Annotated in this window: 49 protein-coding genes; 13 read left to right on the top strand and 36 right to left on the bottom strand. The window is 60.6% G+C overall.

The genetic code is table 11. The features are described from left to right. The first annotated feature begins 31 nt into the window (after positions 1–31). Both B7X90_RS02475 and B7X90_RS02470 read left to right on the top strand, forming a co-directional pair. A complete protein-coding gene (locus tag B7X90_RS02475) occupies positions 32–838 on the top strand; it encodes a phosphoadenylyl-sulfate reductase (RefSeq protein ID WP_292621371.1) in 807 nt (268 codons plus the stop codon). A gap of 171 nt (positions 839–1,009) precedes the next feature. Continuing rightward, entirely contained in the window at positions 1,010–2,413 is a 1,404-nt protein-coding gene (locus tag B7X90_RS02470) for a DASS family sodium-coupled anion symporter (RefSeq protein ID WP_292621375.1), read from the top strand. Positions 2,414–2,420: 7 nt separating this feature from the next. Here B7X90_RS02470 and B7X90_RS02465 read toward each other — a convergent pair whose 3' ends face one another. The 12 genes from B7X90_RS02465 to ccoN all read right to left on the bottom strand — a co-directional run bounded on the left by B7X90_RS02465 (position 2,421) and on the right by ccoN (position 15,289). Further along, positions 2,421–5,201: a phosphoenolpyruvate carboxylase gene (locus B7X90_RS02465; RefSeq protein WP_292621369.1), complete on the bottom strand. Its 2,781-nt coding sequence runs from the start codon at positions 5,199–5,201 to the stop codon at positions 2,421–2,423. Positions 5,202–5,225: 24 nt separating this feature from the next. After that, complete coding sequence (gene eda / locus B7X90_RS02460) at positions 5,226–5,840, bottom strand: bifunctional 4-hydroxy-2-oxoglutarate aldolase/2-dehydro-3-deoxy-phosphogluconate aldolase (RefSeq protein ID WP_292621368.1); 615 nt, start codon at positions 5,838–5,840, stop codon at positions 5,226–5,228. 114 nt (positions 5,841–5,954) lie between these two features. Continuing rightward, entirely contained in the window at positions 5,955–7,304 is a 1,350-nt protein-coding gene (hemN, locus tag B7X90_RS02455; RefSeq protein WP_292621366.1) for an oxygen-independent coproporphyrinogen III oxidase, read from the bottom strand. After that, positions 7,294–7,557, bottom strand: coding sequence for a hypothetical protein (locus B7X90_RS02450; protein WP_292621365.1), 264 nt, complete (start codon positions 7,555–7,557; stop codon positions 7,294–7,296). The genes hemN and B7X90_RS02450 overlap by 11 nt, the downstream gene beginning before the upstream one ends. After that, positions 7,554–7,703, bottom strand: a complete 150-nt coding sequence (ccoS, locus tag B7X90_RS02445; RefSeq protein ID WP_292621363.1) for a cbb3-type cytochrome oxidase assembly protein CcoS — start codon at positions 7,701–7,703, stop codon at positions 7,554–7,556. The genes B7X90_RS02450 and ccoS overlap by 4 nt, the downstream gene beginning before the upstream one ends. Further along, positions 7,700–9,823, bottom strand: a complete 2,124-nt coding sequence (locus B7X90_RS02440) for a heavy metal translocating P-type ATPase (RefSeq protein WP_292621361.1) — start codon at positions 9,821–9,823, stop codon at positions 7,700–7,702. Before B7X90_RS02440 ends, ccoS begins: the two co-directional genes overlap by 4 nt. Beyond that, a complete protein-coding gene (locus B7X90_RS02435; protein ID WP_292621360.1) occupies positions 9,820–10,290 on the bottom strand; it encodes a FixH family protein in 471 nt (156 codons plus the stop codon). Before B7X90_RS02435 ends, B7X90_RS02440 begins: the two co-directional genes overlap by 4 nt. After that, positions 10,287–11,756, bottom strand: a complete 1,470-nt coding sequence (gene ccoG, locus B7X90_RS02430) for a cytochrome c oxidase accessory protein CcoG (protein ID WP_292621359.1) — start codon at positions 11,754–11,756, stop codon at positions 10,287–10,289. Before ccoG ends, B7X90_RS02435 begins: the two co-directional genes overlap by 4 nt. A 22-nt stretch (positions 11,757–11,778) precedes the next feature. Then, positions 11,779–12,702 (bottom strand): cytochrome-c oxidase, cbb3-type subunit III, encoded by a 924-nt coding sequence (gene ccoP, locus B7X90_RS02425; RefSeq protein ID WP_292621358.1) that lies wholly within the window; start codon positions 12,700–12,702, stop codon positions 11,779–11,781. Beyond that, the gene (locus B7X90_RS02420) at positions 12,695–12,865 is read right to left on the bottom strand and encodes a cbb3-type cytochrome c oxidase subunit 3 (RefSeq protein WP_292621356.1); all 171 of its coding nucleotides are present in this window, start codon (positions 12,863–12,865) and stop codon (positions 12,695–12,697) included. The genes ccoP and B7X90_RS02420 overlap by 8 nt, the downstream gene beginning before the upstream one ends. Then, the gene (gene ccoO / locus B7X90_RS02415; protein WP_292621354.1) at positions 12,862–13,611 is read right to left on the bottom strand and encodes a cytochrome-c oxidase, cbb3-type subunit II; all 750 of its coding nucleotides are present in this window, start codon (positions 13,609–13,611) and stop codon (positions 12,862–12,864) included. Before ccoO ends, B7X90_RS02420 begins: the two co-directional genes overlap by 4 nt. Positions 13,612–13,639: 28 nt before the next feature. Beyond that, positions 13,640–15,289, bottom strand: coding sequence for a cytochrome-c oxidase, cbb3-type subunit I (gene ccoN, locus B7X90_RS02410; RefSeq protein WP_292621353.1), 1,650 nt, complete (start codon positions 15,287–15,289; stop codon positions 13,640–13,642). A 235-nt stretch (positions 15,290–15,524) separates the two neighbouring features. Here ccoN and B7X90_RS02405 point away from each other — a divergent pair, with 235 nt between their 5' ends. Continuing rightward, positions 15,525–16,214, top strand: coding sequence for an OmpW family outer membrane protein (locus B7X90_RS02405; RefSeq protein ID WP_292621351.1), 690 nt, complete (start codon positions 15,525–15,527; stop codon positions 16,212–16,214). 121 nt (positions 16,215–16,335) lie between these two features. Here B7X90_RS02405 and B7X90_RS02400 read toward each other — a convergent pair whose 3' ends face one another. The 5 genes from B7X90_RS02400 to B7X90_RS02380 all read right to left on the bottom strand — a co-directional run bounded on the left by B7X90_RS02400 (position 16,336) and on the right by B7X90_RS02380 (position 19,993). Then, positions 16,336–17,223 carry a bestrophin family ion channel gene (locus B7X90_RS02400; protein ID WP_292621349.1) on the bottom strand — a complete coding sequence of 296 codons (888 nt, stop codon included), beginning with the start codon at positions 17,221–17,223 and terminating at the stop codon, positions 16,336–16,338. Next, entirely contained in the window at positions 17,223–17,429 is a 207-nt protein-coding gene (locus B7X90_RS02395; RefSeq protein ID WP_292621347.1) for a hypothetical protein, read from the bottom strand. The genes B7X90_RS02400 and B7X90_RS02395 overlap by 1 nt, the downstream gene beginning before the upstream one ends. Before the next feature lie 160 nt (positions 17,430–17,589). Further along, entirely contained in the window at positions 17,590–18,285 is a 696-nt protein-coding gene (locus tag B7X90_RS02390; RefSeq protein ID WP_292621345.1) for a Crp/Fnr family transcriptional regulator, read from the bottom strand. Positions 18,286–18,522: 237 nt separating this feature from the next. Then, positions 18,523–19,011 (bottom strand): flavin reductase family protein, encoded by a 489-nt coding sequence (locus tag B7X90_RS02385; protein ID WP_292621373.1) that lies wholly within the window; start codon positions 19,009–19,011, stop codon positions 18,523–18,525. A 58-nt stretch (positions 19,012–19,069) separates the two neighbouring features. After that, positions 19,070–19,993: a CmcJ/NvfI family oxidoreductase gene (locus tag B7X90_RS02380; RefSeq protein WP_292621344.1), complete on the bottom strand. Its 924-nt coding sequence runs from the start codon at positions 19,991–19,993 to the stop codon at positions 19,070–19,072. Between the two features lie 252 nt (positions 19,994–20,245). Here B7X90_RS02380 and B7X90_RS02375 point away from each other — a divergent pair, with 252 nt between their 5' ends. Then, the gene (locus B7X90_RS02375; protein WP_292621342.1) at positions 20,246–22,021 is read left to right on the top strand and encodes a DEAD/DEAH box helicase; all 1,776 of its coding nucleotides are present in this window, start codon (positions 20,246–20,248) and stop codon (positions 22,019–22,021) included. A gap of 60 nt (positions 22,022–22,081) precedes the next feature. Here the strand turns inward: B7X90_RS02375 and lepA are convergent, their stop codons facing one another. Beyond that, positions 22,082–23,899, bottom strand: a complete 1,818-nt coding sequence (gene lepA / locus B7X90_RS02370) for a translation elongation factor 4 (protein WP_292621340.1) — start codon at positions 23,897–23,899, stop codon at positions 22,082–22,084. 311 nt (positions 23,900–24,210) lie between these two features. Between lepA and B7X90_RS02365 the strand changes: the two genes are divergently transcribed. The 7 genes from B7X90_RS02365 to B7X90_RS02335 all read left to right on the top strand — a co-directional run bounded on the left by B7X90_RS02365 (position 24,211) and on the right by B7X90_RS02335 (position 30,932). Then, positions 24,211–25,686, top strand: a complete 1,476-nt coding sequence (locus B7X90_RS02365) for a porin (RefSeq protein WP_292621337.1) — start codon at positions 24,211–24,213, stop codon at positions 25,684–25,686. Between the two features lie 229 nt (positions 25,687–25,915). Next, entirely contained in the window at positions 25,916–26,293 is a 378-nt protein-coding gene (locus B7X90_RS02360; protein WP_292621336.1) for a glycine zipper 2TM domain-containing protein, read from the top strand. Between the two features lie 154 nt (positions 26,294–26,447). Further along, positions 26,448–27,722, top strand: coding sequence for a cyclopropane-fatty-acyl-phospholipid synthase family protein (locus B7X90_RS02355; protein WP_292621335.1), 1,275 nt, complete (start codon positions 26,448–26,450; stop codon positions 27,720–27,722). 121 nt (positions 27,723–27,843) lie between these two features. Beyond that, a complete protein-coding gene (locus B7X90_RS02350) occupies positions 27,844–29,187 on the top strand; it encodes an aldehyde dehydrogenase family protein (protein WP_292621333.1) in 1,344 nt (447 codons plus the stop codon). A gap of 54 nt (positions 29,188–29,241) precedes the next feature. Then, positions 29,242–29,469 carry an AbrB/MazE/SpoVT family DNA-binding domain-containing protein gene (locus B7X90_RS02345; RefSeq protein WP_292621330.1) on the top strand — a complete coding sequence of 76 codons (228 nt, stop codon included), beginning with the start codon at positions 29,242–29,244 and terminating at the stop codon, positions 29,467–29,469. Between the two features lie 2 nt (positions 29,470–29,471). After that, complete coding sequence (locus tag B7X90_RS02340) at positions 29,472–29,864, top strand: type II toxin-antitoxin system death-on-curing family toxin (RefSeq protein ID WP_292621329.1); 393 nt, start codon at positions 29,472–29,474, stop codon at positions 29,862–29,864. 90 nt (positions 29,865–29,954) lie between these two features. Continuing rightward, the gene (locus B7X90_RS02335; RefSeq protein WP_292621327.1) at positions 29,955–30,932 is read left to right on the top strand and encodes an MBL fold metallo-hydrolase; all 978 of its coding nucleotides are present in this window, start codon (positions 29,955–29,957) and stop codon (positions 30,930–30,932) included. A 26-nt stretch (positions 30,933–30,958) separates the two neighbouring features. Here the strand turns inward: B7X90_RS02335 and B7X90_RS02330 are convergent, their stop codons facing one another. Continuing rightward, positions 30,959–32,098 (bottom strand): peptidoglycan-binding domain-containing protein, encoded by a 1,140-nt coding sequence (locus tag B7X90_RS02330; protein ID WP_292621326.1) that lies wholly within the window; start codon positions 32,096–32,098, stop codon positions 30,959–30,961. Positions 32,099–32,289: 191 nt separating this feature from the next. On the opposite strand from B7X90_RS02330, the gene B7X90_RS02325 reads away from it, so the two are divergent. Beyond that, positions 32,290–33,504 (top strand): argininosuccinate synthase, encoded by a 1,215-nt coding sequence (locus tag B7X90_RS02325; protein ID WP_292621325.1) that lies wholly within the window; start codon positions 32,290–32,292, stop codon positions 33,502–33,504. A gap of 835 nt (positions 33,505–34,339) precedes the next feature. Here the strand turns inward: B7X90_RS02325 and B7X90_RS02320 are convergent. The 8 genes from B7X90_RS02320 to B7X90_RS02285 form a co-directional block, all read right to left on the bottom strand. Then, positions 34,340–34,762: a CHRD domain-containing protein gene (locus tag B7X90_RS02320; protein ID WP_292621323.1), complete on the bottom strand. Its 423-nt coding sequence runs from the start codon at positions 34,760–34,762 to the stop codon at positions 34,340–34,342. Between the two features lie 104 nt (positions 34,763–34,866). After that, the gene (locus B7X90_RS02315; protein ID WP_292621321.1) at positions 34,867–35,529 is read right to left on the bottom strand and encodes a pilus assembly protein TadE; all 663 of its coding nucleotides are present in this window, start codon (positions 35,527–35,529) and stop codon (positions 34,867–34,869) included. A gap of 2 nt (positions 35,530–35,531) precedes the next feature. Continuing rightward, entirely contained in the window at positions 35,532–36,149 is a 618-nt protein-coding gene (locus B7X90_RS02310; RefSeq protein WP_292621319.1) for a TadE/TadG family type IV pilus assembly protein, read from the bottom strand. Beyond that, positions 36,149–38,086: a TadE/TadG family type IV pilus assembly protein gene (locus B7X90_RS02305; protein ID WP_292621318.1), complete on the bottom strand. Its 1,938-nt coding sequence runs from the start codon at positions 38,084–38,086 to the stop codon at positions 36,149–36,151. Before B7X90_RS02305 ends, B7X90_RS02310 begins: the two co-directional genes overlap by 1 nt. A gap of 141 nt (positions 38,087–38,227) precedes the next feature. Continuing rightward, on the bottom strand, positions 38,228–39,418 hold the full coding sequence (locus B7X90_RS02300) for a CoA transferase (protein WP_292621317.1): 1,191 nt from the start codon (positions 39,416–39,418) through the stop codon (positions 38,228–38,230). Positions 39,419–39,428: 10 nt separating this feature from the next. Beyond that, the gene (locus B7X90_RS02295) at positions 39,429–40,970 is read right to left on the bottom strand and encodes an acetyl-CoA acetyltransferase (RefSeq protein WP_292621314.1); all 1,542 of its coding nucleotides are present in this window, start codon (positions 40,968–40,970) and stop codon (positions 39,429–39,431) included. Next, a complete protein-coding gene (locus tag B7X90_RS02290) occupies positions 40,963–42,012 on the bottom strand; it encodes an AraC family transcriptional regulator ligand-binding domain-containing protein (RefSeq protein ID WP_292621313.1) in 1,050 nt (349 codons plus the stop codon). The genes B7X90_RS02295 and B7X90_RS02290 overlap by 8 nt, the downstream gene beginning before the upstream one ends. Before the next feature lie 116 nt (positions 42,013–42,128). Next, positions 42,129–43,292 (bottom strand): aminotransferase class I/II-fold pyridoxal phosphate-dependent enzyme, encoded by a 1,164-nt coding sequence (locus B7X90_RS02285; protein ID WP_292621312.1) that lies wholly within the window; start codon positions 43,290–43,292, stop codon positions 42,129–42,131. A gap of 67 nt (positions 43,293–43,359) precedes the next feature. On the opposite strand from B7X90_RS02285, the gene B7X90_RS02280 reads away from it, so the two are divergent. Beyond that, entirely contained in the window at positions 43,360–43,731 is a 372-nt protein-coding gene (locus B7X90_RS02280; protein WP_292621311.1) for a LysR family transcriptional regulator, read from the top strand. Between the two features lie 52 nt (positions 43,732–43,783). Here the strand turns inward: B7X90_RS02280 and B7X90_RS02275 are convergent, their stop codons facing one another. The 9 genes from B7X90_RS02275 to B7X90_RS02235 all read right to left on the bottom strand — a co-directional run. Continuing rightward, on the bottom strand, positions 43,784–44,251 hold the full coding sequence (locus B7X90_RS02275; protein WP_292621309.1) for a hypothetical protein: 468 nt from the start codon (positions 44,249–44,251) through the stop codon (positions 43,784–43,786). Positions 44,252–44,672: 421 nt separating this feature from the next. Then, on the bottom strand, positions 44,673–45,467 hold the full coding sequence (locus B7X90_RS02270) for an NUDIX domain-containing protein (RefSeq protein WP_292621308.1): 795 nt from the start codon (positions 45,465–45,467) through the stop codon (positions 44,673–44,675). 333 nt (positions 45,468–45,800) lie between these two features. Next, a complete protein-coding gene (gene grxD / locus B7X90_RS02265; RefSeq protein ID WP_292621307.1) occupies positions 45,801–46,124 on the bottom strand; it encodes a Grx4 family monothiol glutaredoxin in 324 nt (107 codons plus the stop codon). 23 nt (positions 46,125–46,147) lie between these two features. Beyond that, entirely contained in the window at positions 46,148–46,381 is a 234-nt protein-coding gene (locus tag B7X90_RS02260; protein ID WP_292621305.1) for a BolA family protein, read from the bottom strand. After that, positions 46,381–46,704: a DUF1476 domain-containing protein gene (locus B7X90_RS02255; protein WP_292621304.1), complete on the bottom strand. Its 324-nt coding sequence runs from the start codon at positions 46,702–46,704 to the stop codon at positions 46,381–46,383. Before B7X90_RS02255 ends, B7X90_RS02260 begins: the two co-directional genes overlap by 1 nt. Positions 46,705–46,801: 97 nt before the next feature. After that, entirely contained in the window at positions 46,802–47,398 is a 597-nt protein-coding gene (locus B7X90_RS02250; protein ID WP_292621303.1) for a hypothetical protein, read from the bottom strand. Between the two features lie 87 nt (positions 47,399–47,485). Then, on the bottom strand, positions 47,486–48,067 hold the full coding sequence (locus B7X90_RS02245; RefSeq protein ID WP_292621301.1) for a hypothetical protein: 582 nt from the start codon (positions 48,065–48,067) through the stop codon (positions 47,486–47,488). A 128-nt stretch (positions 48,068–48,195) separates the two neighbouring features. Continuing rightward, the gene (locus B7X90_RS02240) at positions 48,196–50,433 is read right to left on the bottom strand and encodes a prolyl oligopeptidase family serine peptidase (RefSeq protein WP_292621299.1); all 2,238 of its coding nucleotides are present in this window, start codon (positions 50,431–50,433) and stop codon (positions 48,196–48,198) included. Positions 50,434–50,509: 76 nt separating this feature from the next. Further along, the coding region (locus B7X90_RS02235) for a prolyl oligopeptidase family serine peptidase (RefSeq protein ID WP_292621297.1) at positions 50,510–50,795 on the bottom strand (286 nt) is incomplete at its 5' end.

Here is a 50,795-nt window from a genome sequence, read left to right as displayed (position 1 = left end):
GGATTGAAGCATGGACAGGACGCCGAGTTCTATGGTTGCCAATCGCAAGATCGACCTGATCGACACGCGCCCGCGCTTTGTCGAAACGGACGCCATTCGTCTGAACAATCTGTTCCGGGGCAGCGATACGCAGGAAATGCTGCGTTCGGTGATCCGTGACGGACTGGCGGGCGATCTTGCAGTGGTTTCGAGCTTTGGCGCGGAAAGTGCTGTCCTGCTTCACCTTATTGCCGAAGTTGATCCTTCGGTCCCGGTGCTTTTTCTGGAAACGGGCAAGCACTTTGCGGAGACTGTGGCCTATCGCGATGAACTGATCGGGTTTCTGGGGATGACCAATCTCCAGATCATCGAGCCTGATGCAGAGGCGATTGCCAAGAAGGACGAAAATGGGCTGCGCTGGTCATGGGATCCTGATGGGTGCTGCGAAATCCGCAAGGTGGAGCCGCTGGCCAAGGCATTGCTGCACTTCGATGCGTCGCTGACCGGGCGCAAGGGCTTCCAGTCCAAGACGCGTTCGGGGCTGCCGCGCTTTGAAATCGACCATTCGGATGCGCAGGGACGGTTGAAGATCAACCCGCTGGCTTCGTGGGACAAGACTGCGCTTGAGGCCTATTTCGCCGAGCATGGGCTTCCGGCCCATCCGCTGGTGGCACAAGGTTATCCTTCGATCGGTTGCGCGCCCTGCACCAGCAAGGTGGCGGACGGTGAAGACCCGCGTTCTGGCCGGTGGAAAGGTTGGGACAAGACCGAGTGCGGCATTCATTCACCCACCGATAGCGCGGATGGTGCGGCCAAGCCGGGTGATGAACTGCCTCCGGGGTATGAACCGGTTTTCTGAGACGTTCCCATTTGCACAACACCCGTTCGTGTCGAGCGAAGTCGAGACACTTCGCGCGGTGTCTCGACTTCGCTCGACACGAACGGGGTAAAGGGTGGATGTCAGAATTTGCCAGCCTTGCTTAGGCTCTGCTAGGCCCTGCCCCAAGGTTGGGGGAACGGGCCGTTGGCATTGGATGCGCGCAGAATTGGGCTTTGGGTGGGGCCAATCGGCTTTACGGTAACGCAGTTGATAACCGCACCGGCCGGGATGCCCGATGCGGGATGGAGTGCGGCTGGGCTGGTCTGGTGGATGGCGGCGTGGTGGATGACCGAGGCTTTGCCGCTTTCGGCCACTGCATTTCTGCCGTTTCTGATCCTGCCGCTGACCGGCGTGGCCAATGCCACCAAGACCGCGAGTTCCTATTACTCGCCGATCATGTTCCTGTTCATTGGCGGGGCATTTCTCGCGCTGGCGATTGAGCGCACCGGGCTGCACAGGCGGCTGGCACTGTTCATCATGGGTCTGGCGGGTGCAAAGCCCGGACAACTGCTGATGGGCGTGATGATGGCAACGGCGGTACTGTCGAGCTTCATTTCGAACACTTCTACCGCCCTGATCATGATGCCGATGGCGATTGCCATGCTGCGCGCGGGTGGCGTCGAGGAAGGTGAGACAAAGGGCATGGCGGGGGCTTTGCCGATGGGCATTGCCTTTGCGGCGTCCATCGGCGGCCTTGCCACGCTGATCGGTACGCCGACCAACGCGATTGCGGCAGGCCTGATCGAGACAGCGCTGGGGACGCGCGTGACGTTCCTGCAATGGGCGCTCTACGGCGTGCCGATTGCGCTGCTGGCAGTGCCGCTGGCCGGGTGGATCATCGCGCGGGTGCAATGCCTGCATACCGACAGCTTTGATCCTGCGGCGGCACGGGCAGCGATTGCGCAGGCGACGCAATGGAGCGTGGCCGAGCGGCGACTGGTGCCAGTTGTGGTGTTGGCCTTCATCGCTTGGGTGTTTCAGCCGGTGATCGAAGGATGGTTTCCCGAGGGCGGCTTTACCGATGGGACAGTGGCGGCAATCGCGGGGCTGGTGCTGTTCGTTCTGCCCGATGGCACGGGCCGACCGATGCTGACATGGCCCGAAGCCAATCGCGCGCCGTGGGATGTGGTGCTGATGTTCGGCGGCGGGTTGGCCATGGCGATGGGCATGACCGAGAGCGGGCTGACCAAATGGATGGGCGAAATGCTGCTCCCCCTCGCCCATGTGCCGCTGCCGATCGTAGCATTGGTGCTGGTGGCGTTTGTGATCATCGTGACCGAGTTTGCCAGCAATATCGCGGCAGCCAGCGGTATCATGCCGGTGGTGGCGGCGCTGGTGGGCGCGCTGGGGGCGGACCCGATCCTGCTGGCCCTGCCCGCCGCCTTTGCCGCCACATGGGGCTTCATGCTGCCCGCCGGGACTGGGCCGAATGCTCTCGCTTGGGCGACGGGGCATTGTTCGATGCGGGCGATGGTCAAGGCCGGGTTTGCGTTGGACGTGGCGGGCGTGTTCTTGCTGGTTGGCGTGGTCTGGACGGTGACCGCGCTGCTCTGATAGGTTTTTATCCGTGCGCACCGAAGTAGTTTGCGATGGCGACTGCGACGCGGATGTTGAGGGCGTGGGCGCGTTCGATAGGGTCGATAAAGCGCGCGCGGATGGCGCCGTAGTCTTCGCCGCGATGATCGGGGTAGTCGGTTTCCTCGTCCACCGCGAAATCGGTGATTTCGGGTTCGATCACTGGATAGGCGCGGCGAAGCTGGGCCAGTGCATCGTCCACGCGCAGCGACAGGACCATTTCGAGCACATCATCACGACTGACATCGTTTGAACGCGCGAACGGCGGCACCTGCACCGCGCGGATGAACATGTGCATCAGCAGCGCGAGGCGCACCGATTGCAGCAGGCCGATGTTGCGGCGGTCCGAATCCTGCGCCGGATCGCGGCCAGCCTTGTGGCCGGGGACGAGGGAGAGCAGGCGGTGGAGCTTCATCCAGTCTACCCGCAGGCGCGAGGTCAGGCGGCGGAAGACCCCTGCCCTGTCGTCCTTGGTCAGATATTCGGCGAGCGCGAGGCAGGCGGATTCGAGCGCAGTTTCCGTGCCGCGATAGGGGCGGCTGGCCCAGTAGGCGGAGTTGAACAGTTCGCCGTGAGCGGCCACGGTCTTGACCGAGGCAAGGCCATTGGCGGCGCGCAGCAGGCGCACGAGCTGGTTGCCCCGGTCAGAACGGCCGAGCAATTCGGCAACCGATTCCATTTCCTCGCCCGCAGCCGTACCGGCCCCCGCGATCACGTTTACCGGATAGCCGATCTGTTGAAGGATAGCGTTGTGCGGGATGGCACGGATCTGGCGCAGGCTCATCGTGCGGTCCGCGCCGATATCGGACTGGCGGCGCGAGACGCGGCTGCCGGTGGTCTTGAGCAGACCGAGGCCGAATGCGGTCAACGCGCGGGAATAGGTTGCGCTTTCAAGGTGTTCGCGCTGAACGCGGCGGATCGAGCGGTAAAAATCGAGGCTGAGGTCGGTGCGATCGTAGAACGGGTCTTTGACGGTGAGGTCAAGGTCACCGGCTTCGGCCTCGGCGATGCGGGTGAGCGTGGCGAGCGCGAGTTCGTCGTTGCGGAAGAACAGGTAGCCGTCGCCGCCCTGAAAGCTGGCTTCGGGTTCGATGGTGACGCCCGCCTTGGCAAAGCGGCGGCGTGCCCAGCCGGACAGCGGCCATGTGAGGCGGTCGGCAAAGCCTGCCGGGTGCGCGCCGCGGCCCATCGATTCACCGTGGGTGTTGAAGATCAGCGCGGCGACATCGGTCAGGCCGTTGGCCTTCATGGCCTCGGCAAGTCGGCCCTGCAGGCGTTCGATGGCAAGCGCGGCGGGAAGCTGGCCCATGAAGCGGCCGGCGTCGGAAAACCCGGTCTGGATCGATACCCGTCCGCGCACGCGGGCGTAGCTGCGATAGGATTCCTCGGCCAGCAAGGCTTCGAGGAAGCGGCCGCCGTGTTCCAGCGCGGTTTCGGTTTCGAACAGCGGCGAGACATCGACTTTGCCTTCGATGCCGAACAGCTTGGCGAAATAGAGCGCGGCGAGCACGGTCTGCGGCTGTTCGCATTCGGCGATCAACATGCGGATGGGGGCATCGGAATCGATGTGCTGCAGCATCTTGACCATGACCAGGAACTGGCGCATTGCTGTGCTGGTCTCTATCGCCAGCGCGCCGAAGTTGACGCGCAGCGGCTGCACTTCGGCCAGCAGTTCGCGCAAGCGGGACAGTGCGCTCTTGCTGCCGAGATCCAGTGTGCCTTCAGGGTCGATCCGGCGGCGCAAGGCATTGAGAAGCTGAGAGGAGTTCACGCGAAAGTGAATCCAGCCGATGCCGAGGCCATCTGCCCGCATCGCAGCGGCGAGCGTGGCGAGCGCGACTGCTTTGTCGTCGGCAGTCTTCGCTTCGGTTTCCAGCGCTTCGATCAGCGGGGTGAGGCTGAGCAGTTTGGCGGGATTTTGAGCCGAAAGCCGGTTGGCGGCGGCGGAGAGCGCTTCGGTGCTGGACAGATCGGACGAGAACAGTTCGGCCATTTCCGCGGCGTGGGCTTGTGCAGCATCGAGCGTGGTGAGCAGGGCGTGTGCCTCGTCAATGGCGCGCAAGGACGCGGCGTAGCTGGCGAGGCGCTGCGCCTTTTCGCGCAGGCGGAAGGCGATGGAGGTGGTCCAGCCGATGTCTGTGCGGCCGTCCATATCGTAGCCGACCCAGGTGGCGAAACGGAACGGCAGCGGCCGGAAATCGAGCCACCGGCCCGGCCAGCGCTGGCGGGCGTAGCTGAGCAGCGTGGCGTTGATCCGGTCACGCGCCGTGGCGGCGCGCTGGATCGCATTGCACACTTCGACGTGTTCGAATTCCAGCGTGATCTTCGGCCCTTCGTGGGGGACGGTGCAAACGGTGGTGCTTTGAGGATCGTCGGTGAGCGCGGCGGTGGCGACGGCATCGGACTGAGCGGGCGAAAGCAGGAACGTGGGGTGCGCCGTGAACACCGCGTGGAGCAGCGGCTTTTCCCAACGCTGGCGAAATTCGGAGAATCCCGCCTCTTCGGGGTTCAGCGCTTCGATCCGTGCGAGGTTTTCCGGGACTTCGGTCGGCGCGACCAGCCGCTTGAGCCGCGCGGCGCGGCTTTGCAGCGCTTCGCATTCCAGTTCGGCAACGAGGCTGTCTATATCGTTCAGCGACAGATCGCCGCCTTCAAGCTGGCGCGACAGATCGTGGCTGAGCTGGAAGACAGGGTTGAACAGCGGCGTTTCGGCCGTCCGCTCATGGAGTTTCTGCAACCTGGCCTTGAGCTTGGCGACCGTCTTCATATCCGCTGTATTCCCCTGAATTCTCTACTTCCCTAGCGCAAAGGCTTCGCGCGCGGCGGCTTCTATCGCCGCTTCATCGGGCGTACCCTTGCCCACCACCCAGCTGCCACCGACGCACAGGACCGGATCGAAACCCAGCCATTCCGGCGCGGTGGCGGCAGTAATGCCGCCGGTGGGGCAGAATTTGCACTGGTGGAACGGTGCCGCCAACGCCTTTAATGCAGGAAGTCCGCCTGAAGTGGAGGCAGGGAAGAACTTGAAGTGCGTAAGGCCAAGGTCCAGCCCGCGCATGATATCGCCCGCGCTGGCCGTGCCGGGCAGGAACGGGATGCCTGAAGCGACGGCGGCTTTGCCAAGGTTTTCGGTCAGCCCCGGCGAGACGATGAACTCTGCGCCCGCGTCGATCGCGGCTTTCAATTCCTCAGGATTGGTGACGGTCCCCGCGCCGACAATCGCGCCGTCGACCGCTTTCATCGCGTGGATCACATCGAGCGCAGCAGCAGTGCGCAGCGTGACTTCAAGAACGCGAAGGCCGCCCTTGACCAAGGCGCGGGCGATGGGGAGCGCATGATCGACGTTCTCGACCACCAGAACCGGAATGACCGGCGCGGTGCGCATGATGGTTTCGATAGGCTTCATGGCGTCTCCCTCGCGCAGAACTGGCGCGCAATCCGTTGTGGATGCGGGCTTAACGCGAGTCAGACATATTGTGCACCTGCTAAGGCAGGGTGCATAGCTATTCTTGGGCCTCGATCACACTGCTGAACTGAACTGGCGGGCACCTGACCGATAGGCATCGAACACGGCGGCGATGGAGCGAGCATAGGCTTCGGTGCCGTGTTCCAGCGTGAGCATGGTGCCGTCCAACCGCGCAAGACCACGCGCAATGAAGGGTTCAAGCCGATCACGGTTGGTCGCGATGAGGTCTGCCGGGACCGCTGCCCTGCCCCGGCACAGCAGATCAGTGATGACCTCGCCCCGGTGGCGATCCTCGGCACTGCGCACAACGCCCTTGCGACCGGCAAGCTGATCGGCGCCGATCAACATGCGGTAACGGCCAGCGTTCTTCTCGGTCTGCACATAAAGGTCGGGAAACTCGCTGATCGAGGACGCACCAAGGCCGATGAGTACGGGAGACTGATCTTCGGTAAAGCCCTGAAAGTTGCGCCTTAGCGTCCCTGCACTTGCAGCGACTGCCAGATCATCGCCCGGAAGCGCAAAGTGATCGAATCCGACCGGCTGGTACCCTGCCTCGGTCAACCGCACATAACCTTCGGCGGCCATGCGGAAACGGACGCGCTGATCGGGCAATTCGCTGGCATCGATCCGCTGTTGGCGCGGGATCATATGGGGGACGTGGGCATAGCCGAACAACGCCACTCGGTCTGCACCCATGGCAACCGTCTGATCCAGCGTTTCAGCAAGAATCTCGTCGGTCTGAAACGGCAGGCCATACATGAGATCGAAGTTGATCGAATTGACGCCAGCCTTGCGCAGGCCTTCGGTGGCCCGTTCGATCATCTCGCGCGGTTGGATACGACCGATGGCGGCCTGCACACGCGGATCAAGCGTTTGCACGCCGAGGCTGGCCTTGATCACGCCAATGCCGCGGATAGCCATGAGCCAGTCAGCCGCCAGTGTGCGAGGATCGAGTTCGATTGACAGAACCGGGTCTTGCAGGCGGAAGTTGAGCGTCAGGCTATCGACCAGCCGCACGAAATCGGTCGGCTTGATCGCGTTCGGGCTGCCTCCGCCAAATGCGATGCGCGAGACTTTTACCGAAGGGTGCAAGTGGCGCGAAACCAGAGCGATCTCGTGATGCAGCGCTTCGAGGTATGCGGCGAGGCGTTGGGTCTTGTTGGCAGCACCGGTGTTGCAGCCGCAATACCAGCAGATTTCCCGGCAATAGGGGATATGCAGATAAAGCGAGACTGTACCGCGCACCTTGCGCAACGCTTCTGCCTGTCGTTCCTCGAAGCTCTCTTCGACAAATTCGGCGGCGGTGGGATAGCTGGTGTAGCGCGGCACCGGGCGCTCCAGCAATTCGGGCCAATAGGTCCATTTGCCGAGGACTTCGGGTCCGGTCATCACGTCAGCCGCCATCGGAATCGTCCTCGCCTTCATCGCTGTTTCCGCAACAGCTATCGGCGGCGAAGCGCTTGCGCATTGAGATATGACAAACCTTGCAGCAGGGCAGGTTTTTGCTGCCATCGTCCTTTCCCGGCACGCGCACCGGCACCATCCCGCCACTTCCGCCGCAAGATGCCACCATGATGTAGGCCGCGTTGGCAGGGCCGGGCGCGGCCATTTGCAGCACGGCGAGGGGCGCGAGGAAGCGGAGCGCGCGATGGCTCATGGCTTGTCCTCATCTTCGATCAGAATACGCGCCGCCGCGCCATCAAGGTCGCTGAATTGCCCGCGTTTGAGCGCCCAGAAGAACGCTGCCAGTCCGAACATGCCCATGCCGAGCGCGATGGGCAGCATGAAGGCCACGCCGTTCATTTGGCTTCTCGGACAAGGCGCAGCGAATTCGCTACGACAATCAGCGAGCTGGTGGACATGGCGGCTGCCGCAATCAGCGGAGTCACATGGCCCAGAATTGCGAGCGGTACGGCCAGCAGGTTGTACCCGATGGCCAGGACGAAATTCTGTCGGACAACGCGCATCGTCTGGCGCGAGACGCGGATGGCGCGGGGGATGGCGAGCAGCGAATCCGCCGTAAAGACCATATCTGCCGCCTGCCGCCCGACATCGCTGGCTGAACCCGGCGCGATGGAGGCATGGGCAGCGGCCAGTGCGGGACCATCGTTCAACCCGTCACCTGCCATCATCACTTTGCGCCCAGCGTTTTGCAGGCGCTGGATGGCCTCTTGCTTTTCTGCCGGAGAGGCCGCTGCCTGTGCGGTGAGGCACGTGGCGCGCGCAACGGCAGCCACGGCAGGAACCGAGTCCCCCGACAGGATCGAAGCTTCGACGCGAAGGTCCTTTAGCCGGGCAAGGGCCGCTTCGGCATCGGGACGCAAACGATCGGCAAAGGGGATTATGCGCACGGGATCGCCTTGGATGCGCAATGCAGTGGCCATGCCCTGTGCCGAGGCAGGGCGACCCAATGCAACGGAAAGACCATTCCAGCGTGCGGTGACGCCCTGCCCTGTTTCCTCCGCCACATCTTCGAGTGCGGCGGCGTGGATGCCGCGAGCACCCAGAGCCTGGGCGAGACCGAGCGACAGCGGGTGGCGGCTATAGCTGGCAAGGGCCAGTGCAACCGAGGCTTGAAACGGCGTGAGTGCGCCGAGCGCCACTTCATCGGGCACGGGACGCCCCAGCGTGAGTGTGCCGGTCTTGTCGATCAGGATGCGATCAACTTCGGCCATGCGTTCAAGCGCCGAGCCGTCCTTTACCAGCACGCCCTTTTTTAGCAGCGCCCCTGCTGCCACAACTTGTGCAACCGGCACGGCGAGCCCCAGCGCACAGGGGCATGTGATGATGAGCACTGCAATGGCAATGACCAGCGATTGATACCACCCTGCCCCGGCCATCATCCAACCGGCAAAGGTCAAAGCCGCCAGTGTGTGGACCGCAGGGGCGTAAAGGCGTGCGGCGCGGTCAGCGATGCGCACATATTTCGAGCGCGACTGGCCTGCCACTTCCATCAGGCGGGCGATTTCGGACAGTGCCGTATCTTGCCCGATGGCGGTGACGCGAACGTCCACCGGGGCATCAACATTGAGCGTGCCCGCGTGTACGAGCGTGCCGGGCGCTGCCTGCACAGGAGCGCTTTCCCCCGTCAGCAGCGAGAGGTCGAAGCGGGTCTGGCCGCGCAAGACTTCACCATCGGCTGCAAGACGCTCTCCGGCGGCAACGCGCATCAACATGCCGGGTTGGAGCGCTTTCGTATCGAGCCAGCGGGTAGCGCCGTCGGCTGCGACGACCATCGTGCCGGTGGCCACCTGCCGCAAAAGTGCGTCGACACCAGAGCGCGCGCGATCCCGCATCATCGCATCCAGCACACGCCCGGCGAGCAGGAACATCAGCAGCATCAGCACGCCATCGAACCACGCCTCGGCCCCGCCGGTCAGCGTTTCGTAGAACGACAGCCCGGTAGCGATGGTAACGCCGATCGAGATGGGCACATCCATGTTGGTTTTGCCGTGGCGAAGGACTTTCCACGCGGAGGCAAAGAACGGGCGTCCGGCATAAACGATGGCGGGCACGCCGATCAGCGCCGATACCCAATGGAAGAGCGACCGCGTTGTGCCATCTGCGCCGGACCAGACGCTGACCGACATCAGCATGACGTTCATGCAGGCGAAGGCGGCAACGCCGAGCGGGGCGAGCAAGGGTTTGACGGCTGAGACCGGTTCGGCCTCGATCTCGCGCGGCTGGGCATCGAAGCCGGTGGCAGCGAGTGCGGCGATGAGCACAGGCGTTTCAAGCCGAGGTGTGTGAACCACTTCAACCGTGCGAGCAGTGAGATTGGTTCGCGCGCTGGCGACACCTTCCACCGCGCTGAGCGCGCGCTCAACCTTGCCCATGCACCCGGCGCAATGCATTCCGGGAACAGCGAGCACAGTGTGGATGGTGTCGTCCGGGATAGCGAGATTTCTGGCAGGCGCGGTCATTGCGCTTCGCCCACCGTGCGCCAGATCTGGCCATCGGCCTCGACCATGACGTTCAGCCGCCAGCGACCCTGCTCCAGCGGGGCGCTGTAGGTGCCGGGAGCGGTTTCATGAAGAACCAGCGCGGTCGTAGGGCGCTGGCCGAGTGGATGTTCTGCAACAGCCGTCACCTTGGCCGCCGCAATAGGCTTACCCGCACTGTCGGTCAGCGCAATTGTCGCGCGGTTCATAGGATCGCGCGCAATCTGGCCTTTCCAGCCAAGCGCCTTTTCAGCACGAGCCTCTTTGAGCCAGCCGTTGAACTGCTGGCTGGCGACATAAGAATTGTCGACGACAACCCCGCCGAAAGTCGAACTGGCAAGGCGGGCCATCAGAACATTGACGGCGACCACTACAGCGAAGAACGAGACGAGGATCACTGCCATCGTGCGGCCGGTGAACGGGCGATTCTTACGGCTCAGCTGGGTCATTGGCCGTTTCCTTCTGCTGTGGTGAACGTCGTTTCGCTGCGATCCGCGCCGCCTTCCTTGTCGGTGGCGTTAAGGACGAAGGCGAATTCGGCAGGTTTTGCCCCACGCGGACGCACCGCATAGACGCGCACAGGCTTGGTGGTGTCAGCGGGCACTTCGATGGTCAGCACGCGCTTGGCAGCGGCGGCGTCCATCTCGTCAGTGAACATGGCGCCGCCTTCGAGGCCTTCCAGCGCGACAGTGAATGTGCGCGGGCGCGCTTCCATGTTGCGCAGCTTGAGTGTGTAAGCATTGCGGATATGCCCGTCGGACAGCATCACGTATTCAGGGTTGCGATCCTTGGCGACCGAAATGTCGAGCCGGGCACGCTGGCCGAGCATGAACAGCAGGGCAAGGCCGATGCCGCTCCAAACGCCGAGGTAGACCAGTGTGCGCGGGCGGAAGATCGTCTTGAGCAGCGGCGTGGGTTCTTCCCCGCGCTTTTCCTTCTCGGCATCGTCAAGCGTACAGTAATCGATCAGCCCGCGTGGGCGGCCCACATCGGCCATCGCCTTGTCGCAAGCGTCGATGCACAGCGCGCAGGTGATGCAGCCGATCTGCGGTCCTTCGCGGATGTCGATGCCGGTGGGGCAGACAGCGACGCACTGCATACAGTCGATGCAGTCACCTAGCGGGGTGGCGGCCTTGAGCGCGGACTTGACCGAGCCACGCGGCTCTCCACGCCAGTCCTTGTAGGTGACGACAAGGCTCTTTTCATCGAGCATCGCGGTCTGGATGCGCGGCCAGGGGCACATGTAGATGCACACCTGTTCGCGCATGAAGCCGCCGAAGATCAGCGTGGTCATCGTCAGCACGAAGGTGGTGGCATAGGCGACTGGCGCGGCCGTGCCGGTCCAGAATTCGTATTGCAGCGTGGGTGCATCGGCGAAGTAGAATATCCACGCGCCGCCGGTCAGGAAGCTGATCGTGAGGTAGAGGCTCCATTTGAGCGCGCGCTTGGCGATCTTCTGTGCAGTCCACGGCGCTTTCTGCAGGCGCAGCTGCGCGTTGCGGTCTCCATCAACGAGCCGGTCAACATGCTGGAAAAGGTCGGTCCACACCGTCTGCGGGCAGGCATAGCCACACCACGCGCGGCCCACTGCCGATGTGACCAGGAACAGACCGATGCCCGCCATAATGAGCAACCCGGCGACGAAATAGAATTCGTGCGGCCAGATTTCGATGTCGAACATGAAGAAGCGACGGTTGCCCAGATCAATCAGCACCGCCTGATCGGGAGCATAGGGGCCGCGGTCCCAGCGGATCCACGGTGTGCCCCAGTAGATGAGGAGGCACACAGCCATGACCAGCCACTTGAAGCGCCGGAACGCTCCATCGATGGCCTTTGGGAAAACCGACTTGCGCTTTGCGTAGAGGCCGATCTCGTTCGAATGGTCCGCGCTGAGTTTGGGATCGTGCGCAGTCATGACCGTGTGTCCTTGATAGTGTTTAGTTGGTGGCGGCAGCAGGGGCCGCTGCCTCATCAGGCACTGCCGCTGGCGCTTCCTCACCGCCGCCCAGCGAATGGACATAAGTGGCAAGCATCTTCACCGTGACCGGGTCGAGGCGGTTGCCCCACGATGGCATCACGCCGTAGCGTGCGTTGGTGATGGACTGCGTCAACGCCGCGCGGCTGCCACCGTAGAGCCAGATCGCATCGTTGAGACGGGGCGCACCAACCATGCGATTGCCCTCGCCCGCTGCGCCGTGGCAGACGGTGCAGTTGTCGGTGTAGAGCTGCGCTCCACGCTGGGCCGATGCGCCGGGCTTCTCCTCGCCTGCCAGCACGCGCACGTGACTGACCACGTCCTGCACTTGCGCCGCATTGAGAATACCGTCGCGACCAAAGGACGGCATCTGGCTCATGCGGGTGGCGTCATCACCCGGCTGGCGAATGCCGTTGACGAGCGATTGGTGGACCGCAGAGACATCCCCGCCCCACAGCCAGTCGTCGTCGTTGAGGTTCGGATAGCCTGCGCTGCCTGCTGCGCCATTGCCGTGGCACTGGATGCAGTTCACCTTGAACGCAGCACGACCGCCATCAATCGCGGCGCGGCGCAGCTTGGGGTCAGCGGCAATCTGTTCGATCGAAGCACTGCCAAGTTCGGCCATCAGGCCTGCCCGGCGGGCGGTTTCAGCCTTCATCTCGCCATCAAGCTGGCCTCGGCTGGTCCAGCCGAGGGTGCCCGCAGTGGCCTTGTCAATCAGAGGCCAGGCCGGATAGGCAACGCAATAGCCGATCGAAAAGATGATGCAGGCATAAAAGCTCCACAGCCACCAGCGCGGCAACGGATTGTTGAGTTCCTCAATGCCGTCCCACTCGTGGCCGACAGTTTCGACGCCAGTTGCGTCGTCGATGCGCTGTTTAGACATCGCTTTCATCCTTGAAGATCGAAGTCGCGGCTTCGCGGTTGAGCTGTTTTGCGCCGGGCCGGAATGGCCACGCGCTCAGCCCCACGAAAATCGCCGTCATCAGAAGGAGGCCCCAGCTGTCGGCGAGGTGCCGCAGCATGTCGTAAGTGGAGTGCGCGCTCATCGGCCCTTCTCCTTGGCAAGGGCTTCCTGCGCAGCAGGGGCGTTCACATCGACGAGCGTGCCCATCATCTGGAGATAGGCGACCAGCGCGTCCATCTCGGTCAGCCGCTTGGGATCGCCGTCAAAGTCGCGCGCCTGCGCCTTGGGATAGCGCTTCTGCAGATCAGTCGCGTCGGCGTTCGGATCGGCCTGAGTCTTCAGGTCGTCGTTGGCCTTGGCGATGTCGTCCTGCGAATAGGGGACGCCGATCTGATAAAGCGTGCGCAGCGTGGCGGTCATATCGCCCTTGTCGAGGTCGTGCTCGGCAAGGTGGGCGTATGTCGGCATGATCGATTCCGGCACCACAGCGCGCGGATCTTTCAAGTGCTGCACGTGCCATTCGTCAGAGTAGCGATTGCCCACGCGGGCAAGGTCTGGCCCGGTGCGCTTCGATCCCCACTGGAAAGGATGGTCGTACATCGATTCCGCGGCGAGGCTGTAGTGACCATAGCGCTCGACCTCATCCCGGAAGGGGCGGATCATCTGGCTGTGGCATGTGTAGCAGCCTTCGCGGACGTAGATGTCGCGCCCAGCCTGTTCGAGCGGGGTGTAGGGGCGCATTCCGTCCACCTTCTCGATCGTGTTGTCGATCCAGAACAGGGGGGCGATTTCCACGATCCCGCCGACGGTGACAGCTGCAAAGGCCGCCAACCCGAGAAGCGTGACGTTGCGCTCCAGTTTCTTGTGTTTTTCCACGATGGTGGTCATGGGATTGTTCCTTGCCTTGGCGTCGGGATCAGGCTGCGGCCGGGGCGGCAGCGACGACGGGGCGGTCCTTTTCGGGATCGTAGGGCGCGTCGCTCATCGGAGCTTCCGCGCGCTGGTGGCCAAGAATGGTGCGCCATACGTTGACGGTCATCACCACGGCACCGGCCAGGTAGAGCAGCCCACCGAAGGCGCGCAGGAAGAACATCGGCTTCAGCGCGGCGACGGTTTCGACGAAGCTGTTAACCAGATACCCGTCGGCGCCATATTCGCGCCACATCAGGCCCTGCGTGATCCCCGCAACCCACATCGAGGCGGCGTAGAAAACGATGCCCACGGTTGCGAGCCAGAAGTGCCAGTTGACCATGCGCAGGCTGTAGAGGCGCGGTTGGTTCCACAGGCGCGGCACGAGGTAGTAGATCGACGCGAAGGTGATCATCCCGTTCCAGCCCAGTGCGCCGGAGTGCACGTGGCCAATGGTCCAGTCGGTATAGTGCGACAGGCTGTTGACCGACTTGATCGACATCATCGGGCCTTCGAACGTGCTCATGCCGTAGAAGGCCAGCGCCATCACCATCATGCGGATGATCGGATCGGTGCGAACCTTGTCCCATGCGCCGTTGAGCGTCATCAGACCGTTGATCATGCCGCCCCAGCTGGGCATCCACAGCATGACAGAGAAGACCATGCCCAGCGTCTGCGCCCAATCGGGCAGCGCGGTGTAGTGAAGGTGGTGCGGACCCGCCCAGATGTAGAGGAAGATCAACGCCCAGAAGTGGATGATCGACAGGCGATAGGAGAAGATCGGACGCTCTGCCTGCTTGGGCACGAAGTAGTACATCATCGCCAGGAAGCCAGCGGTCAGGAAGAAGCCGACGGCGTTATGGCCATACCACCACTGCACCAGTGCACCTTGAACGCCTGCAAAGATGGGATAGCTGCGGCTGCCGACAAAGCTGACCGGCCAGTTCAGGTTGTTGACGATGTGGAGCATCGCCACAGTAATGATGAACGAAAGGTAGAACCAGTTCGCCACATAGATGTGCGGTTCAGTGCGCTTGACGATGGTGCCGACGAAGACCGCGAGATAAGCGACCCATACGATCGTCAACCACAGGTCGACATACCATTCCGGTTCGGCATATTCCTTGCCCTGCGTGATACCGAGCAGATAGCCGGTTGCCGCCAGCACGATGAACAGCTGGTAGCCCCAGAACACGAAACGGGCGAGGCCGGGGAAGGCCAGCCTCGCCCGGCAAGTGCGCTGCACGACGTAAAACGACGTGGCGATCAGCGCGTTGCCTCCGAAAGCGAAGATGACCGCAGAGGTGTGCAATGGGCGCACCCGGCCGAATGCGGTCCATTCAAAGCCCAGATTCAGCACCGGCAGCGCAAGCTGCAAGGCGATGAACAGACCTGCCAGGAACCCGGCCATGCCCCAGAAAACGGTCGTGATCACGCCCCAGCGGATCGGATCATCGTCATAACGGCCCTGATCAGGTGCGAGTATGGCTTTCGACAGGTCCACACCGCGCAAGGTGACGATCAGCCCGATGATGCAGGCCAGTGCCACGATGAACATGTGGATTGCGAAACCCGTGTCGACGGCTGCGGCGCAGGCGACGACGGCGATTAGGAGCGACACAAGCCAGAGGCTTGAGCGCGATAGTGCCGTAACCATGGAGCCTTCCTTCCATGAGTGATGTTGATGCCGCGCTGCACCCGCACGGGGGAAGGAACATTGACCCGGATCAATTATCGGAATTCGGCACGTTTACTTCGGTCGCAGCCGCCGATTTCTGATTTTTGCGCTCTGTCAATGTCGGCTGATTCGCTGCGGTGCATCAGGCTGTTCAAGCCACGGAACGATCTTGGGCCAACGAGGGGTTGGCCAGCCGTGGTGCAGGACAAGAGCAATGAAGAAGCTGATCACCGCCGCCATCCCTGCTTTCGCCGCCGCTGTCGCGCTGCTGGCGCCGGCACAGGCTATGGCTGGTTCGTCGGATGGCAAGTTGCAGGTCAAGGTGCTTGGCACCGCCGTACTGCCCGATGGCAAGATCGTGGAAGTGAAGAACGACCCACTTGGCCTCACCGTCGGTGCAAATACCAAGGCGAACGACAACTATGTGCCGACCCTGGCCGTTGAATATTTTGCCACGCCGAACGTGTCAGTCGAGACGATCTGCTGCTTTACCACGCATGGTGTGAGCGGGACCGGCACTCTGGCACCCGCCACCAACATCGTCGATCACGTTATGATCCTGCCCGCCACGGTGACGTTGAAGTATCACCTGCCGCTTGAAGGCGGAATCAAGCCCTATATCGGCGCAGGTCCATCGCTGTTTCTGGTCCTTGGCGAAAAGCCTGGTGCAAGCGTCACCCCACTGGGCGTGACCAAGGTGAAGATGTCCAACGAACTGGGCTTTGCGCTTCAGGCTGGCATCGACATTCCATTGAACGACAAGGGCATGGGGCTGAGCCTCGATGCAAAGAAGTACTTCATGGACACCACCGCGCATTTTTATGCGGGCAATGCAGAAGTGCTGACCACCAAGCACACGCTTGACCCGTGGGTACTGAGCGCAGGCCTGGCATTCAGGTTCTGATCGCGCTCTGACGAAATCCCCAACCGGTCCGTGTGCCCCCACGCACCATGGACCCGGGGATAGCGGGCAGGAGACGACGAGGTTCTGGGATCACCTCGCCGCTCTCCTGCCCGCATCTTTTTTACCACAGAATGCCCTTCCCGTCGGCGGTCAGCGGTTTTGGGGCTTCGACCCCGACAGACTGCAGCAAATCAATTTCAATCGTTCGGCACATCGCGCACAGCGGCAGATCGTGAACACTGTTGGCGAAAGGGTCGACCAGATCATCGCCGATGGCCAGCACCGCGAGAAACATCAAGCCGGCAAGCGTTGAGCCAAGCGGCGTTGCAAATCCCAGCGTCTCCACCAGCCCGAATGGCAGGAGGACGCAAAATACATGCACGAACAGCATCGGAAAGAAGCGGAAGTGATTGGGCAGCGGCGTGTTCTTGAGCCGCTCCATCCCGCCCTGCGCGTTGGCCATGTCGACCAGGATGCTTTCCATTGCGCTTTGCTGAACCGTGTCGATCAGCCCAGCTCGATGTGCGTCGGCAATCTTGCGCCCTGCGCCGTCGAGCAGCCCATTGGCAGGATTTGCCCGGTCAATTGCGATCTGAGCGTCGGCTTTTGCGACGTATTCAAGAGTCGCTTCGTCCAGCGGCTGGCGACGCAATTGGCACCGCAGCGCATTCACGTAAGCAATCTGGCGAAAAACAACCGCCCGCTTGAGGTCAGCAGCCTCAGGGTCTGGCAGGAAGTTTCGCGTGGCTCTGGCCAGATTTCGACTGGCGTTGATCATCAGTCCCCAAAGCCCGCGCCCTTCCCACCAGCGCTGATAAGCCGAGTTGCTGCGAAAACCGAGGAATAGCGCCACGACCGAACCAAACAGGGTCAGCGGCAATTGCGGTGCCCTAAACGGTAGCACAAAATAGACAACGGTGACGATCACGTCCCACACAAACAGCAACGTGAGCGGCTTCCATACCTCGCGAACAATAGTCTTGAACGAAGGGACTGGCCTTGTGATCATCAGTTGTCCCTGCGTTCAACGGCAGGTTGATCAGCAGCTTGCGACATGGCTGCAGACGCGGAAGATACCGGACGCAGAACGAACCAGTCAGGGTGACCGATAGCCATAAGATAGCCCATTACTGCGATGCCGAAGACCAATATCCAAAAACTGGCACGAAGCCTGCCAAAACGTTCGGTATCAGAGTTCCAAGGATCGGGTTGCATTGATTTCTGCCCTCCATTCTCGCAGATGCGAACACGGAAGCGGCAATGCGTGAGGAAACAGGAGTTTCCGTTAGAAAGTGTGTCTTACTGCAAACATCGGAAATACGGCTATTTTTTGATGCTTTTCATCGATGGCCACAAGGCCGGGATCAGAAAGGCCTCAGCCTGCCAGCGCCTTTAGCGCGCCACGATCAAGGATTTCCACTTCGCGGCGCGAAGGCAGTTCTACCACCCCTTCGTTTTTCAGCTTGGTGAACTGACGGCTCACAGTCTCGATCGTGAGGCCAAGAACATCGGCAACCTGCTGGCGCGAAAAGGGAAGCGAGAAGCGCTTGGCCGGGCCGAAGGCTGGGGTACAGCCGGATTCTGCCAAACGGTCAGACATTTCGAGCAGGAAAGTTGCGATCTTTTCCGAAGCGTTCTTGCGCCCGAGCAACATCATCCAGGACCGGGTACGGTCAAGCTCGGCTAGCGTGCGCTCAAGCAACTTGTGCTCAAGTTCAGGGTGCTCGCGGGCAAACCGGTCAAAATCGTTGCGAGAGAACACGCAGACCCGTGCATCGGTGAGTGCCACCACGCTGGCACTGCTGGTCTGTCCGAAGGGACGGCCGATGAAATCCGACGGATAGGCAACCCCCACGATCTGCTCGCGACCATCCTCGGTGCTGGTGGTAAGTTTCAGCACGCCGTCGATCACGTTGGCGACGAGCAGCGAATCATCATCTTCCCAGATCAACGATTCCCCTGCCGTGACAGTGCGCCGACGCCCGATCGCGTTGAGCGTGGCGATTTCGCGATCATCAAGGCCGGCACAAATTGCCCGATTACGGACGACACAGGTTTCGCAGGAGGTCATGCAAATGCGTTATCACCCCTGCACTTCACCGGCAATCGGCGAAACCACCAGCTTTGTCGGCAAAAAATTGGGCGGCGCGAAAATCGGGCCGCCCAAGTTGGGGAGAAATCGCCGGAGCGGGGATGGTGCTGTTCAGGCACCGGGCCGCTTCGTCGAAATCATTCCTAGGCGCTGCATTGCAGCATCGCGTTGACCGATATCAAAACGGCGTGACTATTTTGCAGGGTCAGTGCTTTTTCAAACTTCAGGCAAATTCGTCACATCGTGGTACTGGCCCCGAAAAAACAGCAACGGGGTGCCATGCTCGTTCCGGTCAAGCGCTTCTACTGCACCGACGACGAGCAGATGATCGCCAATATCCTCAACCCGCTCAACCGTGCAATCGATCCAGGCGATAGCATCTTCAAGCAGCGGCTGGCCCGACGGCGTATGACCATGCGCGAGTTCGGCAAACTTGTCTTCCGCACGCGCTGCAAAGCGCTTGCACAAATCGAGTTGCTGGGCGGCCAACACATTCACGCAGAAGCGGCCACCGGCAGCGATCTTTGGCCAGGTGCTCGACCTTTTATCCGGGAAGAAGCCAACCAGGGGAGGATCCAGAGAAATCGACGTGAAAGAGCCGACGACCAAACCGTGGCGAGTCCCATCGGGATCTACCGAGGTAATGACACAGACGCCGGTCGGCCATGTGCCCAACACGTTGCGGAAATGACGTGGATCGATCATGCGCGCCTGACTGTCGGCAAAATCGGCGCGCGTCAACCGTCCCCGAGGGGTTGAAAGGCTATTCGAAGTACGCGATGCAGCGCACTTCGATGCTTTCGCGGGTTTTCGTGTCAGGCAGACTGGTGTCATGAAATGCCGTGTGCGGGCAGCGCCACGCAACAGAATGATCGCTGTCCTGAAACTTGAAAAGCAGCACGTCTTGCGCAGTCATATTGGAAAAATACCACCAGCGGTGCCGGTCACGCTGGCGGAAAATGGTTGCAGCGATCATCTCGTCTTCGCCTTCGACCGGCGCAGTCAGGGCATCACCGACCGGAAACTCATCGACCACGAACAGCGTGTTGGAGGCAGTTTCCTCATCGCTCACAGTACGTCCATCGCACACCGCCAGCGGCCAGTCCTGTGGGCCGGGTGAAAAGGTGCGCCACAACGAAAAGCAGATATAGCGGCTGTAGCCGGGACCGTCGGGAAACCGGTCCTTGTATATCCGTTCGGCAGCGCGTCGGCCTGTGATCTCGTTGTAGTCAACGTGGGCCTCTCCGGCGGGCGGCTGAATACCGCCAGAGTGCTGGTAGCCTTCGACCTTCTGTTTTGCGCGCTCGGAAAGGTCAGCCGAAGTGCGGATCATCCACCCTTGCGCGGCGGTGCGCGTGGCACCGCACAAGCGCGTGACCAGCGCCTCGACTTCTTGCAGATAGGCCGCATTGACCGCAGACTTGTCATGAAAGTCGGCAATGGCCGAACGGTGGTGGCCCAGTATGAAGCCATGGGTATCGAGCGAGAAATGATCGCGCATCGGCATTCCATCGCGCACCTGGCATTCGTAATCGAAATAGTCGCCGGTGTTCATCTCTGCACCTTGCGAAACATAGCGGCGCGTTACGTATTCGTCAGGACCAAGGTAGCGGATCAGCGCAGGTGCGCAGCGCGCATTTTCTTCTGCCAATTCAGCGATTGATCCAGCCTGCCCAAGTTCGGTCATTTGCCTCTCCACGTCGCTCTTTGCCGACCGGAAGGATCATCACATATGTTAGTATACCTAATCAAGTGGCACTCTTGAAAGAAATGCATGTCAAATCGCGCAAATGCGTGTAGGGGCCGCCGCACAGGTATCGCCGTGCACTGTGTGGGAACGGGCTGAGGCGATTCGACCGGGATAATGACCCGGCATCCCGCCGATAGGCCCAACACTTTGCGAAATGCCGGGCAACCGGCAGGAATGGCGATTTTGACGATGACTTTTGCACACCTCCCCAGCCCGCTTGCGCAGGCTCTCGAAGCGCATGGCTATACCGCGCTGACCCCGGTCCAGACCGTTGTATCCGAACCTGAAGCCAAAGGCCGCGACCTTGTGGTTTCGGCACAGACCGGTTCGGGCAAAACCGTCGCGTTCGGCCTGGCCATGGCGAATGAGTTGATCACCGACGAAAGCGCCCTGCCTTTTGCCACTGCCCCGCTGGCGCTGGTAATCGCTCCCACGCGTGAACTGGCCTTGCAGGTCAGCCGTGAACTGCAGTGGCTTTATGCGCCAACCCAGGCCCGCATCGCCACTTGCGTCGGCGGCATGGACCCGTCGCGCGAACGCCGTATGCTGCAGCAGGGCGCGCATATCGTGGTTGGAACGCCGGGCCGCCTGCGCGATCACCATGAGCGTGGCGCGCTCGACCTTTCGGCTCTCGCCTGCGTCGTGCTGGATGAAGCTGACGAAATGCTCGACATGGGCTTCCGCGAAGATCTGGAAGAGCTGCTCGACGCAACGCCGGGTAACCGCCGCACACTGCTGTTTTCGGCAACCATGCCCAAGCCGATCGAGGCGCTTGCCAAGCGTTACCAGCGCGATGCGCTGCGCATCTCAACCGTGGGCGAAAATCGCGGACATGGCGATATCGCCTATCGCGCAATCGCCGTTGCCCCTGCCGAAATCGAAGCTGCCGTGGTCAACCTGCTGCGCTTCCATGAAGCCGAAACCGCGATGCTGTTTTGCGCCACGCGTGACAACGTGCGCCGCCTCCACGCCACTCTGATAGAGCGCGGCTTCACCGCCGTCGCGCTTTCGGGCGAGCACAGCCAGTCCGAACGCAACAACGCCTTGCAAGCCCTGCGTGACCGCCGCGCTCGCGTTTGCGTGGCGACTGACGTTGCTGCACGCGGGATCGATCTGCCCTCGCTCAGCCTTGTTGTTCACGTGGAAATTCCGCGCGATGCCGAAACGCTGCAGCACCGTTCAGGCCGCACCGGGCGCGCGGGCAAGAAGGGCACCGCGGTGCTCATCGTCCCCTTCCCGCGCCGTCGCCGCGTGGAAATGATGCTGCGCGGCGCGCGGATCAACGCCGAATGGGCAGAAGTGCCGACGCCGGAAGCCATCCGCGCACAGGACCGTGAGCGCCTGCTCGAAACAATCCTTGCGCCTGTCGAAGCCGACGAATCCGATCTTGAAATCGCGCGCACCCTGCTCGAACAGCGCAGTGCTGAAGACCTCGCTGCCGCATTGGTCCGTGCCCATCGCGCTGCCCTGCCCCAGCCCGAAGAACTGCTTTCCGGCAGCGATGATGGCCGCAAGCAAGCTGCGCACCGTCCCGGCTTTGACGATGTGGTGTGGTTCCGCATGGATGTGGGCCGCCGCCAGAACGCCGATCCGCGCTGGATCCTGCCGACGCTGTGCCGCCGTGGCCATGTTTCGCGTCAGGAAATCGGCGCGATCCGCATTACGCCCAACGACACTTGGTTCCAGGTGCCGCGCGCCATCGCAGACCGGTTTGCCGATGCCGTGCGCCGCACCGCCGATCCAAAGGGTGAGGACGAGAACGGCATCCACATCGAAGCAGCGCCCGATGGTCCGCGCGAAGTGGCGCGCGACAATCGCCGTACGTCCAACGATGGCCCGCGCCACAATGGTCCCCGCAATCATGGCCCGGGCGGCGACGAGCGTCGCCCACCGAACCGCGCTCATCCCGCCGGTGCTCGCCCGCAAGGCAAACCGCATCGCAAGGGGCCACAAGGCGCCCGCTGACATGAAAAACCCGCCGGACAGCAATCCGGCGGGTTTTGTTTTCCAACGCTGATCGGGGCTTTATTCCTCGCCCATCCGCAACGCAGCGATGAACGCTTCCTGCGGGATCGAGACATTGCCGTATTCGCGCATCCGCGCCTTGCCCTTCTTCTGCTTTTCCAGAAGCTTCTTCTTGCGGCTTATGTCACCACCATAGCACTTGGCGGTCACGTCCTTGCGCATCGCTGCAATCGTCTCGCGAGCTACGACCTTGCCACCGATGGCAGCCTGCACCGGGATCTTGAACAGGTGGCGCGGGATGAGGTCTTTCAGGCGCTCGCACATATGCCGTCCGCGCGCTTCGGCAGCGCTGCGGTGGACAATCATCGACAGCGCATCGACGGGTTCGTTGTTGACGAGAATGCTCATCTTCACAAGGTCACCCTCACGCAGACCAATCTGTTCATAATCGAAGCTGGCATAGCCACGGCTGATCGACTTCAGGCGATCATAGAAATCGAACACCACTTCGTTGAGCGGCAATTCATAGGTCACCTGCGCACGACCGCCAACATAGGTCAGCCCGGTCTGCACACCGCGCCGGTCCTGACACAGCTTGAGGATCGACCCCAGGTATTCGTCGGGGGTATAGATCGTGCCCTTGATCCACGGCTCGTCGATCTGTGCAATGCGGCTTGGATCAGGATAGTCAGCCGGGTTGTGCAGCATGATCTCGCGCGCATCATCGGTCCGGCTCTTGTTGAGTTGGATGCGATAGACCACCGACGGCGCGGTGGTGATGAGGTCAAGGTCATACTCGCGGCTCAGGCGCTCCTGAATGATCTCCAGATGCAACAGGCCGAGGAACCCGCAGCGGAACCCGAAGCCGAGCGCCGCGCTCGATTCCATTTCGAAACTGAAACTGGCGTCGTTCAGACGCAGGCGGCTGATGCTCTCGCGCAGCTTTTCGAATTCGGCCGCGTCGACCGGGAAGATGCCGCAGAACACCACTGGCTGCACTTCCTTGAAGCCCGGCAGTGCCTTGGTCGACCCGTTCTTGACCGTGGTGATCGTGTCACCCACGCGGGCCTGCGCCACTTCCTTGATTTGTGCCGTGATGAAGCCGATTTCGCCCGGACCGAGTTCGTCCAGCGTATCGATCTTGGGGCGCATACAGCCCACGCGGTCGATCAGATGTTCGGTCCCGCCCGCCATGAATTTGACCTGCAGCCCCTTGCGGATCACACCGTTGATCACGCGCACGAGGATGACCACGCCAAGGTACTGGTCGTACCATGAATCGACCAGCATCGCGGTCAACGGCGCGTCGCGATCTCCGCCCGGCGGTGGGATGCGCTCTACAATGGCATCAAGCACTTCCTCAATACCGATGCCCGACTTGGCGCTGGTCATCACCGCATTGCTGGCATCGATGCCGATGATGTCCTCGATCTCGGCCTTGACCTTTTCCGGTTCGGCAGCGGGCAGATCGATCTTGTTGATCACCGGCACGATCTCGTGATCATGTTCGATAGACTGGTACACGTTGGCCAGCGTCTGCGCTTCCACACCCTGCGCCGCATCGACCACCAGCAACGCGCCCTCACACGCGGCAAGACTGCGGCTCACTTCATAAGCAAAGTCGACGTGGCCCGGGGTGTCCATCAGGTTCAGCTGATAGGTGCGCCCGTCCTTGCCGGTATATTCCAGACGCACAGTCTGCGCCTTGATCGTGATCCCGCGTTCCTTCTCGATGTCCATATTGTCGAGCACTTGCTCGGACATCTCGCGCGCGGTCAGTCCGCCCGTGTACTGGATCAGGCGGTCGGCCAGCGTGGACTTGCCATGGTCGATATGGGCAATGATCGAAAAATTGCGGATCAGCGAAAGGTCAGTCATATCGGTCTTTGAAAAGGAGCGGTGCAATGCGCATCGCAGGGCCGTTAGCAGGTGATCGCGCGCGAGTCACGCCAGCCGCTGGTGCAGTTGCGTCGACGCCCGAAACGACGAAATTCTTCAATTAGAAGACATCTTTTTGACGATCATCACAAGATTGTAACGAAACATTTCTTTATTAAATTCATATATTTGACTACTATGGCACCCTGCCTCGACCCGGAATTGCGTCAATCAACTGTCATATATCCGTCATTTTACAGGACTAGCGGCGGCGTCGGCACAGTTCGGGGCACGGTGGAGATTTTCGGAAAATGAACGGCAAGGCTTTCAGGACTGCACTCGCAGCCACTGTGTTCATTAGCGCGGCGACTATTGGCGCAGCGGGCGTTGCGCAGGCCCAGTCCGCGCCGCTGGATCAGGACGCGAAGATCGCCGATCTCCAGCGCCAGGTTGATGAACTGAAAGCAATGGTGCGCGCGATGCAGGAAATGCAGCAAGGCACGACACAACTGGCTGCAGCGCCGACAGGCAGCGCAATCACTGCACCTGCGTCTTCTACGCTCTCCCCATCCGTGGCTGGTTCTGCACCTCAGGCGGTCCAAGTGGCAGCAGCGGCCCCTGCCACGGCCAAGAAGAAGGGCTGGTTCGAAAAGCTGCAAATTCGCGGCTACACACAGCTGCGCATGAATGAGATCGTCGGCGGCGCGAAAACTGCTCCTTCCGGCGTCGCACGCGTGCGCTCGGTGCAGGACGGCGGCATCAACGATAACGGCAACTTCTCGATCCGCCGCGCCCGTCTTGTCGTGCAGGGCGATATTTCCGACCGGGTGTCGCTCTATATGCAGGGCGATTTAGCCACATCTACCAGCAATCAATCAAACGGTGAATCTCGCCTTCACTACTTCCAGATGCGAGACGCATATGCCGATGTTTTTCTCGATGAAGCGAAAAGCTTCCGCCTGCGCTTTGGGCAATCCAAAGTACCTTTCGGCTGGGAAAATATGCAAAGCTCGCAAAACCGCGTCCCGCTTGATCGCACCGACCCGATCAACCAGCCGGTCCCCGGTGAGCGCGATCTCGGTGCTGTCGCCTACTACACCCCGCCCGCATTTCAGGCGATCTGGAACGAACTGGCCAAGGATGAGCAAAAGCTGTTCGGCAACTACGGCGCATTGGGCTTTGGCGTTTTCAACGGCCAGTCGGTCAATCGGACCGAACGCAATGGCGGCCTGATGACTGTAGCCCTCGCCACCATGCCGATCAGGCTGGACGGGCTTGGCGGCATCTTCGAGGGCCAGGTTGCCGAAATTGGGGCATCGGGCATTCTTAACAAGTTCCGCCCCGAAGTGCGCAGCGGCGGTGTTTCGGCCACCGAATTTGCTGATAACCACGTCGGTATCCACGCCATGATCTATCCGCGCCCCTTCGGCATCCAGGCAGAATGGAAGTGGGGTAAAGGACCGGTCTGGGATGCACCGAGCAGCTCCATCAAGTCGGGCGAGTCCACCGGCGGATACATCATGACGATGTATCGTATGCCGAACACCGGTATCGGGCAGATCATTCCGTTCGCGCGCTGGCAGAAGTATCGCGGCGGGTGGAAAGCTGCGACCAACGCCCCGCGCCTTGATGGCGAGCAATACGAAGCGGGCGTGGAATGGCAGCCGATGAAAGAACTCGAAATCGTGCTGAGCTACGCTGCCGTTGACCGTATGGAGGCCGACGAACGGCGGGTTGGCCGTGCAAAGGGCGATGTAGTCCGCGCACAAGTGCAATGGAACTATTGAAGAGCAAAGATCAGAGACACGCACAGGCTTGCGTTTTCAGGAATTCCTATAGTTTCATTTCCTCCCAAACACTTGGTCGCCCCTACGGACCGCTTCATCGCGAATGTGCCAGTCCAGCGGATCGTTCATCTGGCGTTGGGGATCACACCACAATGGTCGGCGTTGTTCGATCAAGTCCGCATGTCGGCAAGTCCGCATGTCGGATTGCAGATTTCAAAGGGAGCAACCCATGAAGAAAACCATTCTTGCCGCCGTGCTGGCCGCAATCGCCATTCCAGCCGCCCCAGCCATGGCCGATCCGCCGCGCCACGCACCGGCCCACGGTTACCACAAGGTCAAGGGTGACCGTATGTATGACAACCGCGGACGCTACGTCCAACCCCGCCGCATCTCGCGCAACGACAAGGTCTGGCGCGGCAACGACGGGCGCTATTACTGCAAGCGCAACAACGGCACGACTGGCCTGATCATCGGTGGTGCGGGCGGCGCACTGCTTGGCCGCACCATTGATACGCAGGGCGACCGTACTCTGGGCACGCTACTCGGCGCTGCCGGTGGCGCACTTCTCGGCCGTGAGATTGAGCGCAGCGGCGGTCGCTGCCGATAAGCTGGAACTCACCCTAAAACGGGTCGCAAACGAAGGGTGGGGTCGCAAGACCTCGCCCTCTTCCATCAATTCTGTCGCACCTCGTCAAGCACTCATGCCCTAAAATTCAGCGATTAACCCTTGCGACAAAATGCACTTGGCATAAATTCGGCATATGTGGTTGCTCGACAAAATGCTCACCCGGCTGATCCGCAAGGGGCGGCTGAACATCATCGACCATGACGGAAAGGCCTACACTTATGGCGATCCGTCCGCCGATCCGCTGACCATCCGCTTCACCGACAAGGGAGCCGCCATGCACATCGCGCGCGACCCTCGCGTGGGGGCCGGCGAAGCCTATATGGATGGGCGCATGGTGGTTGAACCGCCGCACGACATCCGCGATTTTGTGCTGTTTGTGATGGGCAATGCCAGCGGCGCAGGCGGGATTGACCGCAAAGGCCGTTTGCGCAAACTGGCAAGCAAGCTGCTGTCAAGAATAGACCAGATCAACGAACGCGCACGCGCCGCAAAGAACGTGGTCCACCACTATGATCTGACCCGCCAGTTTTACGAATTGTTCCTCGACGAAGACCGGCAATATACCATGGCCTATTTCCGCGATCCGTCCAATTCGCTGGAGCGCGCGCAAGTCGACAAGAAGGCGCTGATTGCTGCCAAACTGCGGCTGATCCCCGGCCAGAGCGCAGGGATGCGCGTGCTCGACATCGGCTGCGGCTGGGGCGGGCTGGGGCTTTACCTCAATCGCCACTATGGCTGCGAAGTGTTGGGGGTTTCCCTCGCGCCCGATCAGGTCAAGTTCGCCAACGAACGTGCCGAAGCCGCCGGCGTAGCCGATAAGGTCAAGTTCCAGCTGATCGACTACCGCGACGTCACAGGCCAGTTCGACCGCATAACCAGCGTCGGCATGATCGAACACGTCGGCGCGCCCAATTTTGGCGAGTATTTTGCCAAGACGAACGACCTGCTCGATCCCGACGGCATCATGCTGACCCACACCATTGGCCGAAAGGGTGCGCCCGGCACCACCGACAAATGGACGCGGAAGTATATCTTCCCCGGTGGCTATATCCCGGCAATGAGCGAGCTTGTCTCTGCGCTTGAACGCAACGGTTGGGAAGTGGGCGACGTCGAGGTGCTGCGATACCACTACGCCTACACTCTGGCCGAATGGTATCGCCGTGCCACGATGCACCGCGACGAAATTGTCGCCCTTTATGATGAACGCCTGTTCCGCATGTGGCAATTCTATCTTGCCGGAGCCGAACAGAGCTTCCGCCACGGCAGCATGGTCAATTTCCATATCCAAAGCGTAAAGCGCCGAAGTTCCCTGCCAATGACGCGCGACTACATGCAGCAGGAATGGGCGAGGCTGGCGGCGCTGGATGAAGCGCCAGAGTGGCATCTGGAACGCAAAGCAGCGGAATAGGAGTGGTCTGTGTCCGTTTCGCCCTGCGAAAACCCTGGTGACACGTAAGTCCGGGCGTTGCCATCCTATGCAGCACTTGTTAGTTAACCTAACGAACAAACTTTTGCAGGATGCCACACCGATGACAGCCCCCACCGCCGCCGACCTTTCCGCCGAAATCGCTCGCATCTTCGCATTGCAGCAAGCACACCAATGGGAAGCGAAGGCTTCGTCCGCAGCTGAACGCAAGGCAAAGCTTGCAAAGCTCAAGACTGCGGTGGAAACCCACGCCGACGACATCATCGCCGCAGTGCTCGAAGATACGCGCAAGCCCGTCGGCGAAATCCGCGTCACGGAAGTGATGAACGTTACAGCCAACGTTCAGCGCAATATCGACAACCTCGACGCGTGGATGGCACCGGTAGAGGTGGCGACTTCGATGAACCCGGCGGACCGCGCCCAGATCAACTACGAAGCACGGGGTGTGTGCCTGATCCTCGGCCCGTGGAATTTCCCGCTCGGCCTTGCGCTTGGTCCGGTCGCTGCTGCCGTGGCGGCAGGCAACACCTGCATCGTCAAGCTGACCGACCTCTGCCCTGCAACGGCAAAGATCGCTGCGATCATCATCAAGGAAGCCTTTGACGAAAAGGACGTGGCCCTTTTCGAAGGCGATGTCTCGGTCGCCACGGCACTGCTTGATCTGCCGTTCAACCACATCTTCTTCACCGGATCCCCGCGCGTTGGCAAGATCGTGATGGCCGCTGCTGCCAAGCACCTCACCACCGTGACGCTGGAACTGGGCGGCAAATCACCCGTAATCGTAGACGACAGCGCCGACATTGATCTGGTTGCTGCGCAGCTTGCCGCTGCCAAGCAATTCAACGGCGGGCAGGCCTGCATCAGCCCGGACTATGTCTTCGTAAAGGAAGACAAGAAGGCCGCGCTGGTCGAAGGCTTCCGCGCCAATGTGCAGAAGAACCTCTATGACGCGGCAGGCGCGCTCAAGAAGGACAGCATCGCACAGATCGTCAACGCGGCGAACTTCAACCGCGTGAAGGCGATGTTCGATGACGCGGTGGAAAAGGGCGCAACCGTTGCCGCAGGTGGCACCTTCGAGGCTGGCGACCTGACCGTCCACCCCACCATGCTGACCGACGTCACTCCACAAATGACAATCCTTCAGGATGAGATCTTTGCGCCCGTTATCCCGGTGATGACTTACGAAACGCTCGATCAGGCCATTGGCTACATTGAGGCCCACGACAAACCGCTGGCGCTCTATGTCTATAGTCAGGACGAAGCCAACGTCGAGAAGGTGCTGGCCCGCACATCTTCGGGCGGTGTAACGGTCAACGGCGTATTCTCGCACTATCTTGAGAACAACCTGCCGTTCGGCGGTGTCAACACTAGCGGCATGGGCAGCTACCATGGCGTGTTCGGCTTCAAGTGCTTCAGCCACGAACGCGCGGTCTACCGGCATATGTAACCGGCTCTGGAACGCGGAGTTGCACAAAACGGACAATTGCGTTATAACGTACGTATGAACGCGACTGTAAAGATAACCAGGATCGGCAACTCCGCCGGGATCGTCCTTCCCAAGGAACTGCTTGCCCACCTTAACGCCTCGGTGGGTGAGATGCTTTCGGTCGTCACCACGCCGGGCGGCATTGAACTGCGCGCCGAAGAACCTGACTTTGACGCGCAGATGGCTGCCGCACGCGAAGTAATGGCACGCCGCAAGCAAGCGTTGCGCGAACTGGCCAAGTAACCATGGCGGACAGTTGGGTCTGGGTAATACCCGAAGTCGCGCGCGCGGCGCACGCTGAGCAGTTGGCCGAACATGGTGGTCCAGATGGCGTCCGCGATCAAGGCTTGCTTGAATGCGCGATGGCACGCGCGCTGAATCTGGCGCAGTATGAGGAACCAGATGTTGCCGCACTGACCGCTGCTTATGCATGGGGTATCGCCCGCAACCATCCTTTCGTGGACGGGAACAAGCGAACCGCAGCCGTCATCGCGGAAACATTTCTGGTGCTGAACGGCTATATCCTTGATGCCAGCGATGCAAAAGTTGTTGTTGCCATACTCGCCCTCGCAGCCGGAGAATTGACCGAGGACGAACTCGCCGACTGGTTCCGTCTCCACATAAAAGCTGCGGGCTGAACGTAATTTCGCTACGCGTTGCGTGGTTCGGCTTATTTCGGCCTACATCGACACCCCCTAGCGTCCTCTCACACCAGAGCGGAGACGTGCGTGACATTCAGATTTCTTTACCTCGCAACGCTCGCGCTCGTCGTCACCTGTCCTGCATCTGCCGCAGAGCCTGACATCCGCGTCATGCGCATCAACGACCACGTTGTCGCTTTCTATGATGGCAGGCCAGCCGAGGGCAGCGTGGATCTTTCAAAGGCCACCTGGGCCGATCATGGTGCAAACTATGTTGGCGTGGCCACCTTTGCCGTCCACGATGGCGATGAGGCTCTGGTTTACGACACCTACCCCAGCGTCGAACAGGCACGCTTCGTACGCAACTGGCTGGAGAAAGCCGGCGTCCGCCATTTCACTGTCGCCAACAGCCACTGGCATCTCGATCACATCGGCGGCAACGCGGTCTACGCCGACAGCACCGTCATCGCGACCGACAAGACGCGTGCCCAACTGGTGAAGCACCAAGCAGCCATCGAAGACGGCACACTCCAAGGCCTGCCCGCCATCGCGCCGCTCAACCTGCCCGACATTGCCATATCTGCGCCCATCACCGTCACAGTCGGTCGCTACGCTGTCGAACTTCGGCCCGTGAATATCCATTCCGACGATGGCTTGGTTGCCTACCTGCCGCAGGATCGGCTCCTGTTGGCGGGTGACACGCTGGAGGACACCCTCACCTTCATTGCCGCGCCCCAAACCCTGCCCGATCAGTACCGCAATCTGGCGACCATGAAGCAATGGGGGGCCACCCACATCCTGCCCAACCATGGCGACCCGGCGATAATCGCGCGCGGCGGCTATAGCCCTGCCCTGATCGACATGACGCGCACCTATATCCGCCGAATGGCCGAACACGCACACGATGCAGACTTTGCCACCCAACCTATCGAACGCTTCATCCCGGAAGCACTAGCGGACGGCATTGCCAGCATGTGGTGGGCCTATCGTGAGGCACACCATGAGAACCTTGGCAAAGTGGCCGCGTGGTACAAGGACAAGCCACTGCCGGATTTCGGCCAATAGCCAACACCCTCACCCTGATCGGCCGTTCACGATAGAACGTTGCGATACCACCAGTCGCCAAAACGGTCGCCCATCCAGTTGCCCGAGCTTTCGCCGATCTCCACCCAGAACTTCATCGGGCTGGCACGCATCCGCTCGATCAGCTCATCCACTTCGTTGCCGCGAATGTTGCCACCAAACAGCGATTTCATCGCCAGCTCGGTAAATGTGGCCACGGTATCTACAGCCGTCTTGCCCGCGCCGATGGGGTCAATCGCCAGCAGATAGCGGAATGCCGTGCCAAAGCGCGGATCGCTCGCTGCAGCAGGATTTGCCGCATAGAGCATTTCCTGCATCGCGTTCAGGAACCCGCCCCATGGCACTGCCGCGCCGATGGCTGTGGCATAGATCTCGGAAAAGCCGGGACCAAAACGGCCTGCACGGAAATGATCGATCACCACTGCGCCGGTCGCCAGAACCTGCACCACCAGAGCGATGGAGCCGAGGGATTTCAATACGCTGACCACCTTGGTGGCGCTGCCCCATGACCGCATCATTTCCAGCGCCGTATCAAGCCTGATGGCCCGGCTGGTCAGGATAGTGACAATATCGCGCGAGGTGAACCCCACCTTCAAGGCGTTCTTGATCCCCATCAACGCCTCTACGGCATACTGCGCGGCACCTTGCGCATTCAGGATCATTTTCAGCGTCTGAATTTCGTTGCTGGCGATATAGGCCAGAAAATCGATCGCAGGAGCGCTGTCGGTCCGTGTCTTCAATTGCGCGCGCAAGGTGTCCAGCCGCTGCTGTTCAACCGGAGAAAGCCCGGTGACCTTGCCCGTCCCGTTCCCCGCGCCCGGCATACCTGGCAGAGTACCTGCTGCTGGCGGTGGCGCAACGCTTTGCCCGGCCCAGATGTTTTCAGACTGGGCCGTATTCAGCGCCGCCAGCGTGCGGCCATTGGGGTCAACGCGCGAATCAGGTGAACGCAGGCCAACCACAACCTTCTGAAAATCGCCGATCATCCCTTTGGTCTTCGGGCCGACAACTCCGTCAACTGCAAGCTTCACCCGCGGAGGCCGCATCAAATCATTGAGGCGCTGCTGAACAGTCTTGACGTCCGACGCGGTGTTACGCCCGCCCGCACCCACACTGCCCATAATCCTGATCGTTGAATTGATCGGCATTTGCTGTTTCCCCGAACGGGGCCTCCTGATCGCGAGGCCATCCCCGGACCGACAGGCATCTCATAGCCTGCACCATCGCCACCCTACTGTGACGCCAACCACATGTTGAGTGAATTGATCGGCAAAGGTTGCGATGTAGCACCCCGCCTGATAGGCGCGCGGCGCGTGTTCCAAGGGGAGTTGCTCCGCTCATGTCCGATATCAAGAAGGTCGTTCTCGCCTATTCCGGCGGTCTCGACACCTCCGTCATCCTCAAGTGGCTTCAGGTCACCTATAATTGCGAGGTGGTTACCTTCACCGCAGACCTCGGACAGGGCGAGGAACTGGAGCCTGCACGCGCCAAGGCAAAGCTCATGGGCGTGCCCGACGAGCACATCTATATCGACGATCTGCGCGAAGAATTCGTGCGCGATTTCGTGTTCCCGATGATGCGCGCCAATGCCCGCTACGAGGGCGATTACCTTCTGGGTACGTCAATCGCCCGCCCGCTCATTTCCAAGCGCCTGATCGAGATTGCGCGCGAAACCGGGGCCGATGCCGTTGCGCACGGCGCCACGGGCAAGGGCAATGATCAGGTTCGCTTCGAACTCTCCGCCTATGCGCTGGAACCCGGCATCAAGGTCATCGCACCGTGGCGCGAATGGGATCTGACCAGCCGCACCGCGCTCATCGCGTGGGCCGAAGCGCACCAGATCCCGGTGCCCAAGGACAAGCGCGGCGAAAGCCCGTTCTCGACCGACGCCAACCTCCTCCACACCTCGTCCGAAGGCAAAGTGCTGGAAGATCCGTGGGAAGAAACCCCGGACTACGTCTATTCGCGCACCGTCAATCCTGAAGACGCGCCGGACGTGCCCGAATACATCACCGTCGATTTCGAAAAGGGTGATGGCGTCGCGCTTAACGGGCAGGCCATGTCACCCGCCACGTTGCTCACCGCCCTCAACGAGCTTGGCCGCAAGCACGGGATCGGCCGGCTGGATCTGGTCGAAAACCGCTTCGTCGGCATGAAGAGCCGCGGCATGTATGAAACACCCGGCGGTGAGATCTACGCCCGCGCGCACCGTGGGATCGAAAGCATCACGCTTGATCGCGGCGCGGCTCACCTGAAGGATGAGCTGATGCCGAAGTACGCAGAGCTGATCTACAACGGGTTCTGGTTCGCACCAGAGCGTGAGATGCTGCAGGCAGCCATCGACCACTCGCAGGCCCGTGTGAACGGCACCGTGCGCCTTAAGCTCTACAAGGGCAGCGCCACGGTCGTCGGCCGCAAGTCGCCCGATAGCCTCTATTCCGAACGTCACGTGACGTTCGAGGACGATGCGGGCGCTTATGATCAGAAGGACGCGGCAGGCTTCATCAAGCTCAATGCGCTCCGCCTCCGGTTGCTGGCCCAGCAAGGCCGCTGACGCCACCACCGCTTTTGGCACTGCACAAAACTATCCACCAAAAGGTGCGGGGGCTGTGGATAACTCCCGCACTTTTTGCTTGCGCGACTCGCTCAAGAGGCGCAGCTTTTGTGTGTCGAGAGTGCAGACGGTCTCGAAGTTCGGAGTGAAAGCTTCTGAATTTCAAGAGAATTATGCAACTTGGTGCGAGCATAGATAGTTTTCAGTGTAACCAACTAGCAGTCACCTTCGGGCTGACCCGCGGATGCGCGAAACTGCAGCTTTCATGATCGGAAATGGAGTGCCCGACGGCACTTTCTTGAAGGAAGCAATGCGCGGCAAGGGCTTTGGCCTGCAACCAGCGCAAAGCAGCACAGAGAAAGCGACGCGAGGCATTCCACCCTTCCTGCGGGATTTAATCCGGTTGTGTGCGAACACTGCCGAAAGCGAGGTCACGGAGCGGAGGTAACGCCCACGAACGGCTTTTTCAGGCAGTTTGCAAAAGCAGCCTAAGGCAGTCGCGAAGATGCAGAGTGCGGTCGGTGCCCAGCACAGACCATACCAGCGGGCAGATGGACAGATAGCGGCGCGGACCTGTGCGAAAGCATGGATCGGCAGCAGCCCAGGGGCTTCGCGCCCCGGACGACGTCTGAACAGATGCAGCAAGCACAAGTCGCTCGGCAAGCGAAGGTGTATCGGACGATGGAAGGCCCGCAACGGTCGGCCACGAAAGAAGAGCCCGAGCAGTCGCGAAGCAAGAAAGCCAATGCGGACGTAGAATGGGGGCCAGCAGCGATGCTGACCCCCATTTGCCGTCATACCAGCAGCGCACAAGGCGTCGGCCAAAACCTTTGCGTCACTTCACGTCGATCTGTCCGCGCACCGCGCCCTTCGGGAAATCAGCGGTGTGAACGTTGACGTAGTAGTCTTTTGGCGCAGCCAGAATCTTTTTCAGCAGTTCCGGCTCCATCGCGATGCAACTGTCGCTGTCCTTGCCGGTCACCTCCAGCGTCGCCACAGGCTTTCCGTCGCTTCCCGCTGCACCTTCATGGACGTGTGCCATGGTCGGTTTTTCGATCTTCTCGGCCCACAGCGTAAAGCAGAAGTCGCCGGATTCGTCATCGACCTCTGCCTTGAAGCCGCCAATGCCATCGGCGTCGCCCCCGTCCGTCTCCGCCGCACCAGACAATGTTGCCGTGATTACTGCGGGCTTGGCCTGAACCGCCTGCGGCACCAATAGCATCACTACCGGCGCGAGCGCGAAAATCGCCTTTGTCATCGAAGTGTCTCCCTGACTTGCAGGAACTCGGGAAAAAACCGCGCCCTGCGCGATCCTCCATACAGCATCAATGGGGTCAGGTGAATTGATCGCGCGCAAGCCGATCAGGTGCAGGGATATGTTCCGCCGTTTCCGGTTACGCCGGGCGTGAGATTGCGCTGATCACGGATGAGAAAGGCGCCTTCCTTGTGCAAGGTCCTGTCACCGACGAACATATCGCCAAACAAGCCCGCGTATTCGTAGAAGACTTCCACAAACATGACTGAACTTCCGGTGGCCGCCGTGACCTGAGTAGGGCCATTGCCCATTCCAGCGAGCACTTCCCCCGTCAGGCCATTGCGGTCACCATCGTTCCCATATGCAGATTCACGGTCCAAATTTCCGTAACACCGCTGCCAATGGATGTACTGCTTGCCGCTGGCACCGTCCCGTTCAAGACTGGACAGGATGACCCGTCCGCGCGTCTGGAATTCCAGTCCGGCAGCCTGTTCCTGCGCCCCGCGCATCACCTCGTTGATATCAGTCTCGCTCACCGTGGGCGTAATCACGCTGTTGTCGGTCTGGCCAATGCGCGAAGCGTTGTCGGCCAGCGAAAGCGCGATCTCGCTCATTTTCATGTCTACACTGTTGAAATACGCGAGTTCGATGCCATAGAGTGCAATAGACAAAATGAACGGCGTGACGATCGCAAATTCGATCACTGAGACGCCCGACGTATCATGCAACAGCCGTTGGGCCAGCCGGGACATGGTAGGTTTGGCCAGCATTGTCAGCAACTCCCCGGCGTCGATGCGTAGCTACCCTCTTGCAAAGCAAAGGGCTGATTACGCTTCACTGCGGTTGACGTAATTTCACGGCGTGACCAGTTGATCGGCACCAGCGGCACTGCAAAAACAGGGTCATAAGCAACAGTGACGGTGTAGACGATGACATCGTTCGCCCCGCCGTTACCATCTTCACCAAGATCTTCATCCCAGCGCCCGTTCCCGTTGAGATCGGTAAAGGTTTCGCCTTCAGAGCATTCACCATCGCCATTTCCATCGTCGAGATCCTCGCCTTTGTTGGCGTTGGTGAAATCGAAATAGCTCTTGCGTGTCGATGAAACGGTTGCCTTGGGCAGCACCTTCGTGATCGTCTTCTTCACCAGACCATCGGCCAGGGTAGTGTCGCCTGTTTCAAGCGACGAATCCCGCGCAGCCTTTTCCACTGCCCCGTCCAGAACGCCTTTGGCATAGACCATCTGCCCAAGATCAAGGCAGCCAATGATGACCATGAGAAACACTGGTGCAACCAGCGCAAACTCGATAGTCGTCACGCCGCGCCGGTCGGTGCACAGCCTTCGCGCCGTGACGTTGAGGCCTTGGGAAATGGGTTGAGGCCAACGCATCACTGATAGATCCGAAGCTCGCCGACGTTCTTGGCAATTTCCTGAAACGCAGTGTTGAGCTGTGTGGCATTGGTGGCAAGGTACGAGCTGTTGCTCGATGCACAATAGGTCAGATCCTCGGTGAGTGACGATGCAAAAGCGATCACCCAAACGCGGAACCCCTTGGCCTTGGCCGCATCACAAAGAGCTCGAAAACGCGCGGTATGACGTGTGCTGTGCGACGAGTTTCCGTCGTCCGTGACACGACGGTCATGCCACTCAATCCCGTAGGCGGACTGGATTGAAATGCTTGGCGCCATTTCGCCGTCGGTCATGAAGATGATGTGGCGCGAAACCTTGCCACCATTGCTCGGCTGGATGTTCACGGTATTCTGCCAAGGGCCAGTCGGCGAACTGAGTCGGAGGCCCCAAATCATGCCAATGTCATGATAAGTCGATCCAGTAGCGCTGAGAGAGTCTGTATAGGTGTTAAACTCGGACTGGCTCATCGTGTTAAGCAACTTTGCCTTCTGCGGGCAATAGGAGCCTGCCTTGCCGCCACGCGTGGTTTCCGCCGAACTTGTAAGATCGCCTCTACTGTTTACACGGTAATATGCCAATTCAGGCCACATAGGCGCCCACTTTGTGCTTTCATCATCAACATCTGGCAAGGAATCAATATCCAAGTCTTTTGCATCTGAAGGAGTCATTCCCAGTAAGTTAGAATAGCTAAAAGAGCTTGCACTATCAGTCTCACGTTCTTCAATACACCCGCCCCAAGTATAATTTACTAACGAGGCATTTTCACCGTTATTAACGGATGATGACACAAATGTCTTATATATACTTGTGTCATAATTTACATTTTTATAGGCCCACCTACTGAACTCCTGCCGCGTACGAGTTTCATATACAGGTTCAGAAGTGGCATACTGATACGTATAGAATACACGAGTTGACTGATATGACATTACATACCAATCTCCACTTGATTTTTCACAGACATATCGCGTACGCTTCTGAGGTTGATTGGTTCGATTTGAAACGACCCTCTGCCCATCTTCATTAGTATATTCGTCTGGCGTATACGTTACATCTCCATAGTTTTGCCAAGAACCATCATCTGGCATATTATTTTCACAATTTCTCTTCTTACTGTATTTTGTGTTGCTGTGCTTTGTTGTTTGACCATTATTTTCCTCACTATAGTTTTGCTCAGAAGTATATACAGGCTCAGACCATCCAACAAATACTTGCTCAGAAATATTGTTATAAACAGGTTCACGAGACTGAATTGCCCAGCTATCAACAATATAGCGCGGATCGAGATCGTATATCAAATTCCCGACATTAACGGACGAACTGTAAGGCACGAACGAATAGCGTATGCGCGCATTCGATCCGGTCGTAGCCGTGGAAACGGTTGTATAAAAGTTCTTCATCGCCGTGCGCAGCGCTTGAAGGCGCGTCTCGCCAGTGTCGCCAAGCTCCCAGGCCATCGACCCGGTATTGTCGAGAACCATGGTGATATCGCTGTTGCCGACACCCATGGTGGCCTTGCACGAAACCGACACATCAATCTCTTCATAGCCCAGCATGTTCATGACCGCAGTCTGAACCTTGGTCGTCGCGGTGCCGTGGATCATGTTGCCATTATCGGGCGAACTGGTGACGAACGTCGTATCTTCCGCACCAAGGTCGCCCTGCACGAAGTTCGTGTTGAAATAGGTTGCTGCCTGCGCCTTCTCGGGGTTTCCATACCCCCCCGTCGTCACCGCGCGCCGCCCCGCCAACGTGGCAGCATCGCAAGCCGACTGCAAACGGTTACGCGCCTTGTAGACACGGTTGATGTCCAGCCCGCCGCCGATCAATGCAATGATCACCGGCACGCTCACAGCGGCGATCGGCAGGACACTGCCGGCCGTGCTGGTACGAAGACGTGATAGGAACCCTGACATTTCGCTCAGTCTGCCTTCTGGTGCTGACAACTGTGCCAGAAGCGACCTTCCCGGTTTCCAGAATCCTAATGTTATTTAAAATTCACCTATATGTTATTATTTTTTAATAAGCAAAGGTCCTAATTGCCATCGCTGCCGATATTAACCGTCATATTCGTCATCAAATGCCTTCCAACCGCGATTCCTCACGCTGTCAGCATGTTCTGAGTGAAGTGGTGGATGCGGAATCTGTTTACCATGTTTGGAAACCGAGAATCGCACAGGCGCTGATTGCTGATACCACGGCCCTTCCGCCGGATGCTCACGCCGCTGAAAGAAGCCGACCTCGCGCAAGTGCGGATCGTCCATCACGTCACCCAGATCGCGCACGGCTTGCGCCGGAATCTGCGCTTCATGGCACCGCCGCAACAACTCAGCCGTCGTGAACGCAGGCGTGAACCGCGCGATACCACGGTATATCCGCGCCAGCCCAGACTTCCGCTCTTGCGGTGTGCCAAGACCATTCCCAGCCAGAAAATCGGGCTGGCCCAGCAGTGCAAACATCCGCTGCACTGCGCCATCATCATAAGTAACGATACTGATATGGCCGTCCGCCGTAGGATAAGGCTGGCGATCAGGGTCTATCTGGCGAAAATAGCCGACAGGCGCATTGGGCGGATCGAAGCTCAGCCCGCTCAGATGTTCGAGCAGCATGAAGCTGGAGAACACCTCGAACATCGGCACTTCCACATGCTGCCCCTCGCCCGTACGCTGCTTGTGAACCACGGCGGCCAGCGTAGCATAGGCGGCGTGCAGCCCCGCCACCTTGTCGGCAATCAGCGAGGGCAAGTAGCGCGGAGCGGGATTGCCATCGACGCGCGGCAACAGCGTGGTCGTACCCGTTGCAGCCTGAATCACGTCGTCATAAGCCTGCAGATCGGCATAGGGGCCGTCCTGCCCAAAGCCGACGCAGTGGACATAGATCAGCCCCGGATTGATCGCTTTCAGGCTCTCATAATCCAGCCCGATCCGCTCAAGCGCCTTCCCACGCACATTGACCACGAAAACGTCTGCGTCGCGCAACAGCCCCAATATGACCTCACGGTCAGCCTCGGCCTTCAGATCCAGCGCTACAGACTTCTTGCCCCGATTGAGCGCCATCCACGCTGGAGCCATGCCCGGCGTTACCGCCGCCTTGCCTGACCAGCGGAACGCATCTCCTGCCCCCGGCGACTCCACCTTGATCACATCAGCCCCAAGATCGGCCAGAATCTGCGTGGCATAAGGCCCAAACACCACCGTGGTGAGATCCACCACGCGAATGCCATCAAGCATGACCGGCTTTTCGCTCATCCGAATGTCCTCAGGCAAAAATGAAGGTGTTGCGTTTGTCGCCGGGCGTCACGTCCACTGCGCGGCCCAACGGGTCTTCTGCAAGCGCTGCCACGATCACGGCAGTCTCACGGCTCATGGCGATGAAACGTCCGCCTTTTTCCAGTTCACCGATCACAATGACTTGTTCGGGCACGCCCTTGGCATAGCTTACCGTATAGGTCCCGATCCGTCCCCTGCCCTCAGCAACGCGCGCGGATGCAGCTATGGGCGCGGCATCCAGGAAGGCTTGCACCGCTGCACTCTCGCACCCCGGCCAGGCACGCGGCACGGTGGAAAGCACTGCCGCACCATACTTCGACTGGAAGCCACCGTTCAGGCCAATCAAACCAAAGCTGCCCGGCGAATCGCGCAACCGCTCAACCATCGTGGCAAAGGCGTGCATCGAATAGTTGTTCCCTGCCCCGCCAAAATAGGGCAGCCCGCCTGTTACCGTCAGTCCGCGAGGGTCATCGGGAGCAAGCCCCAACCCGTCGATCGCGGCTGTGAATACCGGCACCGGAAAGCAGGAGTAAAAGTCAAACGCAGTCATCTGGTCCGCAGACTTGCCCGCCGTGGCCAAAGCCGAAGCAATCGCCGCATTTGCCGCCGGATAGCCGCCGATGTCTGGCCGGTCGAGGATCTCCCGCTCGTTCGCCAGCGCCGCCCCGTGCAGATAGATCCAGCGGTCTTCGGGTACGCCTGCTGCCCGCGCGGCATCCACCGACATGACCACCAGCGCCGCCGCCTGATTGACCTGATCACGCGAAACCAGCTTCAGCGGATAAGGGTCGGCAATCATCCGATTACGCTCACCGGGCGTGGCGATCTCCTCCGCGCTCATCGGCGCAACAGTGGCAGCGCTATAGGGGTTGCGCGCCGCCACTTCTGTAAACGGCGCAAATAGCTGCCCCATTTCCAGCGCATAGTCCGCCTGCGACAGCCCCAGCTTCCCCCGCCGCGCATTCTCGCAAAGGGCATAGGCGGTGACTGGCGCCCGAATGCCATGGGCTATGCTGACGGGTGAAAGCGTGCCTTCAAAGCCCATGCCCTTGTCAATCCACTCGGCACCGACTGCCTCTGGATCGTCGCTTTCGGCCCAGTCGCGCGTCTCACCTTTGGCCACGAGATGGCGCACGGTGGAAATGGCTTCGCTGCCAAACATCAGCGCCGCAGGAATCTCACCCCGCGCTATCCTTCCACCAAGGTCTGCCAGCAAAGCCAGTGGCGATTGCCCGCCCACCTTCTCAAGGATCGCAACCGACGGAACGATCCCCAGCCGCCGCGCCACCGCCAAGGGCATCCGCTCGGCCCGCCCGAACGGCACTTGCATCGCGCCGGATTCCTCGAAAGTGCGGATAGCGCCCACGGCCTTGATCAATGGCGTGACAGCCGCAACAGCACCAGTATCAGCCAACGCTGCGGTTGCCGCCCGCGCCGACAGGTCGGCAAAGGATAACCCGGCATAATCAGGGGCGTCGATCCGCTCTACAAACTGGCCGACGCCTACAAGCACTGGCGTGAAATCAGACATTCAATGTGTCCCGCACAGGTGTTCGGGTAGTTCGCGTCTGCGCCATCAGTGCTCGCGCGCCGGTTGCCATGTGTTGCCGCAAAAAACGGCTGGCGGCGCTTGCATCAGTATAGCCCAGCCGATGCGACAGTTCGGTCAGGTTGGGCCGGCGCGCTGTGCGAAAATATTCATCTGCCGTCTGCTTGCGCACCTGTTCCAGGATCATCGCAAATGTCGTGCCCCGCTCCGCCAACCGCCGTTGCAGGCTTTGCGTTGATAGTCCGGCCAGGCTGGCAACATGCGGCAGGTTTGCGCGCCGCTCGATCAGGTTGCTGGCGATGAAATAGCGCACTTGCTGCACCAGATCACCGGGCCATTCGCTCTCTGCCTGCGCCAATTGTTGCTCAAGGAACTGGCGCATATTGGGGTTCCCGCGCGATGACGCACGGTGCAGATCCGATTTTCGGAAAACCAGTGCACACCGATCTGAATCAAACTCGATCGGGCATCGGAACGCAGCCTGCAAATAGCGGTCGCAAGGCGGCGCAGGATGATCAAGCTCCAACCGAATGGGCATCCATTCCTCGCCCAGCATCATGCGCGCGATGCGCACCTGAAGCGTCAGCGTCGCTTGCAAAAACTGCGAACCTCCATAGCGCGCAGGAACCATCAGCACATGGCGGAACGCCGCTTCGTGTCCGGTAATATCCGTGCTTGATCGCATCGCCGCGCTTTCAAGATGCATGTACCGCCGCGTCAGCCGGGTTGCTTCGTCCAGCGTGGAGCAGTGATCCCACAACTGGCTAACCGGGCCGAACCCTCGCACATTGCACCACATCGAAAACGCCACGCCAAGGTCTGCGCGGTCCGAGGCGATTGCGGCCACTTGCAACACATCAACCTGCACACTGGCAGGCAACCATTCAACACTGTGCGCCTGTTCGACATAGGCGAATAGCTCAGACGGACAAACCTGACGCAAGTCTATCCCCGCTACTTCCGCAAATCGGGTGAACTGCCGCATGGCACTGGCATGGGCGAGGCCGGTCTCTGGGTCATTCATGATGCGATTGGACAATAGTGCGACATGATCCGTCAAGATCAATTAATCGATTAAACGCAAATTGCCCCGCGTGATGTTGCGCTCTCCCGCCCCTCGATGATCTTCCTGTGTCAGTGTCAGAGACGCGCAGTATCAGCTGTCCGACCGGCTATACGCCGATCTGCGAACCACGGCCCGATCCGCCGCACCGCTTCTTGCACCAGCGGCGTGGAAACCGCAAAACTGAAGCGGATGAAGCGTCGACCGTTCACGGGGTCAAAATCGATCCCCGGCGCAGTCGCAACCCCCGTATCGCGCAACAACGCCTCACACAGGGCAAGGCTGTCGTCGGTAAACTCGCTGGCATCGGCATAGATATAGAACGCACCATCAGGCGGCGCGATGCGGCCAAGGCCCATCTGCGGCAAAGCCTCAAGCAGGATCGTCCGGTTGCGCGCATAGACATCCACATGCCTGTCCAGTTCCTCGCGGCATTCAAAGGCCATCAATCCGGCCTTTTGCGCCAGCACCGGCGGCGTCAGGAAAAGGCTCCCCATCCGCGCGCGCGCTGCATCAATCAGCACAGGCGGCACCACCAGCCAGCCCAGACGCCAACCTGCCATGCTGAAATACTTGGAGAATGAATTGACGATCACGGCATCGGGCAGAAACTCCAGCATCGACGCCGCCTTCGCGCCATAGCTCAGCCCATGATAGATCTCGTCCGAGACCACCCTGATGCCCTTGCTGCGGCAAACTTCGGCAATCGCCGCCAGTTCAGCGGGTTCGATGATCGTGCCCGTCGGATTGGCTGGGCTGGCCACAATCAGCCCGTCAGGCACCGGATCAAGCGCATCAACCGCCGCCGCTGTCACCTGAAACCGCTCGTCCGGTCCGCATTCCATCTCGACCGGCTCAAGATACATCGCCTTCAAGGTGTTGCGATAGGCCACGTATCCGGGCCGTGCCAGCGCCACCCGCGCGCCGGGCCGGAACAGACACGAAAGCGCCATCACGAACGCCGGAGATGCCCCGCACGTCAGGATCACCTGCTCGCGCTCAACCCCCACACCGTAATTCTCGGCATAGCCCTGCGCAATCCGATCCTTCAGCGGAACGCTCTCCCAATAGCCCATCGCCTCGCTGTCGAGCACCTCGTGCGCCAGCGCGATGGCTCTGACAGGCGCGCCGGTGGAAGGCTGGCCGAACTCCATGTGGATCACGCTGCCCCCCGCCGCCTCCAGATCATGTGCGAGACGGCTGATGGCAATGGCGTGAAACGGTTCAACTTGAGCGATCATTCCATCGGCCTAGTTGCCGCCGAAACAAGTTGCAAGGTCGGCGGCAGGGCCGATAACCTGCGCGCCGATGCAGCGCCTCAAACTCAAGATCCAGCTCTACTGCGGCGATGAAATCGCCATGGGTCCGGGCAAGGCCGACTTGCTTGATGCTATCATCCACGCAGGCTCAATCTCCGCCGCTGCCCGCCAAATGGACATGAGCTACCGCCGAGCATGGCTGCTGGTAGACACCATGAACCGTTGTTGGCGTGAACCGCTGGTCGAAACCACACCCGGCAGTGCCAAGGGCGGTGGGGCGAAAGTGACCGCGTTTGGTCAGGAGGTGCTGATGCACTACCGCAACTTGCAGGCAAAGCTGCAAGGAACCTCAGATGGCCCGGACTACAGCGCCCTGGCCAAAGCGATGCTTGCAGAGCCAAAGGTTAGTCAAAAGGCCTAGGCATCCGATCAGGAGTTTGGCTTTCGCATTTCAGGGTCTTTGCACTTTGGCCTTAATAGCTGGTGGCTTCCTCACCACGCAGTTCGGCCAATTGCGCATCACTGCGCGGCAGCACGCCAATGCCGCCAACAGTGCGCCGGTCGAGATCTGCCACCACAGTTCCCGGGCTGGTGCGCATCAGTGTGCGCAAATGTTGTACGCGCAGCACCGCCATCGCCACGCCCAGTGTGGCGACTGCAACTGAAAGCCGCCATATCTGGAACTCACCACTATCGATCGTTGACAGAAATTCCGCAAAGCACAGCCAGACGGCCACAGCGCCCAGTAATTCCGTCGCTCGTTGGCGCGGAGCGGCCAGCAGGATCGAGCATGTCAGCAAGAATGCCCCGATGCCGGACGACACGGGTGTCAGAAAATCACTGACATAGCCGAGGCCAAGCGCGAGTGCGGTGATCACCGCAACCACACGTGCTTTGCGAGAGATCTGTTCAGGGGTCAGTTTGTCGAGTGGGCTTTGCATAGCGCTTGCATATCGGTCAGCGTCTCAACAATTCGTTACGTGGTATTTCCTAATGCCAGAGCGTTCCGATAATCTGAATGATTACAAACCAAAGCCCGATCGACAGGATCAATGGCAGCCCAAGCCGCACCCAGCCTGACGCCTTGCGCCGCTGCGAATCACCCCCATCGACAACGGGTTGAAGCCGGGCAAGCTCGCGTTGCAGCGCATGAACCGGCGAATCGATAGGCGCCTCCGCCTCGTCTGCAAGGCGTGGCGCGGTCCCTTCAGGCAGCAGCCTTTCGGATGTGTGCAAGGGCGGCGGTTGGGACAAAGCAGGTGTTCTGGACATGGCTTCGCGTTTTTGCATGAGCATTGGTCCAGCAACACTGCCCGCAAATCCTCAACGCATTCGGCTGCACCGACTAAGCACTATCGCCTATCATCCCCGCTGCGCCCGCTCCAGCGGCTCCCCTCGCACCGGATACCCCAAATTGTCAGGGATCATCAGCCACGGCTTGCCCTCGTGCTGCTCCATGAACGGACTGATTGTCGCGACCGGCGTCACCTCCGCATGAGCCCGCGTTTCCTCAAATGTGGTGAACTGGGCCAACCGCTCAAGATTGAGGCGTGTGGGGAAGATGATCTTGATCTTGCCTTCCGCCGCCAGATCGAGCGCGCCGCGCGCACTTGCCCAGAACATGTGTCGGTTCTCGGTCGCGTCCACTTCAATATCAACCGCCCCAGTGCCCAGATCGGCAAGATAGAAGCGGGTGTCGAAAATTCTTTCAGTTCGGTGTTTTGGCCACCATCGCGCAAACGCTATCAGTCGTTCGGGCGCGAGCGACCATCCATATGCGTCAAGCACGCTGCCCAGATCGCCCAATGAAATCAGCATTCGGCGCGCCTCAGCCGCAATCGCGCCATCGACCACGCCTTCGATCCCCACGACTAGCCCGGTCTCCTCCAGCGTTTCACGCACCGCAGCCACCCGCGCGGCCAGATCGTCAAGGTCAGCGCCATCCCCGGCGATGCGCGCGGCCAGTTCGCGATCAGCAGGGTCGACCTTGCCCCCCGGAAACACCGTGGCGCCGCCCGCGAACACCAGGCTGGCATTGCGCTCCACCATCAGGATCTGCGCAGGTCCACCTTCAGGATCGCGCCGAAAAATGACAGTCGTGGCTGCCGGGACCGTATTTGCCAGCCAGTTCTCCGGCTCTATGTCATGCGTTTCCATTACACTTGCACCATGGTCCAGCGCGGATCGATTGCCAAGCCCGCCACTTATGTCGGATGAATTTACAACTCGCGCCGGATGGATCAGGCGAAAATTACGAAAACCTCATGTTTTTAGTTACTTGACTCTTCTGGCACGATGCCTGCATTATCTTACGTGTCCCGAAGAGTAGTTCTTCTCGAGGCGGAGCCAGTCCCCCCGGTCTCCCATGGCTCCGCCTCTCCCGGGACTTTCCCACGCGCTGAACCAAAAAAAGACGCAACCGGCATTTTGCCGACCGCGCCCTGATCTTGCCAAAAGGCGGCAGAACCCTGCCGCCTCTCAAATTGTCCGTCAGGCCGCCTTCACGCCTGAATCTTCCATGACCTGCTGCAATTCGCCGGCCTGGAACATCTCCATCATTATATCCGATCCACCAACGAATTCGCCCTTCACGTAGAGCTGCGGGATCGTCGGCCAGTCCGAGAACGCCTTGATGCCGCTGCGGATTTCCATGTCCTGCAAAACATCAACGGTGGAGTACTCCACGCCCAGATGCTCAAGGATGGCAATCGCCTTGCTGGAAAAGCCGCACTGCGGAAACAGTGGCGTGCCCTTCATGAACAGGACGACGTCATTGCCATTGACGATTTCGGAGATGCGCTGGTCGGTCGACATGGGGAAGGTGTTCCTTTCCGCTCTCAATTGGGAACGGCAGTGGTCAGTTGCAAGGCATGAAGCTCGCCACCCATGCGCCCGCCGAGCGCTTCGTAAACGAGCTTGTGCTGCTTTACGCGCGCCATTCCGGCAAAGCTGGCCGAAACCACGCGCGCGGCATAGTGATCGCCGTCGCCTGCCAGATCGGTGATCTCCACCTCGGCATCAGGCAAGGCCGCGCGGATCATCGCCTCGATTTCCGCTGCAGGCATCGCCATCAGGGTTCGCCCATCAGCTGGCGACGCGCATCGACAGACTTCGCGTCAAGCGCGGTGCGGATTTCCGCTTCATCGGTCTCAATACCTGCAGAGGTCAGATCGCCCAGCAGCTTGCGGACCACGTCTTCGTCACCCGCTTCTTCAAAATCGGCCTGCACGACGGACTTGGCATAGGCTTCGGTCTCGGCCGCATCCAGGCCCATACGCTCCGCCGCCCACACGCCCAGCAGGCGGTTGCGCCGCGCGTGAACGCGGAACATCATTTCCTCGTCGCGGGCGAACTTGGCCTCGAAAGCCTTCTCGCGGTCGTCGAATGTGGTCATGGTGCATGGAATCCTTGTTGAATGCCTTGATCAGCCGATAATCAGCAGAACGCCGCGCCGCAAGGGACCACAAAAAGAAACGTGATGCGAGTCCTTCTCAATTCGGTCTACGCCGAATGTCCAGCAGCACGCCTCCCTGCGCGTTCACCTCGCAGGTAAAATTGTCGCCACTACGCAGTGTGCCGGACACGCGGTATCCGCTGCCATTGCGCGTGGCATCATAGATCTCGTCGATCTCATCCCTGCGCGAAGCTTCGGTCACGCAATTATCAACCGCGCCATCAAGTCCACGCGTGGCCGTGCCACGGCTATCTTGCGGATAGCCCTGCCCATCGCCAACTTGTCCGCTATAGCCCGGCCCGCTGCCCTGCCAGTCCTGCACGCGACCGTCGCTGCGCCACTCATCCTGACGCGGTGGTTGGTAGCGATAGCCATCATCCTGTGGCAGGTTATCTCGCGGAATGGTGCGCTGGTTACGGTTGGCGTTGCTGGCGGCGCTGGCAATCGCGGCAATGCCGCCGATGATCAGAATGCCAGCCAGCACATCGCCACCGTCGATCCCGCGATCACGGTGCCAACCGCGCCCGCCCCAGCCGCCGCCACCCCAGCCAGGCCGCGCTTCGGCTGCCAAAGGCAAAAGCGCAGTCGCCACGCCGGCTGCGGTCACTGCGATCCTTGAAAAGCGTCCTGCCATGCTAAATTCCCTTCCCATCCCTTCACCCGGCTAGGCGGTTCAGGCTTTCCGAGGCCTGAACCGCCCGCCCCCGTAAGTCCTCACCGATCAGAGGCCACGAATGCCGCTGTAGTCGAGGTGGACGATCCGCCCACGTTCGATCCTGCACTTGAACGAGCCGCTGTCATAGCCGCGGAGCGAGGTGTTCCAGCCGCGATAGTCGTTGTTCCAGCCTCGGCCATAACGGGCATCGCCATCGCGCCAGTCCCGTCCGCGCGAGTTCACGGCAATCCGTCCGCGTACTTCATAGCCGTAGCGGGTGTTGCGTACATCGCGAACGTCAGTCACATCTGCCCGGCCATAGCTTACACGTCCGGCGTTGCGCTCTGCGGCCTGAACGCACTGCGCCACCGCCGCGCGTGGATCGATGCGGCCAAACCGGCCATCGTTCCAGCCATCGCGTCCGCGCCAATCGTTCCCGCCATAACCGATCCGGTCATAGCTGTTCCGATCATTGTTGCTGCTGGCCGCCGCAATCGCGGCAATGCCGCCGATCACCAGCGCGCCTGCAATAATGTCACCACCATCGATTCCGCCGCGATTGTCACGCGCAACTGCCGGGGTGGCCGAAGACACCGCAACCGCAGCGGCGGCAACGGTTCCGACGAGGGCCTTGGAGAATGTCTTCATGGCTTCAATCCTTCATCCGTGACGGGCCTTTCCCGCCACACATGAAGGTTTGCCTGATTCGGCGTGAGATCGTGCTGAACCGGCATGACAGCCATTGTTCATAAAAAGAGACCCTTAGATGAACGAATTCAGTCGCACTCTGCGCCGTCGGGCAACCCTGTCCAATAGGCCAGAAACGCCAGCACATCAGCCCCGCTATCGATCACCTTGTCCACCGGCTTACCCGCGCCGTGCCCCGCGCGCGGCTCCACCCGCAGCAGATGCGGCTTCTCCCCGATCAGCGCAGTCTGCAGCGCCGCCACATATTTGAAGCTGTGCGCAGGCACCACACGGTCATCGTTCTCACCCGTGGTCACAAGGATCGCCGGATAATCCGTGCCGCCTGCGATGTTGTGATAGGGCGAATAACTGCGCAGTGTCCGCCAGTCTTCCTCGCGGTCAGGGCGGCCATAATCATCCACCCAGAATCGGCCTGACGTGAACCGGTCGAACCGCAGCATATCCATCACACCCACATCAGGATTGGCCGCTGCAAACAGATCGGGCCGCTGGTTGACCACCGCGCCCACCAGCAACCCGCCGTTAGACGATCCCTGCACCGCCAGCCCACCCTTGGCAGCAATGCCTTGAGAAATAAGGTATTCCCCCGCTGCGATGAAATCGTCAAAGCTGTTCTGCTTCTTGTCCCGCCGCCCGGCCTCGTGCCACGCCTTGCCGAACTCGCCTCCACCGCGAATGTTGGCCAGCGCAAACGCCCCGCCCGCTTCCAGCCACGCCATCCGCACCGGCGAATAGCCCGGTGTCAGCGAGATATCGAACCCGCCATAGCCATAGAGTAGTGTCGGCAGCGGCTTGCCCGCCTGCGCCAGACTGCGCTTGCGCACCACATAGAGCGGCACCTTAGTCCCGTCCTTCGACGCAAATTCGCGCTGCTCCACGCTGTAGTCTGCCGGATCGAAGCTCATCTTCGGCACCGCAAATGGCGTAACCGCACCGCTGCGCAGATCCATGCGATAGATCGCAGGCGGCATATTGAAACTGGTGAACTGGTAAAACGTCTCGGCATCGCCGGGCCGTCCGCCAAAGCCGCTGGCGGTGCCAATGCCGTTCAGCGTGATCGCTGTGCCCGGCTGCCCCTTGCGGTCGGTCATCACCGCCACGCTTTGCCCGTCCTTCAGGTAAGACAGCAGGAACCGGTCACCGATCATCCGCGCGCCTTCCAGCGTGTTGCCGCGTTCGGGCACCACCACTTTCCAGCCCAACTTGGGGCGGGCCAGATCGATGCTCACCAGATGGAAATTCGCCGCCCCCCGGTCGGTGAGGAACCACAGCTTGTTGCCCATGCCCGCGACAAGCTTCCAGTGGTCGGCAATCTCGGGCACCAGCGCCTCGGCCTTCCACGCACCATCGCGGCGCGCGTCCAACTGGATCAGATGAACCGCATTGCGCCGGTCGGTGCTGACTTCGCTGACGATCACCGCCCAGCGCCCGTCAGCGGTCACTTGCGCCTTGTGACTCCATTCAGGATGGTCGGGCGTGGCGTGGACCAGTTCATCGCTAGCCTGCCCGCTGCCCACGCGATGGAACCACACCGCCTTGTCGTAGCGCGGCGCACGCGGGTCTTGCCCGGCTTTCGGCTCAGGAAAGCGCGAATAGAGGAAGCCCTCGTCGCCAATCCACGCGATCTCCGTATCATTGGCCCAGCGCACCGGCTCACCCAACACTTTGCCCGTGCCAACCTCGACCACGCGCAAAGTCCGCCAGTCGCTCCCTGCTTCCTGTTCGGCAAAGGCCACGTACTTGCCGCTCGGCGAAGGCTCCCACTGCGCCAGCGCCAGCGTGCTGTCTACGCTCCACGTATTGGGATCGAGCAGCAACCGCTGCTTGCCCGCCACGCCACTGCGCACCCACAGCGCCGACTGGTTCTGCAAGCCGCTGTTGCGCGTGTAGAAATACCGGCTCCCGGCCTTGCGCGGCAGGCCATAGCGTTCGTAGTCGAACAGGCTGCGGATACGCGCCGCAAACTTGTCGCGCTGTGGCAGCTTGGCCAGATAGTCCGCCGAAAGCGCATTCTGCTGCGCCATCCAGCCTGCAACTTTGGGCTCGCTGCGCGGGTCGGCCTCAAGCCAGCGATAGGGATCGGCAACGCGATGACCAAACACTTGTTCGACCAGCCCATCATCGCGCGTTTCAGGATAGGCGCTGCGCGGCAGGACCAGTCGGTTCGGCACCACGGGCTTTTGCGCCGAGCCAGTGGTGACTGCTGGCGACACAGCCGCGGCCGTCTCAGCACCATCGTCCGCGCGCACCGCGCCCGACGCGAAAAGCGCCGTCGCGGCAAGCACGCCCGCAAGGCGCGCACCCATTCTATCCTGCTCCCACATCATCGTTCTCAGTGGCTTAGCACACCCGTCCAACCATGGGGAGATACCCGAATGCCCGTCAGTCCTTCGGCTTCAGCCCCGTCCAGTGCGCCAGAAATGCAAAGACATCCGCCGTCTCTTCGATCTGCTTCGAAACCGGCTTGCCCGATCCATGCCCGGCGCGCGTCTCGATGCGGATCAATTGCGGCTTCGGCCCAAGTCCAGCGGCCTGCAGTGCGGCGGCATATTTGAAGCTGTGTCCCGGCACCACGCGGTCATCGGTATCCGCCGTCGTCACCAGCACCGCCGGATAGGGCGTGCCCTGCTTGACGTTGTGATAGGGCGAATAGGCCCGCAGCACGCGC

The sequence above is a fragment of the Novosphingobium sp. 17-62-19 genome, from assembly GCF_002256775.1.
Taxonomy (GTDB): Bacteria; Pseudomonadota; Alphaproteobacteria; order Sphingomonadales; family Sphingomonadaceae; genus Novosphingobium.
The sequence above is the reverse complement of the archived record's forward strand: the minus strand, read 5'-3'. Positions and strand labels throughout refer to the sequence as shown.

What these genes read in the sequence shown, in the direction of transcription:
- B7X90_RS02350 (WP_292621333.1), top strand. Translation starts at nt 27,844, where the DNA reads ATGACAGCCCCCACCGCCGCCGACCTTTCCGCCGAAATCGCTCGCATC.
- B7X90_RS02365 (WP_292621337.1), top strand. Translation starts at nt 24,211, where the DNA reads ATGAACGGCAAGGCTTTCAGGACTGCACTCGCAGCCACTGTGTTCATT.
- B7X90_RS02405 (WP_292621351.1), top strand. Translation starts at nt 15,525, where the DNA reads ATGAAGAAGCTGATCACCGCCGCCATCCCTGCTTTCGCCGCCGCTGTC.
- B7X90_RS02285 (WP_292621312.1), bottom strand. Translation starts at nt 43,292, where the DNA reads ATGATCGCTCAAGTTGAACCGTTTCACGCCATTGCCATCAGCCGTCTC.
- B7X90_RS02270 (WP_292621308.1), bottom strand. Translation starts at nt 45,467, where the DNA reads ATGGAAACGCATGACATAGAGCCGGAGAACTGGCTGGCAAATACGGTC.
- B7X90_RS02355 (WP_292621335.1), top strand. Translation starts at nt 26,448, where the DNA reads ATGTGGTTGCTCGACAAAATGCTCACCCGGCTGATCCGCAAGGGGCGG.
- B7X90_RS02450 (WP_292621365.1), bottom strand. Translation starts at nt 7,557, where the DNA reads ATGAGCCATCGCGCGCTCCGCTTCCTCGCGCCCCTCGCCGTGCTGCAA.
- B7X90_RS02440 (WP_292621361.1), bottom strand. Translation starts at nt 9,823, where the DNA reads ATGACCGCGCCTGCCAGAAATCTCGCTATCCCGGACGACACCATCCAC.
- B7X90_RS02255 (WP_292621304.1), bottom strand. Translation starts at nt 46,704, where the DNA reads ATGACCACATTCGACGACCGCGAGAAGGCTTTCGAGGCCAAGTTCGCC.
- B7X90_RS02275 (WP_292621309.1), bottom strand. Translation starts at nt 44,251, where the DNA reads ATGCAAAGCCCACTCGACAAACTGACCCCTGAACAGATCTCTCGCAAA.
- hemN (WP_292621366.1), bottom strand. Translation starts at nt 7,304, where the DNA reads ATGGCGGCTGACGTGATGACCGGACCCGAAGTCCTCGGCAAATGGACC.
- B7X90_RS02375 (WP_292621342.1), top strand. Translation starts at nt 20,246, where the DNA reads ATGACTTTTGCACACCTCCCCAGCCCGCTTGCGCAGGCTCTCGAAGCG.
- B7X90_RS02395 (WP_292621347.1), bottom strand. Translation starts at nt 17,429, where the DNA reads ATGCAACCCGATCCTTGGAACTCTGATACCGAACGTTTTGGCAGGCTT.
- B7X90_RS02300 (WP_292621317.1), bottom strand. Translation starts at nt 39,418, where the DNA reads ATGAGCGAAAAGCCGGTCATGCTTGATGGCATTCGCGTGGTGGATCTC.
- B7X90_RS02325 (WP_292621325.1), top strand. Translation starts at nt 32,290, where the DNA reads ATGTCCGATATCAAGAAGGTCGTTCTCGCCTATTCCGGCGGTCTCGAC.
- B7X90_RS02345 (WP_292621330.1), top strand. Translation starts at nt 29,242, where the DNA reads ATGAACGCGACTGTAAAGATAACCAGGATCGGCAACTCCGCCGGGATC.
- B7X90_RS02385 (WP_292621373.1), bottom strand. Translation starts at nt 19,011, where the DNA reads ATGATCGATCCACGTCATTTCCGCAACGTGTTGGGCACATGGCCGACC.
- ccoS (WP_292621363.1), bottom strand. Translation starts at nt 7,703, where the DNA reads ATGAACGGCGTGGCCTTCATGCTGCCCATCGCGCTCGGCATGGGCATG.
- B7X90_RS02295 (WP_292621314.1), bottom strand. Translation starts at nt 40,970, where the DNA reads ATGTCTGATTTCACGCCAGTGCTTGTAGGCGTCGGCCAGTTTGTAGAG.
- B7X90_RS02305 (WP_292621318.1), bottom strand. Translation starts at nt 38,086, where the DNA reads ATGTCAGGGTTCCTATCACGTCTTCGTACCAGCACGGCCGGCAGTGTC.
- eda (WP_292621368.1), bottom strand. Translation starts at nt 5,840, where the DNA reads ATGAAGCCTATCGAAACCATCATGCGCACCGCGCCGGTCATTCCGGTT.
- B7X90_RS02465 (WP_292621369.1), bottom strand. Translation starts at nt 5,201, where the DNA reads ATGAAGACGGTCGCCAAGCTCAAGGCCAGGTTGCAGAAACTCCATGAG.
- ccoN (WP_292621353.1), bottom strand. Translation starts at nt 15,289, where the DNA reads ATGGTTACGGCACTATCGCGCTCAAGCCTCTGGCTTGTGTCGCTCCTA.
- B7X90_RS02240 (WP_292621299.1), bottom strand. Translation starts at nt 50,433, where the DNA reads ATGGGTGCGCGCCTTGCGGGCGTGCTTGCCGCGACGGCGCTTTTCGCG.
- B7X90_RS02310 (WP_292621319.1), bottom strand. Translation starts at nt 36,149, where the DNA reads ATGCGTTGGCCTCAACCCATTTCCCAAGGCCTCAACGTCACGGCGCGA.
- B7X90_RS02330 (WP_292621326.1), bottom strand. Translation starts at nt 32,098, where the DNA reads ATGCCGATCAATTCAACGATCAGGATTATGGGCAGTGTGGGTGCGGGC.
- B7X90_RS02290 (WP_292621313.1), bottom strand. Translation starts at nt 42,012, where the DNA reads ATGAATGACCCAGAGACCGGCCTCGCCCATGCCAGTGCCATGCGGCAG.
- ccoP (WP_292621358.1), bottom strand. Translation starts at nt 12,702, where the DNA reads ATGTCTAAACAGCGCATCGACGACGCAACTGGCGTCGAAACTGTCGGC.
- B7X90_RS02380 (WP_292621344.1), bottom strand. Translation starts at nt 19,993, where the DNA reads ATGACCGAACTTGGGCAGGCTGGATCAATCGCTGAATTGGCAGAAGAA.
- lepA (WP_292621340.1), bottom strand. Translation starts at nt 23,899, where the DNA reads ATGACTGACCTTTCGCTGATCCGCAATTTTTCGATCATTGCCCATATC.
- B7X90_RS02340 (WP_292621329.1), top strand. Translation starts at nt 29,472, where the DNA reads ATGGCGGACAGTTGGGTCTGGGTAATACCCGAAGTCGCGCGCGCGGCG.
- B7X90_RS02475 (WP_292621371.1), top strand. Translation starts at nt 32, where the DNA reads ATGGTTGCCAATCGCAAGATCGACCTGATCGACACGCGCCCGCGCTTT.
- B7X90_RS02400 (WP_292621349.1), bottom strand. Translation starts at nt 17,223, where the DNA reads ATGATCACAAGGCCAGTCCCTTCGTTCAAGACTATTGTTCGCGAGGTA.
- B7X90_RS02360 (WP_292621336.1), top strand. Translation starts at nt 25,916, where the DNA reads ATGAAGAAAACCATTCTTGCCGCCGTGCTGGCCGCAATCGCCATTCCA.
- B7X90_RS02315 (WP_292621321.1), bottom strand. Translation starts at nt 35,529, where the DNA reads ATGCTGGCCAAACCTACCATGTCCCGGCTGGCCCAACGGCTGTTGCAT.
- B7X90_RS02435 (WP_292621360.1), bottom strand. Translation starts at nt 10,290, where the DNA reads ATGACCCAGCTGAGCCGTAAGAATCGCCCGTTCACCGGCCGCACGATG.
- ccoG (WP_292621359.1), bottom strand. Translation starts at nt 11,756, where the DNA reads ATGACTGCGCACGATCCCAAACTCAGCGCGGACCATTCGAACGAGATC.
- B7X90_RS02245 (WP_292621301.1), bottom strand. Translation starts at nt 48,067, where the DNA reads ATGAAGACATTCTCCAAGGCCCTCGTCGGAACCGTTGCCGCCGCTGCG.
- B7X90_RS02420 (WP_292621356.1), bottom strand. Translation starts at nt 12,865, where the DNA reads ATGAGCGCGCACTCCACTTACGACATGCTGCGGCACCTCGCCGACAGC.
- B7X90_RS02320 (WP_292621323.1), bottom strand. Translation starts at nt 34,762, where the DNA reads ATGACAAAGGCGATTTTCGCGCTCGCGCCGGTAGTGATGCTATTGGTG.
- B7X90_RS02260 (WP_292621305.1), bottom strand. Translation starts at nt 46,381, where the DNA reads ATGGCGATGCCTGCAGCGGAAATCGAGGCGATGATCCGCGCGGCCTTG.
- B7X90_RS02390 (WP_292621345.1), bottom strand. Translation starts at nt 18,285, where the DNA reads ATGACCTCCTGCGAAACCTGTGTCGTCCGTAATCGGGCAATTTGTGCC.
- ccoO (WP_292621354.1), bottom strand. Translation starts at nt 13,611, where the DNA reads ATGACCACCATCGTGGAAAAACACAAGAAACTGGAGCGCAACGTCACG.
- B7X90_RS02250 (WP_292621303.1), bottom strand. Translation starts at nt 47,398, where the DNA reads ATGGCAGGACGCTTTTCAAGGATCGCAGTGACCGCAGCCGGCGTGGCG.
- grxD (WP_292621307.1), bottom strand. Translation starts at nt 46,124, where the DNA reads ATGTCGACCGACCAGCGCATCTCCGAAATCGTCAATGGCAATGACGTC.
- B7X90_RS02280 (WP_292621311.1), top strand. Translation starts at nt 43,360, where the DNA reads ATGCAGCGCCTCAAACTCAAGATCCAGCTCTACTGCGGCGATGAAATC.